The sequence below is a fragment of the Kitasatospora sp. NPDC018619 genome, from assembly GCF_044391605.1.
In the GTDB taxonomy this organism is placed as follows: domain Bacteria; phylum Actinomycetota; class Actinomycetes; order Streptomycetales; family Streptomycetaceae; genus Kitasatospora.
Genome location: NZ_JBISAI010000024.1, coordinates 1 through 56,607, shown reverse-complemented (window position 1 = coordinate 56,607; position 56,607 = coordinate 1). Strand labels below are relative to the sequence as shown.

Sequence of the window (56,607 nt, the reverse complement as noted above, 5' to 3'; positions counted from 1 at the left end):
GGTCAGCGTGGCGAAGGGCTTGAGCAGGTCCCAGCCGTACTTGGCGACGGACTTGCCGATCAGGCCGAGGGTGCCGAGCGGGGAGAGCCGGATGACCCACCACAGCGCGGTCTGGGTCAGCTCCAGCACGGACTCGCTGAGCTTGAGGACCGGCTCGGCCTTGGTGCCGAGCTTGATGATCGCCGCGCCGACCACGACCGCCAGGAAGACGATCTGGAGCACGTTCACCTTGGTGAACGAGTCGACGATGTTGGTCGGGAAGATCCCGGTCAGGAAGTCGACCCAGGTGCCCTTGGAGTCGAGCGCCTTGAGGCCCTCGGTCTTCAGGTTGGTGCCCTCGCCCGGGTTGGTCAGCAGGCCCAGGCCGATGCCGATGCCGACCGAGATCAGCGAGGTGATCATGAACCAGAGCAGCGTGCGGATCGCCAGGCGGGCCGCGTTGGTCACGTTGCGCAGGTTGGCGACGCTCACCACGATCGCGGTGAACACCAGCGGCGGGACGGCCAGCTTGAGCAGCTGGACGAAGATCTTGCCGATGGTCTCCAGCGTGGTGGCCAGCCAGGAGATGTCGGCGGCGCGGGCCAGGTAGCCGAGGCCGACGCCGAGCACGAGGCCGGCGACGATCTGCACCCAGAAGGGCGTCTTGCGGATGCGGGTGAGCAGGGACGGCGACGAGGTCGCCTCGGGCGCTGTGGACATGGGGGAGCGTCTCCGGGGGCGGTGCTGACGGTGGGGTGGGGCGGAGCGGGCGGCACGGCGCGGGCCGGACGTGAGGGGTCGGGCCCCGGTCAGGGGCGTGCCGCCGCGGTACAGCTCACGGCGGTACAGCACAGGGCGCGACAACGGCGCGGGCTGTCCACAGCACCGGTCAGAGCACACGGGCGGGCGGCGCCGGGCCGCGGGCCCGGGCCGTGCATCCGCAGTGCGTCTGAGGCTGTCATGGCCGATACGTTAGCAGCAAAGGTTTGAGATGTTCAAAGTACTTGTTTGAGGTCACGCAGAGTTCCTGCCCCGCCGGACCCCGCCGCGAACCCGGACTCCGGACACGAACGAAGCTGACGCGCCATCAGATGCCATCGGTGATCGGATTGACCGCCAAGTAGTTATACGTATAACTTTGACGGCACCCCCGCCCCTGCCTGCCCACCCGGAGAGGACCCGATGGGCTACCTCGCCCTGCTCCGCGCCCCGCACGTCACCCGCCTGCTGCTCGGCACCCTGCTCGGCCGCCTGCCCGCCGGCATGACCGCGCTCGTCATCGCCCTCGCCCTGCGCGACGCCGGGGTGGCGTACGGCAGGGTCGGACTGGCCACCTCCGCCTACGCGATCGCCGCCGCCGTCGGCGGGCCGGTCCTCGGCCGGATCGTCGACCGCACCGGGCAGCCCCGGGTCCTGATCGCCTCCGCCGTGGTGGCCGGCGGCGGGTACGCGCTGCTCGCCCTCGATCCGGGCTCCGCGCTCGGCGCCCCCGTCGGGGCCGCGATCGCCGGCCTCGCGATGCCCCCGCTGGAGCCCTGCCTGCGCTCGCTCTGGCCGGACGTGGTCGAGGAGGAGGCGCTGGACACCGCCTACGCCTTCGACTCCGCCTCCCAGCAGATCCTCTACGTGGCCGGCCCGCTGGCCGTCGCCGCCGTCTCCGGGCTGTTCAGCCCCGTCGCCGCGCTCTGGATGGCCGCCGGGCTCGGACTGGTCGGCGCGCTGGTCGTGGCCACCGCCGGGCCCGCCCGGGCCTGGCGCGCCCCGGCGCGGGAGCAGTCCGCCGGGCTGCTCGGCCCCCTACGCTCCCCCGGGCTGGTGCTGCTGCTGGTCGGACTGGCCGGGGCCGGCTGGGCGGTCGGCGCGCAGAACGTGCTGTTCATCGCGTACGCCGAACAGCACGCCGACGCACTGCCCGGCGGCGGAGGCACCCTGCTGACACTGGCCGCGCTCGCCGGCCTGCTCGGCGCGCTCGCCTACGGCGCCGTCCGGTGGCGGCAGACCACGGCCACCCGCACCTGGATGATGGCCCTCGCGATGGCCGCCACCTACCTGCCGCTGGTCGCCCTGCCCGGGCCGTACCCGATGGCCGCGCTGGCCTTCCTCTCCGGGATCATGCTCGCCCCGCTGCTCGCGGCGGCGTTCGTGCTGGTCGCCGAACTGGCGCCGACCGGCACCGTCACCGAGGCCTTCGCCTGGCTGGTGACGCTCTTCGCCACCGGCAACTCACTCGGCTACGCCGTGTCCGGCAAGCTCGCCGAGGGCTCGCTGCGCCCGGTGGCCCTCTGCGCGGCGGGCGGCATCGCGCTCGGCGCCCTCCTGCTGTTCGGCGCCCGGCGCTGGTTCCACCCGGCGCCGGCCGCCCCGGCCGCGCAGCCCGTACCGGTGGGCTGACCCGCCCCGCGAACGACCGCGCCCACCGATGGTCCGGCCCGGGGGCACGCCCCCGTCCACCACCCACAGCCGCCCCGAAGCCGCCGAACGACCACCCGCCGACACGGCGCCCCAACCCCGGGCGACGCCACCCGGCAGCAGGACGGCCGGCAGCAGACCGCCCCGCCCACCGGAGAACCGGACAGCCGAACCCGCCCGCCCCACGAACGACCGCGCCCACCGATGGTCCGGCCCGGGGGCACGCTCCCGTCCACCACCCACAGCCGCCCCGAAGCCACCGAACGACCACCACCGACACCGCACCCCAACCCCGGCCGACGCCACCCGGCAGCAGGACGGCCGGCAGCAGACCGCCCCGCCCACCGGAGAACCGGACAGCCGGACCCGCCCGCCCCACGAACGACCGCGCCCACCGATGGTCCAGCCCGGGGGGCACGCCCCCGTCCACCACCCACAGCCGCCCCGAAGCCACCGAACGACCACCACCGACACCGCACCCCAACCCCGGCCGACGCCACCCGGCAGCAGTACGGGTCAGCAGCAGACCGCCCCGCGAACGACCGCGCCCACCGGTGGTCCGGCCGGGGGCACGCCCCCGTCCACCACCCACAGCCCACCAACCGCAGCCGCCCCGGAGCCGCCGAACGGCCACCGCCGACAGCGCGCCCCAACCCCGGGCGACGGCCCTGGCCGCCGCTCCCGGCCGACCGCCCTACCCCGGCGCCGTCGAGGCGCGCAGCACCAGCGAGGTGGCCAGCGGCGCCACCGGCGCCACCGGCTCCCCGCGCAGCAGCGCCGCCAGTGCGGCCGCGCCCGCCCGGCCCAGCTCCTCGCCGGGCAGGTCGACGGTGGTCAGCGGCGGGGCGAGCAGCGCGGCCACCGCGACGTTGTCCATCCCGACCACCGACAGGTCCTCCGGGACCCTCAGCCCCAGCTCGGCGGCGGCCTGGTAGACCCCGGAGGCGACCACGTCGTCGTCGCAGAGCACCGCGCGCGGCCGGTCCGCCCGCTCCAGCATCCGGTCCGCGACGGCCCGCGCGGCCCGGTGGCCGTCGTTCAGGCTCACGCCCGACTCCACCACGTCCAGGCCGAGTTCGCGCACGGCCTGCTCGAAGGCGGCCTGCCGGACCCGGAAGGTGTACGCGGAGTGGCTGGAGCGCAGCCGGCCGATCCTGCGGTGGCCGAGCGCGGCCAGGTGCTCGACCGCGGCCCGCATCCCGCCGGCCACGTCGAGTTCGACGGTCGGCCGCGCCGGGTCGGTGCCGGGGTCGGCGTCCAGGAAGACGGCGGGGGTGTCGGCGGGCAGCTCGCCGAGCTGGCTGTCGTCCGGGGAGCAGATCAGCAGACCGTCGAAGCGGCCGGCGGTGGCGGCCTCGGCGAGGGTGGCCCGGCCCCAGCCGGAACTGACCACGACGGCCAGGCCGTTGCGGCCGGCCTCCTCGTGGACGCCCTCCAGCACCCGGCCGAAGAACGGCCCCTGGAGGTTCGGCACGGCCAGCAGGATCATCCCGCTGCGGCCCAGCCGCAGCTGCCGCCCGGCCGCCTGCGGGCGGTAGCCGAGGCTGCGGGCGGCCTCCCGGACCCGCTCCCGGGTGGCCTCGGAGACCCTCCGGCCGGCCTCGGCGCCGGAGAAGACCAGGGAGACGGTGGCCTGCGAGACCCCGGCGAGCCTGGCCACGTCCCGGCCGGTGGGCCGGCGCACGGGCGCCGGCCAGGTGCCGAGCACCGCCTCGCCGGACGGCCGCCCCGAGGACGCCCCGGCCGACGAGGACGCCCCGGACGACGAGGACGACAGCGCCGCCCCGGACGGACCGTCGGACGGCTCGGGCGGCACGGAGCCTCGGATGGCGGGCACGGCGGCTGCGCTCGCGGGCTGGGCCGGGGTCAGCTCTGGCCGGCGGCCGCCGCGCGGGCGGCGTCGTCGGCGGCGTCCTCCTCGGCGTTCTGGGTGGCGATCCGCTCGGCGGTACGGCTGCGCATCCCGGAGACCTTGCCGCTGATCTGCGCGGACATCTCGTCGCGCTGCTTGCTGAGCAGCGCGTAGCTGAGCGGCGCGGAGGCGACCGCGGCCAGCAGGAAGAGGAAGATCATTCCGGCTTCACCGCTGACCGGGATGACCTGGAAGTGCCCGAGCAACAGGGCCACCAGCAGGCAGCCCAGGAAGATGCTGACCCGCAGGGAGGTGTAGCGGAGCGTGGCGTGCGACTTCTCCGGGCCGGTGCTGGTCACTCGACACATCCTTCTTCTGTGCGTTGGAGCGGGTCCTCCAGTCAAGCATGCCTGACGGCCGGAGCGGGGCACGGGGCACCGGTCCGGCAACCCGGGGCCGCCCGGGCGGCCTCAGCGCAGGTCGAGCCAGAGCGTGATGTCGTCCCGGTCGTCCCCGGGGGCGACCCGGATCGCGGCGGGCACCCGGCCGACCTCCCGGTAGCCGCTGCGGGCGTAGAAGCGCTCCAGCCCCAGGCCGCCGCGCGCGGTGAGCCGCAGCGACTCCAGGCCCCACTCCCGGGCGACCCGCTCGGCTTCGGCCAGCAGCCGGGCGCCGTGGCCCTGCCCCTGGAAGTCGGGGTGCACCATGACCCGCTTGAGCATCCGCCAGTGCTCCATGGGGCCGAAGCGCATCGACTCGAAGAACAGCACCCCGACCAGTCGGCCCGTGCCGCTCTCGTGGGCGACGAGCAGCCGGTCCGGGCCGTCCGGGGCGACCCCGGCGAACTGGCGGTCGGCGGTGTCCCAGACCTCGTCCTCGGTCACCGGCGCCACGAAGCCGACCGCCCCACCGGCGTTGGTGACGTCGGTCCACAGCCGGACCACCGCCGTCCGCAGGTCGGGGTCGAGCTTCGGGTCCAGGGTGAAGGAGAGAGTCATGGGCCGGAGCCTAGACCTCCGGTCCGACAATCCTCCCGGGCAGACCCACCACCCAGACCCCGTGACCGCCCCGGCCCCGTGACCACCCCGGCCCCACCACCACCCAGACCCCGCCGTCCCCCGACCCCGCCGTCCCCCGACCCCCACCGCCCTCACGCGGCGGCCGCCACCGCCCGCTCACCCCGCCCGCCGCGCAGCGCCAGGCAGAGCCCGACCGCGACCGCGCACAGCGCGCCGGCCCCGTACCAGGTGAGGTCGTAGTCGCCGAGCGCGTCCCGGGCCAGCCCGGCCAGGCCGGCCACCACCGCGGCGCCGATCTGGTGGGCGGCGAGCACCCAGCCGAACACGATCGGCGCGTCCTCGCCGAAGTGCCGGCGGCACAGCGTGACGGTCGGCGGCACGGTCGCCACCCAGTCCAGGCCGTAGAAGACGACGAAGGCGAGGATCGGCGGCTGGAGCGAGCCGGCCAGCAGCTGCGGCAGCAGGAGCAGGGACAGCCCGCGCAGCCCGTAGTAGACGGTCAGCAGCAGCCGGGAGTCGACCCGGTCGGTGAGCCAGCCGCTGAACACCGTGCCGAGCACGTCGAACACGCCGATCAGGGCGAGCAGGCTCGCGGCGGTGGTGACCGGCATCCCGTGGTCGTGCGCGGCCGGGATGAAGTGGGTGCCGACCAGCCCCGCGGTGGTGGCGCCGCAGATCGCGAAGGAGCCGGCCAGCAGCCAGAAGGCCCGGGTGCGGGCGGCGTCCCGCAGCACGGTGAGCGAGCGGGTCAGGGCCCGGCCGTCGGCGGCCGGCGCGGGCGGGGCCTCGGTCGCGCCGTACGGGAGCAGTCCGAGGTCGGCGGGCCGCTCCCGCATCAGCAGCAGGACCGGGACGGCGACGGCGCTGGCGGCGAGCGAGACCACGACCACGGCCGAGCGCCAGCCGTGCTGCTCGACCAGCCAGGCGCCGACCGGCAGGAAGACCAGGTTCCCGGCGGCGCCGGCGGCCGTCAGCACCCCGGTGACCAGGCCCTGGCGGGCCCGGAACCAGCGGCCGGTGATGGTGGTGGCGAACGCCCCGGCCATCGAGCCGCTGCCGAGTCCGACCAGCACGCCCCAGCAGAGCACCAGTTGCCAGGGCTCGCGCATCAGCATGGTCAGCCCGGAGCCGACCGAGATGGTCAGCAGTGCGCAGACCACCACCAGGCGCACGCCGAAACGGTCCATCAGGGCGGCGGCGAAGGGGGCGGTGAGGCCGTAGAGCGTCAGGTTGACGGAGGTCGCGCTGGAGATCGTCCCGAGCGACCAGCCGAACTCGTTGTGCAGGGCGTCCATCATCAGGCTCGGCGCGGAGCGGAAGCCGGCCGAGCCGAGCAGGACCAGCAGGGAGACACCGGCCACCACCCAGGCGTAGTGCACCCGGGGGCGCGCGGCCGGGGCGGGCGGTTCGGTGCGGGAGGCGGGGGCGAGGGCGCTGCGTTCGGTCACGCGGACGAGTGTTCCGGGCGGCCCGGGGCCGGACGAGTGGCCTGAATGACAGCTTTCGCAAGAATCGGGCCACCGCTCGCAGTAGGCTGGCCCGGACCCACCGACGCCCGAGGGGACGGCATGGCACACCTGGTCGCGGTACTCGCCCTGGAGGGCGTGATCGCCTTCGAACTCGGCATCCCCGCCCGCATCTTCGGCGGCGCCAAGGCCGCGGACGGCCGGCCGCTGTACGAGGTGGCCACCTGCACCCTGGACGGGCGGCCGACCACCACCAGCGCCGACTTCCGGATCGTGGTGGACCACGGGCCCGAACTGCTGGAGCGCGCCGACACCGTGCTGATCCCGGCCTCCGCCGACTCCAGCCCGGCCGTCGCCGACGCCTGCTTCACCCCGGAGCTGGCCGCCGCGCTGGCCCGGATCCGGCCCGGCACCCGGCTGGTGTCGATCTGCACCGGCTCCTTCGTCCTGGCCGCCGCCGGCCTGCTGGACGGCCGCCCGGCCACCACCCACTGGCGCTACACCGAGCGCTTCGCCCGGCTGTTCCCCCGGGTGCGGCTGGACCCGGACGTGCTCTACACCGACGACGGCGACGTGCTCACCTCCGGCGGGGTGGCCGCCGGGGTGGACCTGTGCCTGCACGTGGTGCGCCGGGACCACGGCAGCGCGGTGGCCAACGCGGTGGCCCGCAACTGCCTGGTGCCGCCGTGGCGCGAGGGCGGGCAGAAGCAGTACGTGGAGGCCCCGAGCCCGGTGGAGTCCGGCGGCAGCGGCACCGCCGCGGTGCGCGCCTGGGCACTGGAGCACCTGGACCGGCCGCTGGCGCTGCGGCAGCTCGCCGACCGGGCGGGGATGAGCGTACGGACCTTCACCCGGCGCTTCCGCGAGGAGACCGGCGCCAGCCCCGGCCAGTGGATCACCACCCAGCGCACCGAGCGCGCCCGCCAGCTGCTGGAGCGCACCGACCTGACGATCGATCAGGTCGCCCGGGAGTCCGGCTTCGGCACCGCCGCCTCGCTGCGGTCGCAGCTGCGCGGCCGGCTGGACGTCGCTCCGAGCGCCTACCGGCGCACCTTCCGCGCGTCCTGACCAGGGCTCGGGAGGTGGCCGTCGCCCGGTGGCCGGATCCCGTCGTTCCGGGCCGACGCATTGGATGGCGGCAGGCCGCACGCACTCCGAGCACGGCACGACAGGCCGCCATCCAACCGCGGCGCGCGAGCCCTGAACCCGCGCCACGCTCTCCGCACTCGCCGAGGAGCGGCCCGTGACCGACCGTCCGCGATCCCCCCTGCTGGCACGAATCCCCTGGACAGCAGCACCGCGGCGGTGGACGGACGTCCCCTCGGCGTCCCCTCGCGACGGAGCACCGCACCCAAGCGTGATCAATCGGATACGTCACGTCAATGGGTAGTCCGAAATTCGGAATGGTTGCGTCACCTTTCGGCCGGTGATCAGCCCCGGTGATCGGCACGTCCGAACGCCCGCCGCGAAAGCCGCTATTGCGCCAAAGCCGCCCAGTCCACGTCGGCCAGCGGATCGACCGGGCGGGCGTCGCTGCCGATCTCGCACCAGACCCGCTTGCCCGGGCCGTCCGGGTACCAGCCCCAGCGCTCGCAGAGCAGCTCGACCAGCTCCAGGCCGCGCCCGTTGGTCGCGTCCTCGTCCGCGCCCGCGTGCCGCGGGGTCGGCGCGGCCCGGCTCGCGTCGGCCACCTCCACCCGCAGCGGCCCGGGCCGGCCGCCCTCCTGCGGGCCGTCGGCCACCGGCAGGCAGAGCCGCAGCACGGCCGGACAGCCGGTGTGCACCACGGCGTTGGTCACCAGCTCGGAGACCACCAGCACCACGGTCTCGGCCATCGGCGCGTCCGGGTCCACCCCGTGGTTCAGCAGCCGCGAGCGCACCCACCGGCGGGCCCGGCCGACTTCGGCCGGGTCGGCCTGCACCGCCAGCTGTACCTGAAGAACCTGCACCGCTCTCCACCACCCGCACTCGCAGTTCGGCCTTGGTCCCGATCGGGTCGGATCGGCCGGCGGGCCCGGGCCCGTCGCCCGGCGCCACCCGAGCCGCGCCCCGGCGCCCGCGCGTTCCGTCCGCCCGCACCACTCGTCCGCGCCGTCTCGTCGGTCGGGCACCGGCCGCGACACGAATACGCCTCAGGATGGGCGGGGGGACGGAGCGCAGCAAGCGCTTCGGGCATATTCCGGCGATCGGGCGACAGGGCAGTGCATACTGTCCCGTTCACGCTCGCGAGCCTCGCACCGGTGATCGTCCGGCCCGGGCCGACCCACCGGCTCCGCAGTCGGGAACCTACCTCCGGGTGCCCCGCGCACCCCGGCCGCCACTCGCGAACCACCCGTGCGACATGTGTCCGACGCCCGCTCGAACACCGGGGGCGGCGGCGGTCTGGCCCGACGCGGCGCCGGGGAACGCGCCGCCGACGGGCAGGACGGTGATCCGCGAGGAACGGTTCCGTTCTTGCCGGATTCACCCCCGGCGCCACCCGGCCGCGGGATACCGTTGGGTACGCCAGCGAACCCGGTCAGGAGGGTGGTTCCCGATGGCCACCCCGGAGCGGCCCCCGCGCTGGGACGAGCAGTTGCAGCACCGCCTCGCCCGCGGCGAGGAGACGGCGCTCGGCGAACTCTACGACCAGCTCGCACCGATGGTGCACGGCCTGGCCGGGCGGATACTGGCCGACCAGGCCGCCGCCGCCCAGCTCACCCGGGAGGTCTTCGCCCACGTCTGGGAGCACCCCGAGGACTTCGACCCCGCCCGGGGCACCCTGCGCTCCTGGCTCGGCACGCTGACCCACCACCGGGCGGTCGAACGGCTGCGGGCGCGGCGGGCCGCCGAGCGGGCCCCGGGCGCGGAGGCCGAGATCCGCGCCGTCGCCACCGCCGCGCGGATGCAGTACGTGGTCGACTCCCTGCCCCACCCCCTGCGTGAGACCATCGCGGTGACCTACTACGACGGCCGCACCTACCGCGAGACGGCCCGGCTGCTGGGCATCAGCGAGCAGGCCGCCAAGCAGCGGATGCGGCTCGGTCTGGAGCTGCTGGCCACCGAACTGGCCGACGAGCGCGCCCGTCAGGACGGAGTCGGGGACGGGAACGGGGAGACGTGAGCAGCACTGAGGAGCAGCACGACGCCCTGCGCTCGCTGCTCGGCGCATGGGCCCTCGGCGCCTGCCCGGCCCGCGAGGCAGCCGAGTTGGAGCAGCACCTGCGCGACTGCCGGGAGTGCGCCGAGGAGGCGGCCCGGCTGCGCGAGGCGGCCGGCTGGCTCTCCCTGGACGAGCCGCTGGACCAGCCCGGCTCGCTGCGCCAGCAGGTGCTCGACTGGTGCCTGGCCCGCCGCCCCGCCGAACTGCCCGTCCCCGCCTGGGGCATGCCGTACACGGCGGAGACCGCCAAGCTGGACGCGCTGCTGCGCGACCTCGGCCCGGAGGAGTGGCAGGAGGTGGCCGAACTGCCCTGGCACGGCGGCACCGAGCGGCTGCGCCCGGCCGAGGTGCTCGGCCACCTGACCGCGGTGGACGGCTTCCTGGCGGTGGCGCTCGGCCTGCCCGACCCGGTGCCGGCCGCCCCAGGCCCGACCGCCGCGCCGACCGGGCGGCGGGTGCCGCCGCAGGAGCCGGGCGCCGGTCCGGCGGTGCCGAGGGTCCCGCCGCAGGGCGGCCCGTACCACGCGATCACCGCGCGCACCGGCCGGCTGGTCGCCGAACAGGCCGGCCTGGCCCCGCAGTCGGTGCGCTCCCGGTGGCGCCGGCAGGCCCACGACCTGGTGCGCAGCGCCGCGCTCGTGCCGCAGGGCAACACCCCGGTCGACTACGGCTTCGCGGTGCTGCCGCTGCGCGACGCCTTCGTGGACCGCGCCTTCGAGTGCTTCGTCCACGGCGAGGACGTGGCCCGGGCGGTCGCCTACCCGTACGACCCGCCGGCGCCGCAGCACCTGCGGCAGATGGTGGAGCTGGTGGTCCGGCTGCTCCCCCGGGCCCTGGCCCGGCTGCGCGCGACGCACCCCGAGCAGGTCCGGGTGGTGCCGGGCGGGCCGGCCGGCGGGGTCCGCACGGCCCGCCGGGTGCGGCTGATGGTCGACGGCCCGGCGGGCGGCGAGTGGCTGATCGCCCTGGACGGCCAGGGCGCCGAGGGGGCCGGCCGCGCCGACCCCACCGACGGACCCGACGGACCCGACAGAGCCGACAGAGCCGACAGAGCCGACGGACCCGACGGCGCCGAGCCGGTGGCCTCGATGGTGCTGGACGGCCTGGAGCTGTGCCAGCTGGCCGCCGCGCACCGCGATCCGGACCGGCTGCCGGTCGGCGCGCACGGCGACCGGGCCGCGGTCCGCGAGGTGCTGCGCGCCCTCCCGCTGCTGTCCAGGCCCTGAGGGCCCGGGCCTCAGGCGAAGACGACCGTACGGGTCCCGTCCAGCAGGACCCGGTGCTCGCTGTGCCACTTCACCGCACGGGCGAGCGCCTGGCACTCGACGTCCCGGCCGATCGCCACCAGCTGGTCCGGGCTGACGTCGTGGGTGACCCGGGCGACCTCCTGCTCGATGATCGGCCCCTCGTCCAGGTCGGCGGTGACGTAGTGGGCGGTGGCTCCGATCAGCTTGACGCCGCGCGCGTGCGCCTGGTGGTACGGCTTGGCGCCCTTGAAGCTCGGCAGGAAGGAGTGGTGGATGTTGATCACCCGGCCGGACAGCTCGGTGCACAGCTGGTCCGAGAGCACCTGCATGTAGCGGGCCAGCACGACCAGCTCGACGTTCTCCTCGGCGACCAGGTCGAGCAGCTGCCGCTCGGCCTCGGCCTTGGTGTCCCTGGTGACCGGGATGTGGCGGAAGGGGATGCCGTAGCTTTCGGTCAGGTCCCGCAGATCGGTGTGGTTGGAGACCACGGCGGCGATCTCCACCGGCAGGGCGCCGATCCGGGTGCGGTAGAGCAGGTCGTTCAGGCAGTGCCCGAACTTGCTGACCATGAGCACGATCCGCATCCGCTGCTCGGTCGGGTGGATCTGCCAGTCCATCCCGAAGGAGGCGCCGATCGCGGCGAAGCTGGCCCTCAGCTTGTCGGCGGTCACCGGCTCGGGAGCGGAGAAGTGCACCCGCATGAAGAAGAGCCCGCTGTCGCCGTCCCCGAACTGCTGGCTGTCGATGATGTTGCAGCCGGTCATGAAGAGGTAGCTGGAGACCGCGTGGACGATGCCCTGCTTGTCGGGGCAGGACAGCGTGAGGACGTACTGGGCGGCGGCCGGCTGCTGTTCCACTGGGGTGTATCCCGTTCTGAGGTCGTGACGTGCGTGGATGGTCCAGCGTGTCACATTCCGGACGGCCGCCGTCCCGCTGCCCGTACTGCGGGACGGCGGCCGTCCGGTCAGACCTGGGTGAGGATCCGCAGCACGTCCAGCGACCTGGGCGCCGCGTCCGGGTCGTCCCCGTCGCCCGCGGCCATCGCGACGTGCGCCTCGCGGGCGGCCCGGACGGTCTCCGGCCAGCCGGGGTGGCCGAGGTAGGCGGAGGCCGGGGCGTCCGCGCCGACCTCGTGCAGCATCTGCACGGCCCGCAGCACCGCGACGTCCACCAGCGCGGCCTCGGCGGCGTCCCGGAAGATCGTGCCGAGGTACTTCTCGGCCGACCAGTGGTCCAGCCAGGTGTCCTCGACCAGTCGGTAGACGGCGTCCGTGACGTCGCCGTACCCCTCCCGGCCGGCCAGCCAGGTCTCCTGCTGGAAAGCGGGGTCGGACAGCATGTGCAGCGCCGAACGCAGTCGGGCTCGCCAGCGCCACCAGGGCAGGTCGTTGAGCGGCATGCCGCCCATCGTGCTGGAGCGGTGGCCCGGACGAGAAGGGTTTCGCGCGGACCGGTACGGAGATTCTGTGCTGGCGGACATGGTGAACGATCGTACGTTCCCCCTCTGTTCGTGCTCCACTCGCGATCTACACGCGTACCCCTCCGGATTTCGGCGTCCGTTCGCCATCCGTTCGCACTTCCGCCCTCTCGGCTTGCGGCGCCGGGGCTTGGCTTGCTCCGGTGCGCCGAAGGGCGCCCAGAGAGGGAAGACCGATGACCAGCCGAAGGGACTCGTTCCAGGCCCGTCCCCCGATCGTGCGACGCCGTCGACGCCGCCCGATCGCAGCCGCCGCCACCGCCGCGGTGCTGCTCCCCACCCTCTTCTCGGCCTCCGCGTGCGGCGGATCGGCCGATGCTTCGACCAGCGCCAGCGAGTTGACCGTGATGACCTGGGCCCCGGCCGGCACGAACGCCGCCGACCGGCCGGGCATGACGGCGCTCGCCTCCGCGATCGGCAAGGACGTCAACGCCAAGGGCGGACTGAGCGGCCACCGGCTGCGCGTGCTGACCTGCAACGAGCACAACACCGCGGACGGCGCCCGCGCCTGCGCCCAGCAGGCGGTGGACGCCAAGGTGGTCGCCGTGATCGGCTCCTACAGCCAGTGGGGGGAGGCCTTCATGCCGGTGCTGGAACGCGCCGGCATCCCGCTGATCGGCGGCTACGGGCTCTCCCAGCCGGAGTTCTCCAGCCCGCTGTCCTACCCGGTGGACGGCGGCATGCCGGCGCTGATCGCGGGCAACGGCCGCCAGCTGGTGGACGCCGGCTGCCGGACCGTCTCCCTGGTCCGCCCGGACACCCCGGCCGGCGACAACCTGCTCGGCTACCTGGGCACCGCGCTGCGGCCGGCCGGGGTCCGGCTGACCGACGTCAAGGCGCCCGAGCAGTCCGCCGACTACACGCCGGTGGTCCGCAAGGCGGTCGGCAAGGACGAGCCCGGCACCTGCGTCGCCTTCGCCCTGGCCGCCGAGCCGACCGGCAACCTGCTGGACTCCTACCGCCGGCTGAACCCGAAGAACACCCGGATCGCCTCGGTGATCGGCAGCGTCCAGCAGTCGGTGGTGGACTCCACCGGCGGCGACTCGGGCCCGCTCGGCGGCGCCTACGTCACCAGCTGGTACCCGCCGGAGTCGGCGAAGATCTGGGACGGGCTGCGCGCCGTGGCGAGCAGCGACACCAGCGGCGGGCACCCCATCGACGTCTCCGACCCGGGGGTGCAGACCACCTGGGTCGCGTACGAGGTGTTCCGGACGGTGGTGCAGAAGCTGGCCGAGGCCGGCAAGCCGGTCGGCGCCAAGGCCGTCTCCTCGCTGCTGGACAGCGGCGAGGGCATCGACGTCGGGATCACCCCGCCGCTGAACTGGGGCACCACCAACATGCTGCCCAGCAGCGGGTCCCCGCGGCTGGTCAACACCTGGGTCACCTACCAGGTGGTCAGGAACGGCCGGATGACGCTGCAGCAGCCGGGCTTCGTGGACATCCGCTGGGCGCTCACCGGAGGCCGCCCGCCGGCCTGACGGGCCGTGCCCGGAGCGGGAGGGGGGCGGAGCGCGGTCCGCCCCCCTCCCGCTCACAGGTCGCCGTCGCTCCTGTTGGGCAGCCCGGTCTGGCCGGCGATCGCGTTCCAGAGCGTGGCGGCCTGCTTCTTCGCGGTGGTCGCCGTGCCACTGGCCTGGACGGCGTTCTTGTAGTGCTGGTTGTCCTGCTTCTTCGCGTCGCAGGTGCCCTGGGCGTCCTGCGCCCAGAGCGCGTACTCGTCGTCGGCCTGGGCCGAGGCCGTCCAGGCCGCGTTGAGCTGGTCGACCAGCTGCTGGCCGCCGGGCAGCTTGTCGGTCTTCAGCTGGCCGAGCTTGCCCTGGAGCTCCCGGCGCTTGCCGGCCGCGGCGGTCAGCGCCTGCTGGGACTCCGGCAGCTTGTCACACTTCTGCACCGAGGCGACCGCGGAGACCACCGAGCTGCGGCTGTCGCTCGCGGTGCCCAGCAGGTCCGACAGCGGCTGCGCCTGGGCCTTGACGTCCGGGTCGACGGCCGCGCCGGAGCCGCTCGCGCTCGGCGTGCCGGGGGTGGCGGAGCCGCTGCCGGTGGCGGCCACCGGGGTGGTCTTCCGCTCGTCCTTGGCGTCGCCGCCGCTCATCAGGACGGCGACCAGGATGCCGGCCGCCGCGCAGCCCGCCACCACGCCGCCGATGATCAGCTTGCCGGAGGGGCGGCCGCCGCGCCGCGAGCCGCCCGCCCGGGCCCCGTCGTACCCCTGGCCGTAGTCCTGGCCCTGGTCCGGGGCGTAGCCCTGGTGCTGGTCCTGCGCGGGGTAGGCCGGCTGCGGGTGCGCGGCCGGCGGGTACCCGTAGCCCGGTGCGGGCTGCTGCTGGGGGTAGCCGTACCCGGGCGCGGCCTGCGGCTGCGGCTGCGGCTGCGGGTAACCGGCGGCCTGCGGGTAGCCGGCGGCCTGCGGGTCGCCGACGGGGTACGGCGGCAGGTGCTGGGTCTCCGGGGCCGGGTCGTGCTGCGGGGCGCCGTACCCGGCGGGCTGCGGCGCACCCCACGGGGCGTTCGGCCCGGGCGCCGGCTGCGCGGGCACGGCCCCGGTCGGCAGCGCGTGCGCGCCGCCCTCGCCGAGGTACTCCGGCTGCCCCGACGGCTGGCCCACCGGCGGCACGGCCGAGTGGCCCTGCGGCGGGCCGGGCTGCCCCTGCGGCTGGCCCGGCTCGGGGCGGAACAGGTCGTCCAGGTTGAAGTCACCGGAGTTCGGGTACGAGCGGCGCTGACTCAACGCGATTCCTCACCTGTGCAGGACCGCGCACTGGCGGCGGACCACATCTCGTCGGTACTTGGGGGCATCACAGTTCCTTGGACGTCGCGCCCACGCTACCGGTTCGCCTCACCGGGTGACCACGTGGGCGGGACATCCGTCACGCTCCCTGCACGGACGATCCCCTTCCGCCTAGGCGGCCTCGGCATCCGCCCGGGCGTGGAACTCCCGGACCACCCGCTGCTCCCGGTACGGCTCCAGCCTGCGCCGGAACTCGTCCAGGTACTCCACGCCCCGGTTGGAGCGCAGCCCGCTCAGCAGCCGGACCGCCTGGGTGCCCGTCTCGCAGGCGCGTTCCAGGTCCCGCTGCTGGAGCTGGGCGGTGGCCAGCAGGACGAGGTCCACCGCGCGGCGCCGCACCCTGGTCGGCGGGTGCAGGTCGAGCGCCCGCCGGGCGTAGTGCTCGGCCGGGCCGGCCTGCTCCAGGTCCCGGTGGCAGTGGGCCAGCTCGTCCGCGAGGTAGGCGTCGTCGAAGTGGGCGATCCAGTCCGGGTCGTCCTCCGGGCGGCGCTTCTCCATCATCTCCAGGGCCCTGGCCGACACCGCCTCGCAGGAGCGGGCGTCGCCGAGCAGGGCGTGGCCGCGGGCCTCGGCGGCGTAGAACATCGCCATCGCCGTCGGGGTGGCCACCGAGCGGGCGCCCTCCTGGGCGGCGCGGGCGAGTTGGGCGATCTCCCGGGGGTTGCCGAGGGTCGCGGCCAGGTGGCTCATCGAGGCGGCCAGCACGTAGCCGCCGTAGCCGCGGTCGTCGGCGGCCTGGGCCAGCCGCAGCGCCTGGATGTAGTAGCGCTGGGCGAGCCCGGGCTGGCCGGTGTCCACCGCCATGTAGCCGGCCAGTTCGGTCAACCGGGCCACCGCGGCGAAGAGTTGGCGGCCGGTCTCCTCCCGGTAGGCGCCGCCGAGCAGGCCGGAGACCACCGAGTTGAGGTAGTGCACCACCACCGGACGCACATGGCCGCTGCCGAAGCGGTGGTCCAGGTCGACCAGCATCGCGGTGGTCGCCTTGATCGCGGCCACGTCCGTCGGGCCGACCCGGGGGCCGCCCGCCCGTGCCACCACCGGGTCCGGCGGGGTGATCAGCCAGTCCCGGCTGGGCTCCACCAGCGCGGAGGCGGCCACCGTCGCACCGGTCAGGAAGTCCCGCCGGCCGACGTCGCTGCGCCACAGCTCGCAGACCTGCTCCAGGGCCGCGCCGATGGTCGGCGCGAACTGGAGCCCGATGCCGGAGCTCAGGTTCTTGCCGTCCGCCATGCCGATCTCCTCGACCGACACGCTGCGGCCGAGCTTGCGGCCCAGGGCCTCGGCGATCACGGCCGGCGCCTGCCCGCGCGGCTGCTGACCGCGCAGCCAGCGGGCGACGGAGGTCTTGTCGTACCGAAGGTCGAGCCCGTGCTCGGCGCCGCAGAGGTTGACCCTCCGCGCCAGGCCGGCGTTGGAACAGCTGGCCTCCTGGATCAGTTGCTGCAGACGCTCGTTGGGCTGTCGTGCGACGAGTGGTCTCGCGGCCATTGGGCTTCGCCTCCCCACACCCTCCGGTCCCGGCCGGCGGGCGACGATTCTGCTGATCTGTTGCCGACTGTCCGACCGTCCAAGGAATCTGACACCAGGTTAGCGATCAGCAACGCCAGCGGGATACCCACGGTGACGAACCGCACCCCCCTTGCGCCCTGGTAAATGCTCCCGTGCGCCCCCGCTGCGCCCGCCTTCGGGCCCTTCAACTCGGAGGACTAACCGGAACGGGTGACATTGCCGGGATGCACCCGACCGGGCGCCCCCGGGCCGTAACCGGGCTCACCCACGGTAGTTGAGCACCCCGTGGAAGACATCCCCGACGCCTCGGGCCGGAACGAGAAGGCCGCCCTGCCCCCCTTACTCGTCGAAGCCGTCGGCTACGCCGAGACCCGCCACTGGGAGGTCGCCCCGGGCACCTGGCTGGTCGACGACGGCGACGGCGGCGTCCGCTGCTCCTGCGACGACCGGCGCTGCACACTGCCCGGCGCCCACCCGCTGGACCCGGACTGGGCACGGCAGGCCAGCGCCGGCCCCGGCGCGGTGCGCGGCTGGTGGACGGAGCGGCCCCAGGCCTCCGTCCTGCTGCCCACCGGACGCTCCTTCGACGTCCTGGACGTCCCCGAGACGGCGGGCTGCCTGGCCCTCGCCCGGATGGAGCGGATGGACCTCCAGCTCGGCCCGGTGGTGGTCCAGCCCGCCGCGCCCGGGCGGATCGGACGCCGGCTGCACTTCCTGGTGCTGCCCGGCGTCGCCGCCAGGCTCCCCGCACTGCTCCGCCGCTTCGGCCTGCCGCCCGGCCGGCTGGACCTGGTCGCCCGCGGCGAGGGCGACTGGACGGTCGCCCCGCCCTCCCGGATCGGCTCCCTCGGGTACGCCCAGTGGGCCCGCTCCCCCTCCGCGCTGAACCGCTGGCTGCCGGACGCCGCCGAGCTCATCGGCCCGCTCGCGTACGCCTGCGGCCGTGACGCCTCCGCGCCGCGCGCCGCCGCCGGCTCCCCCCTGGACAGCCGCCCTCTGCCGATCGGGTGAGGGCGCGCTCCGCGCGACACCCCGCGCGCGAAGTGACGGGCCTTGTCCCCCACCGGGGACGGGGCCCGTCATACGCATGTCCGGATAAGGCTTCCGTGTACCCGCTGGTCAACCGGAGAAGCCCCCCGTACGAGTGACGGCGCTCAAGGATTGCCGTGATCGGCCGAGGGGAGGAATGGCGGTGTGTGGGGACGCCGGCAGGGGCGCTCGGACGGGGAAGCCGGGCGGCGGCGACGGAGGGGAGCGGGAGGGAGCAGGGAGGGACGGAGGGGGACGGGGAGGCGAGCGGGCCCGCTGCACTCGGGGCCCCGGCCGGAGGCCGGGGAGGAGCAGCGGGCCCGCTCGGCCCGTTCGGGCGCCGGGCTTCCGGCCGACGGCTGCGGGGCGTCAGGCCTGGGCGACGAAGACGTGCTGGGCGATGTCCTTGCCCAGCTCCGCCGCGTTGTCCCCGGTGCCGACCAGCACCCCGCCGACGCCGGTGCTCACCTTGACCGTGGAGCCCGGCCGGACGCCGGCCCGGCGCAGGGTGCTCATCAGCGCGCTGTCGGTCTGGATCGGCTCGCCGATCCGGCGGACCACCACGTCGGCCCCGGCCTCACCCGGCTTGACGGTGTCCAGCGGGACGAGCCCGGCGTCGAAGCCCTCGCCCTCGGCCTTGGTGTCGCCCAGCTCGTCCAGGCCCGGGATCGGGTTGCCGTACGGGGACTGGGTGGGGTGGCCGAGCATGGCGAGCACCTTGCGCTCGACCGTCTCGCTCATCACGTGCTCCCAGCGGCAGGCCTCCTCGTGCACCTGCTCCCACTCCAGCCCGATCACGTCGACGAGCAGGCACTCGGCGATGCGGTGCTTGCGCATGACGCGCACCGCGAGCCGGCGGCCCTCCTCGGTCAGTTCGAGGTGGCGGTCCCCGGCGACCTGGAGCAGCCCGTCGCGCTCCATCCGGCCGACCGTCTGGCTGACCGTGGGGCCGCTCTGCTCCAGGCGCTCCGCGATCCGGGCACGCATCGGGACGATGCCCTCCTCCTCCAGCTCCAGGATGGTGCGAAGGTACATCTCAGTGGTGTCGATCAGCCCAGACATCGCCGCTGGCTCCGTTCTTCGGTGTCCTCACCGCCAATTCTGACCTACCGGGCCGACAACCGGGTCCGCCCCGGGGCTGCGGGGGCCGGTTTTGTTCCTGTTGACAACGATGCCGCCGGGGCGCGACCGTGCTCGCCGAAGCTTTCTCACCCGGCGGTCTGGACCACCCGGACCACCCCACCCGGCCGGCTCCCCCACCGGCAGAGAGCGAAGGCAGCAGATGAACGACCTGGTCGGCCGGTACTTCGACGCCGCGGTCTCCCACCTCCAGCGGGTCCGCGAGGAGGAGGCCGACACCATCGAGGCCGCCGCCGCGCTGCTGGCGGAGGCGGTCGCCGAGGGCCGCCGGGTCTTCACCTTCGGTGCCGGGCACTCCGCGCTGCCGGCCCAGGACGTGGTCTACCGGGCCGGCGGGCTGGTCCCGCTGAACCTGCTGAACGTACCCGGGACGGCCGGGGTGACGGTGATGCCCGCCCCGCTGTCCAGCGCGCTGGAGCGGGTCCCCGGGCTGGCCACCGCCACGCTGGACCTGACCCCGGCCACCACCGGGGACCTGCTGTTCGTGATCTCGCTCTCCGGCCGCCAGGTGATGCCGGTCGAGCTGGCCCGGTACGCCCGGGACCGCGGAATCAGGGTCGTCGGCGTGACCTCCCTGGCGTACCCCGCGGAGGTGCCCTCGGCGCACCCGACCGGCACCTACCTGAAGGACCACTGCGACGTGGTGCTGGACAGCAAGATCGCGGTCGGTGACGGCGAGCTGACCCACCCCGGCGCCGAGACCACCTTCGGCCCGGTCTCCACCATCGTGACCAGCGCGCTGATGCAGGCCGTGGTCGCCTCCGCGGTCGGCCGGCTGGCCGACCGGGCGGCCTCCGGGGAGTGCCCCGCACCTCCGCTGTTCCGCTCCGGCAACGTCCCCGGCGGCACCGAGTGGAACGCCCGGCAGATGGCCGAGAACGCCGAGCGGGTCTTCTACACCTACTGAGCCGCCCCCGCGGCGGGGGCCGCCCGCGCACGGCCGCCGACGGCCGCACGCCCCCGCCACCTCCCCGCACGCTGGGTGCCGGATCGAACACGGGGAGTACCGGACAACGACCGGGCCTTCCCGGCCACATCCGGCCGCCCCGGCCGTCGCCAGGCGTACCGGCGAGCCCCCCGGGGCAGGACAGCGGTGCGACCGGAGCGACTGGTGGGGGCCGAACATGGCGTCTGTTGCGGGACGGACCGGGTGGATGCGCGAGCGGGACCTCCTGCCCGAGTTCTTCTGGGCCGCCGACGCGGCCTCGCTGCGCGGGCAGCGCCGCTCGGTCCGGCTGTCCGCCTGGGAGCTGGTCCTGCTGGTCGCCGCCGCGGCGACCGGCTCGGCCGACGGCGGGCCCTGGGCCTGGTCGGCGGCGGTCGCCTACCTCGGCGCGATCGCGCTGGCGGTGGTGATCAGCCGGCAGAACCCGCAGGGCCTCTGGTACGAGGGCCGGGCCGCCGCCGAGTCGGTGAAGACGCTGGCCTGGAAGTACGCCGTCCGGGCCGACGCCTACCAGCCGCCGCCGCGCGCCCTGCCGGACGCCGAGGGCCTGTACCGCTTCCAGCTCGCCCGGGTGCTCGGCGCGTTCCGGGACAGCCCGGTGGCCGTCCCGGACGCCGGGGTGGAGATCACCCCGGCGATGCGCGACCTGCGCGGCCAGCCGTTGGCGGTGCGCCGCGAGGTGTACCTGGCCGAGCGGATCCGGGTGCAGCACGACTGGTACCGCGCCAAGGCCCGCCACTGCGCCCGCGCCGGGCACTGGGCCGGGGTGCTCGGCGTGCTGCTGCCCGCGCTCGGCCTGGTGCTCGCCGTGCTGCGGGCGCTCGGCGCGTTCGGCTACGACGCGCTGGGCACGGTCTCGGCGGTGGCCGCCTCGGTCGCCGCCTGGGCGCAGCTGCGCCAGTACCGCCCGCTGGCCGCCGCGTACGCCCTGGCCGCCGAGGAGCTGGCGCAGGTCCAGCGCCAGCTCGCCCGGCTGGACCTGGAGTCGGTGGAGGCCGAGGAGGTCTGGGCCCGGCTGGCCCGGGACGCCGAGGACGCGATCTCCCGCGAGCACACCACCTGGCAGGCCCGCCGGGAGGTGCGCACCACCACCGACCGGGAGCACGCAACCGACCCGGAGCACTGAGGAGGCCGCAGGTGTCGTTACGGATGGTCAAGACGGCGGACCACCGCGCCCTGGCCGTGGAGACCATCGGCGACCCGCGCGGCCGTCCGGTCTTCCTGCTGCACGGCATGCCCGGCAGCCGGGTCGGCCCACACCCGCGCAGCACCGTGCTGTACCGGCTGGGCGTGCGGCTGATCTCGTACGACCGGCCCGGCTACGGCGACTCGACCCGGCTGTTCGGCCGCCGGGTGAGCGCGGCGGCCGCGGACGTGCGGACCATCGCCGACGAGTTCGGGCTGGAGAACTTCGCGGTGCTCGGCCGCTCCGGCGGCGGCCCGCACGCACTGGCCTGCGCGGCGCTGCTGCCGGAGCGGGTCAGCCGGGTGGCGGTGCTGGTCGGCCTCGCGCCGCGCAACGCGGCCGGCCTGGACTGGTACGCCGGGATGACCCCGTCCAACGTCCGCGCCTACCAGGAGGCCGAGCGCGGGCACGGCCGGATCGCCGACGCGATGGAGTTCCGCTCCCGGCAGATCAAGGACGACCCGGTCCGGCTGCTGAACGGGCTGCGCACCGAACTCTCCGCCGCCGACCGGGAGGTGGTGGCCGACAGCGGGCTGCGGCGGATGCTCCAGAGCAACTACCGGGAGGCGTTCCGGCACGGCGCGGACGGCTGGATCGACGACGTGCTGGCCTTCACCGCCGACTGGGGGTTCGAGGTCGAGTCCGTCCGGGTGCCGACCTGGCTCTGGCACGGCGCGGACGACCAGTTCTCACCGGTCGACCACTCCCGCTGGCTGGCCGACCACATCCCGGACGCCGAGCTGTTCCTGGAGCCCGGCGCCGCGCACTTCGGGGCGTTCCGGGTGATGACCACGGCGCTGGCCTGGGCGGCCGGCTGGGGCGGCCCGGGCTCGGCCCCGTACCGGCGCCACGCGCGGTGACCGGCTGTCAGGGGCGCTGAACCGGCGTCAGCGGCGCCGCGCCGCCGAGCACCGCCAGCACGTTGTCCACCGCCAGGCCGCCCATCGCCTGCCGGGTGCGCACGGTGGCGCTGCCCAGGTGCGGGGCGAGCACCGCGCGCTCCTGGGCGAGCAGCGCGGACGGCACCGACGGCTCGTGCTCGAAGTTGTCCACGGCGGCGGCGAACAGCGCGCCGGACTCCAGGGCGGCCGCCAGCGCCTCCTCGTCCACCACCCCCGCGGTCATGCTGACCACCACCGCGCCGCGCGGCAGCAGGGCGAGCCGGCGGGCGTCCAGCAGGTGGCGGGTCTCCGCGGTGAACGGGCAGGTGACGACCAGCACGGTGGAGGAGGCGAGCAGGTCCTCCAGCGGCTTCCAGTCGGCATCCTCGGCCTGCTCGGGCGGCAGCGCGGTGCGGTTGTGGTAGCTGACCGGCATGTCGAAGGCGCGGGCCCGGCGGGCCACCGCCCGGCCGATCCGGCCCATCCCGAGCACGCCCAGCGGGGTGCCGGCCAGCTCCATGCCGAGCAGGAAGTTCGGCGCCCAGGTCCAGGGCGCGCCGGAGCGCAGCAGCCGCTCGCCCTCGCCCAGCCGGCGGGTCGCGGCCAGCAGCAGCGCCCACGCCATGTCGGCGGTGGCGGTGGTGAGCACGCCGGGGGTGTTGGTGACCGTCACCCCGCGGTCGGCGCAGGCGGCCACGTCCACGTTGTGGTAGCCGACGGCGTGGTTGGCGACGACGGCCAGCCGCGGGCCGGCCGCGTCGAGGAAGGCGGCGTCCACCCGGTCGTCCAGGGTGGTGATCACGGCCCGCCGGCCGCGGACGGCCGCCAGCAGGGCGGCCCGGTCCATCGCCCGGTCGGAGTCGTGGCAGGTGACGGCGTGGTGCGCGGTGAGCCGTTCGACGACGCCGGGGGCGAGGCGCCGGGTGACCAGGACCGGGGGCGGGGTGTCACTCATGGTCCTGGAGCGTACCCGCCCCGCCACGGCCCCGCCCCGGTCCTCCGGCGTCCTCCCCGGTCGCCGGTCAGACCGGCTGCGGCTCCAGGTCCCGGTTGATCCGCTTCCAGCCGCGCGCCGAGACGGTGTTGGGGTGCTCCTCGCCGAACTGCCGGATCAGCTCGGCGATCGCCCGCGCCCGCAGCTCGGCGGCCTGGGTGTGCCGCCCGGCCGCCCGCAGGGTCATCGCCAGGTTGGCCTCGCAGGCCACCGCGTCCGGGTGCTGGGCGCTGTAGCGGTCGCAGAGCCCCTGGTACGCGGCCCGGCCGAGCCGCTCGGCGCGGTCCAGCTGCCCGTCGTCGGCGTAGGCGTTGGCCAGGTTGATCATCGCGTTGAGGGTGTACGGGTGGTCCGGGCCGACCGAGCGGGTCAGCCCCTCGACGGTGAGCCGGCCGCGCTCGATGGCGCCCTGGACGTCGCCGCTGCCCCGCAGGTAGATGCCGAGGTTGTTGGCGCAGGCCAGGGTGAACGGGTGCTCGTCGCCGAACAGCCGCCGGTGGCCCTCGAAGACGGTGGCGCAGAGGTCGCGGGCGGCCTCCTTGTCGCCGGAGGCGCTGTGGTCGGCGGCCAGGTTGAGGGCGCAGGCCAGCGCGTCGGGGGCGTCGGCGCCGTACCGCTCCAGGTAGCGCTCGTAGGTCTCCTTGGTGATCCGCCGGGCCTCGGCGAGCTGGCCGATCCGGCGCAGCGAGACGGCGAGCGACTTGGCGTTGCGCAGGTTCTCCGGGAGGTCCGGGTCGAGGACGTCGCCGAGGTCGGAGGTGACTTCCTGGAGGAGGTCCACCGAGCCGCGGTAGTCGCCGAGTTCGCGCAGGTCGCGGGCCAGGTTCGACTTGGTGGACAGGGTGTAGGGGTGCTTGGGGCCGAGTACGGCGGTGCGCCGGTCGAGGGTCTCCTGGTCGAGCTCGCGGGCGGCCTCGCTGTCGCCGACCAGCCGGTAGTCGATCGCCAGGTTGTTCGCCATGGAGAGCGTGCGCGGGTTGTCGTCTCCGAACAACTCGCGGAACTGGTCCAGGATTTCGCGGTCGAGGTCGAGGGCGGCCTGGAACCGGCCGAGCGCCCGGCGGTCGGCGCCGAGCGAGCCGGCCGTCATCAGGGTGTAGGGGTGGTGCTCGCCGAGCAGGCCCCGCTGGCGCTCCAGGGTGTCCTCGTCCAGGGCCAGCGCCTCGCCGTAGTTGCCCTGGGAGCGCAGCACGTTGGCGAGTTGGAAGCGCAGCAGCAGGGTCTGCCGGTCGTCCTCGCCGAGCTTGCCGGTCCACTCCACGTCCAGGGCGTGGCCCAGGTCGCGGGCGCGGTCGAGCTCGCCGCGCTTCCACAGGTAGCGGACGCGGTCGATGAGCAGCTGGCGGGTGTCGGCCTCGTCGCAGTTGTGCGCCTTGGAGGGGGACAGGTGCGGCCAGATCTCGTCGAAGGCGGGCCAGTTGGCCGGGTCGTCGGTGTCGCCGAGGACGGGCCGGGCGCCGGTGAGGATGCGGTGCACCTCGTGGACGGCGATCTCCTGCTCCTCGGCGGTCATCCCGGCCCGGATCACCGCCTGGACGAGCCGGTGCACCTGGAAGCTGTTGCTGCCGGCGTCGACCTTGGCGAGCGCGTACCGGCCGATCGCCTGGATCACCTTGCCCAGCATGAACTTGTCGCTGAGGTCGGCGTCGTACCGCACCAGCGCCCGGATCATCTGGTCGCTGTAGAAGAGGTTCATCGAGATCGGCTCGGGCGCGAAGAACGCGCAGAGCTGGAGCAGCCGGACGGCCGCCGGGGACTGCTCGCGCAGCCGTCCGATCGACACGTTCCAGGTCGCGGCGACGGGCGTCGGGTAGTCGGCCGGGCGGCCGACGGCCAGGGCGCGGGCGGCCTCGGCGTGCAGCTGGGCGACGTACGTCTCCACCGGGGTGCCGGTGGTGTCCAGCCAGGCGGCGGCCACCTCGACGGCCAGCGGGAGGTCGCCGACCGCCTCGGCGACCCGGTCGGCGTCCGGGCGGGAGAGGCTGCGGGCGCGCCGGCACAGGTGCTCGACGCTCTCGCCGCGGGTGAAGACGTCGACCTCCAGGGCCTCGGCGTGCCCGGTCCAGGCCTGGTTGCGGGAGGTGACCAGGATGTGGCCGGAGCCGCCGGGGAAGAACCGGCGGATCTCGGCGGGCTCGTCGGCGTTGTCGAAGATCAGCAGCCAGCGGGAGGTGGGCACGCCGCGCCGCAGCGCCTCGCGGGCCGCCTCGGCCGCCTCGGTGACGGAGTCGCCGACCCGCAGCCCCAGCCGCCGGGCGAGTTCGGCCAGCGCCGGGGCGACGAGTTCGGTCTGCTCGGCGTCGATCCACCACACCAGGTCGTAGTCGGACATGAAGCGGTGGGCGTACTCCAGCGCCACCTGGGTCTTGCCGACGCCGCCGAGCCCGTACAGCGTCTGCGGGGTGGGCAGCACGGCCGCCATGCCGCCGCGCAGCTGGTTGCGCAGCTGCTCCAGGACGGCGGCGCGGCCGGTGAAGGAGGGGTTGCGCGGCGGGACGTCCCAGACCGAGGGCTTGCTGCCGGGGAAGCGCGGGCCGCCGCTGGGCGCGTCGCCGAGCGGGGTGTCGCCGCGGCCGAGCGCGCGCAGCAGGCTCTGGATCGACTGGGTCTCGTCGCGGCCGACCAGGTCGACCGGGTTGCGGTTGCTGAACGGCGCGGTGAGCCGGACGTCGCCGACCCGGACCGGCAGCAGCTGGCGCCGGGTGCCGGAGGGGTCGGAGCTGACCACCGACTCCCACAGCGCCCGCGCCTGCGGGGAGCGCTGGTAGGCGGGCGAGAGCACGGCGACCGTCCGGTACGCGGAGTCGATGCCGCGCTCGGTCTCCTCGCGCGGGTCGGTGCCGGCGCTGAGGTCGCGCGGCAGCACCCGGAAGCCGGCCCTGGTCAGGACGGACTCGATCCAGTCCGCCCACATCCGGTCCTCGGGGACGTAGGAGAGGTAGAGGTCGGCGGGCACGGACGGGCGGCGGCGGGTGAACGCGTCCACGTAGCGCAGCCGCACCTCCTCGTCCATCGGCGGCAGGCCGTTCACCCGGCCCTCGGTGATCATGGCGGTGAGCCGCTCGCAGGCGGCCAGCATCGAGGTGGGGGTGCCGGTCTGGTCGCCGAAGGTCGCGAGGATCTCCTCGTAGGCGTAGAACGGCCGGTACGGGATCTCCACCGAGCCCCAGTACTGGGCGAGTTCCTCGCCGTCGAAGCCGGACGGCAGCCCGTCGAAGCGCACCCGGGCGAGCGCCCGGCCGGCGTCCGCCTTCTCCTTCTCGCCCTCGTCGATGCGCATCGGCACCGGCAGGATGCGGATGCCGCGCTCGCGGTAGCGGTCGTGGATGTGCTGGGCGATCCGCGAGGCGCCGTCGATGGACTGGTCGCTGAGGGTGAAGCAGACCACCAGGTCGTCGGGCATCTGGACGGTGCAGATCTCGGCGATGTCGGACAGGCCGGTGCGGGAGTCGATCAGCACGTAGTCGTAGCGCTTGGCCATGTCGGCCTTGAGGGCGTCGAAGAACTGCCCGCCGTCGAAGCGGTCGTAGAAGATGTCCCAGTCGAGGTGGGTGACGGCCTCGGAGTAGTCGCGGTTGAACTGGCCCGCGGAGAGGAAGTCCAGGCTGCCGCCGGCCGGGAAGTGCGGCCAGGTGAGCGACAGCGCGTGCGGGTGCACCCGGGCGAAGTCCAGGTGCCAGCCCTCGGCGTGCTCGACCGGGCGCAGCGCCTCCTCGCGGTACTCGGCGATCAGGTCCATCATGCCGGTGGTGCCCGCCAGCGAGGCCGGGTCCAGGAACGGGTGGAAGAACCTGGCGAGGCCGGGCGCCTCCAGGTCCCAGTCCACGGTGAGCACCCGGAACCCGTTGGCGGCCAGGATCCAGGCGGTGTTGGCGAGCGCCATGGTGCGGCCGGTGCCGCCCTTGTACGAGTAGAAGGTGATGATCCGGCCGTTGCGGTCCTGCTCCGCCGCCCGCCGCGCGGCCTCCCGCTGGGCGGCCAGGTCGGCGGCGGTGAGCCCGCCGAGGCGGAGGTTCCTGGTGCGGTTGTCGTCACTCATCGCATTCCTCCCAGGGGCGCCGTCCCGTCATCGGGTTCATCGCCGTCGTCGCGGTACGGGTCGTGCGCGCGGTGCGGGTCGCTGCCGTCGTGCCGACGCCGGCGGGTGGTGCTGGTGGTACGGGCGTCGCCGTCGTCCCGGTCGCCGCCACCGGGGTCCTCGAAGGGGTCCGCCGGGGCCCCGTCCGGTCCGTACCCGCCTCCCGGGCGGCGGAACGCCTCCCGCAGGCTCGGCCGCGGCGGCGGCGGTTCCTCCGGTTCGGCCCGGGTGCGGCCCTCGAACGCGTACTTGGCCCTCATCGCCGCCCGGGGCAGCGCCTCGTCGAAGTCCTCCAGGCTGCTCAGTCCGGTCGGGCCGGTGGCGCCGAGGAAGCTCGGCCGGCTCGCCCTCCGGGTCATGCGCAGCGTCTCGTCGCTCAGGTCCCCCAGTTCGTCCGCTCGCCCGGCGCACTCCGGGTCGTCGCCGTTGAACGGCTCCAGGATGCTCACCCAGGTCGCGTCCGAGCGGTCGAAGCGCCGGACCAGTTCGCGCCGGTCCGGGTCGCGCAGCGCCCAGCGGTCGAGCAGCAGCAGGCCGGGCGCCTCGGCGTTGCCGGCGGTGATCGACTCGACCTCGTCGTCGAACTCGTGCACCGTCGGCTGGAACCCCAACTGCCGGGCCAGGCGCACCGCGTGCTGGGCGATCGGCGTGCCGACCGGCCGGTACGGGTGCCAGTCGGTGCGCCGTTCGCCGTAGTAGTCGGGGCTGCGGTCGGCGGGCAGTTCGTTCTGGTGGTAGGCCAGGACGGAGATGCGCAGCTGCTTGGTCGGGGCGGTGACGTTGAACGCGCTGGGGAGGGTGTTGAACTCCAGCCGCCGCCCGACCGGGATCACCGTCTCCTCGGCGACCTGCACGATCCGGGCCGCCAGCCGGTGCACGGCCAGCTCGTAGGCGGGGCGGAAGTAGCTGAGCTTCATCAGCGCGTAGAGGCCCTCGGTGGCGTACTCGGGCCCGAAGCTCGCGTGGTTGAACTGGAGTTCACTGGCCACGTTCGGCAGCCGGTAGCGGCTCATCGGCGCCCACAGCACCGGGACGATGCCGCTGGTGCGCTCGGAGTCGAGGTTCGCCGGGTAGACCGGCCGGCGGGTGAAGGCGTGCCACTCCTGGCCGCACGGAACGCTGTTGAAGTAGCGCGGGGAGTAGAGGGGGACGAAGACCCGGCAGGTCGCCAACTCCTCGGACAGCCGTTCGGCCCACAACTCGCCCTGGTGCATGGACTCGTCCATGAAGCCCACCGCCGCGCCGTCCGGGACGGTGGTGAGCTGGAGCACCGCCTCGCAGAGGTCCCGGTACAGCTGTCTGACCCAGTGGTTCGGATCGCCGGCGCCCCGCGCGCCGGCCTTGGGGGTGTGCGCGTAGGAGAGGAAGAAGTACGGCCGGGCGTCGTCCTCTTCCCAGCCCCGGTCAGTCACACGCGCCTCCCCCGGGCCCGTCGGCAACCTGCCTCCCGCAGCCCCCGTGCGGCGGGGCTTCAGTGTAGGAACGACTGACACCCCAATGGAATAGCACAACGTCTCGCACGAATTGACATGACCGAAACGAGGCCGCGCCCGTGCACAGGGAGCAGTACCCCCGTTCCGGCCCGCGCGCACCACCGCCGGGAGGGAACCCGCGGACCGCCCCGACCGGAAACGGTCGGCACCGGCCGCGAGCGGACGCGCGGTCCGGGGGCAACCCGGTCCGCGCCGCCGGGGCCGGGGCGCCCGGGGCCGGCTCGCGTTCGCCCGCTTCGTCGCCCGGCGCCGCCCTCCGCGGGGCCGGGAGCGGGAAAGCCGGACAATTCAGCCGCCTTTCCGATTCCGCCCGAAGGCTTTCGACCGGCTGCCGGGCACGCGGCCCGGGCACCGGAATGGGATCGGCCCGACCGCCGCGGCGGCTATTCGCGGAGCGGCGCACGTGAAGAAACATTTCCACAATGTTTCGCCCGATTGCACGAAACCGCCACGACGCCCCGGCCCCACCCGCCCGGGCCGGGGCGCACGCCGTCACCCGACGGCGGCGAGCTCCGGAGGCCCGTACGCCCGACGCGCCCGCTCGATGGACTCGCCGTGCAGTTCCGCCCAGGCGACGATGCCCTCGACGAGCCTCAGCAGCCCCTGCCCCAGGGCCGTGAGCTCGTAGATCACGGCCGGCGGCCGGCTCCCCACGACCCTGCGCTCGATGAAACCGTCCCGCTCCAGGCGGACCAGCGTCTCGGAGAGCACCTTGCCCGAAACGCCCTCCATGCCGGATTTAAGATCGCAGAATCGTCGGGCACCGGCGGAAATCTGCTGACACGCGAGCATCGTCCACCGCTCGCCGATGCGATCCATTACCAGACGCGCAAGGCAGTCGCCATTCATTTCGGTCTCCCCCCGTGGACCGGCTGTTACTTGGGGGTAACCATAACTCCCCGGGGTGCGGTCGTCACGGTGAAGTGGATCACGGTCCTGCTCTATAACTGGGGCCTCCTCGATCACCACTTCCCGACCGATCACCACGTTCCAGGGGATATCCATGACCATTTCGCCCGAAAAGACCGTCACGGCCCTCGCCGCGGCCGCCCAGGCCGCCCCCGAGTGGGCCGCCGCCGGCGCCACCGTCCGCTTCGTCCTCAGCGACCCCGACACCGAGGTGACCCTCGACCCGCAGGGCCGGGCCACCGACGCCGCTCCGACCCACGTGCTGCGGATCAGCTGGTCCGACCTGCTGGACATCACCACCGGCCGCCGCACCTTCCTGCGCTCCGTCACCGGCCGCCGGCTGTCCTCGCACGGCCCGGTGATGCAGACCTTCGCCTTCGGCCAGGCCCTGGCGGCCTTCGACCTCGGCCGCTGAGCACCCGCGCCGCCCCGGGCACCGAGCGCTCCGGCCCGGCACCCCGGCCGCCGAGCACCCCGCCGCCGAGCACCGGGGCCGAGCGCCCTTCGAACGACCACCCCAGACAAGGAGCACCCATGCCCGCCCTGCACTCCCCCGCCGACCACCCGCTGCTCGCCGCCCACGAGGCGGACGCCCTGCGCACCGTCGTCGCCTTCGCCAAGGACCAGGTCGCACCCGGCGCCGCCGAGCGCGACGCCATCGAGAAGGGCCAGGTGGACTGGGAGACCGTCCGCGCCGGACACGGGATCGGCCTGCTGCGGATGGCGATCCCGCGCGAGCTGGGCGGCCTCGGGCTGAGCCAGATCGCCGTCTCGCTCGTCCTGGAGGAGCTGGCCGCCGCCGACCCCGGCATGGCCGTGCTCTTCGGCGCGACCGGCCTGTTCCAGACCCCGATCCTGATCTCCGGCGACACCCGCCTCCAGGAGCGCTACCTGCCGGCGTTCCTCGGCCCCGAGCCGGTGCTGGCCTGCAACGCGGTCGCCGAGGAGCGCAACGGCACCGACCTGGTGCTCCCGCAGAACGCGCCGTACGCCCAGGACATGACCACGGCGCGGCGCTCCGGCAGCGAGTTCCTCCTGAACGGCACCAAGCGCTACATCACCAACGCCCCGGTGGCGACGTACGCGACGGTCATGGCCAACCTGGAGGGCGAGCCCGGCTCCACCGGCCTGACCTGCTTCGTCACCGAGCTGGAGCAGGACGGCGTCACCCGCGGCGAGATCCACGACAAGGTCGGCTACCGCACCGCCCCGGCCGGCGAACTGGTCTTCACCGACGCCCGCGTCCCCGAGGAGAACGTCCTCAACGGCCTGGCCGGCGGGTGGGAGCTCAACGTGGCGATCGGCAACGTGACCCGGGTGACCTGCGCGTCGCTGGCCACCGGCATCGCGCGGCACGCCCTGGAGCGGGCCGTCGCCTGGAGCGGCACCCGCCGGCAGGGCGGACGGCTGCTCTACGAGCACCAGATGTCCGCCCGCAAGCTCGCCGACATGGCCGCGCGCGTCTCCGCCTCCCGGGCGCTCTACCTGGACGCCGCGGTGAAGGCCGACAACGTCATCCCGACCCCCGCGTACGAGCCGGCCGTCGCCAAGCTGGTCGCCGACCGCGCCGCGATCGACAACGCCGACGCCGCCATGGCCCTGATCGGCGCCCAGGCCTTCCAGCGCGGCGACGGCATGGACCGGGTGCTGCGGGACGCCTACGGGCCGCGGATCTACGAGGGCTCCCCCGAGGCGCTCGCGCTCGTGGTCACCGGTGAGCTGTTCGACGTCCCGGAGGTCCGATGACCACCGCGCTCGCCGGCACCCACCGCGACCGGCTCCCGGACGACGGCGCCGGCACCGCCCTGCCGGGCCTGGAGGAGTCGCTCACCGGGGACCCGCTCTTCCACGCGGTGAGCCCCGAGGGGCTGCTGGTCCTGACCGTCGCCGGCGCCCGACTGCCGGCCCCCGCGCTGGAGCAGGTCTACCGGTTCCGCCTGGCGCAGTACCTCCAGCGCGGCTGGGTCGACGCCGCGACGGTGGCCGCGCGCGGGCTGCGGGCCGAGCCCTACGACGAGTTCGCCCTGCGGGACTTCCACACCCTCGTGCTGGAACGCTCCACCGGGCTGCTGCGCGGCTACGGGACCCTGGCCGCCGCCCGCGACCACGTCGCCACCCCGCTCGGCGACCCGGCCCACCGGCCGTTCGTCGTCGAGCGGGACTACGCCCTCCCGCTGGCCGAGCACCTCGGCCCGCAGACCTCCTCGGCCCTGGTGTGGGAGGGCAAGCGGCTGGTCCGCGACCACGCGATGCCCCGCTCGCAGGCCGCGGTCAGCGTCCCCTGGTGGGTCTACCTCGCCTGGGCGGCCGGCTGCCTGGAGGTGCTGGACAGCGACCCGGCCGCCGCGATCGTCGGCGACGGCAAGCTCGAAGGCGCCGTCAACCAGCTGCGCCTGCTGGGCTTCGCGGTCCGCACGCTGGACGTCGCCCCCGTCCCGCCGGACCCCACCGATCTGTTCGCCCCCATGTGGGACCAGCAGGAGCGCTCGTACCCCTTCATCCTCACGGACGACGGGGCGCTGCGGCCCACGCTGGACCACCTGCGGACCGTGCTCGGCTCCGGCCAGGAGGGCTCGGTGCGCTCCCGACTCGTCGACTTCCTGGAGGCCAGGTCATGACCGCGATCGACGTGGAGACCCCCGCGCAGGCGCGCGAGCTGGACGAGGCGCAGTTCTACGCCTGCCTGACCCAGCGCAACCAGGGCCTGATCCCGGACGAGCTCCAGGAGCGGATCGGCCGCACCCGGGTGCTGATCGCCGGCTGCGGCTCCATCGGCGGCGCCACCGTGCAGCCGCTCGGACGGATGGGCTACCGGCACTTCGTCCTGGCCGACGTGGGCACGTACGAGCTCAACAACCTGAACCGGCAGAACGCCACCGTGGACGACCTGGGCCGCAACAAGGCCTCCGTCGGCGTCGGGCTGCTGCGCGGGATCAACCCGCACGTCGACGCCCGGGTCGTCCCGCAGGGCGTCACCGAGGCCAACGTCCGGGAGCTGGTGGAGCAGGCGGACGTCATCGTCGACGGCGTCGACGTCACCACGCCCTCCGGCCTGGCGGCCAAGATCTGCCTGCACCGGGAGGCCTGCCGCCAGGGCAAGCCGCTGGTGACGGCCTGGGACATGGCGGGGATGCTCGCCGCCCAGTGCTTCGACTACCGGGTGGTCCGGGAGATCTTCGACGGCCAGCTCGTCCCGGGCGACGAGGAGCGCCTCGACACCTGGGAGGTGATCTTCCGGATCGCGCCGCGGGGCCGCATCCCCGGCGAGATGTACCGGGAGCTGCGCCGCGGGCTGGCCCGGCCGGACTACAGCGTTCCCCAACTCACCGAGGCCGCGACCCAGTTCGGCGCCCTGGCGGTGCACATGGTCAACGTCCTGGTCTCCGGGCGGACGCTGCCCCGCACCGTCGCCGTCGACGTCCACCACGTCGCGATGAGCAGGGGCCACCGCCTCGTCGACCACGTCCACCGCCACCTGGAGCGGGCCCGCTTCCTCGCCTGGCTGCCGCCCGAGCAGGCCTGGAACGGCTTCGCCCCCGCACCGGTCTACCGCGCCCGCCGCCGCCGGGCCCTGCGCGCGGCCGCCCCTTCGAGAGAGAGGACAGCACCATGAGCAGTGACTTCGCCTACGCCGACATCCGCACCGCCGGAATCCGACTGACTCCCGAGGAGTCGGAGCAGATCTCCCGGGCCGCACTGGACCTCGCCCTCGACTTCCGCGGGCACTCGCTGCACGACGCCGGCCTGCTGCACGCGGTCGAGCTCGCGGCCGCCGCGCTGCCCGCCCCGGTCCGCCGGGCCCTGATCGCCTTCCGCGACCGCAGCAACGCCGCCGGCTGCCTGCTGCTCACCGGGCTGCCGGTCGGCACGCTTCCCCCCACCCCGGACCGGCCCGAGGCCGAGCCGACCTGGTCGGAGGTCCCGGTGGCGACGATCAGCCAGCTCATGGTGATGTCGATGCTCGGCCGCTCCATCTCGTACAGCGACGAGAAGGAGGGCCGGCTGGTCCAGGACGTCTGCCCCAAGCGCGGCGCCGAGCAGCGCCAGGAGAACAGCGGCTCGGTCCTGCTGGAGCTCCACACCGAGGACGGCTTCCACCCCAACCCGCCGCACTTCCTCAGCCTGATCTGCCTGCGCGCGGACCACGACCGGGTGGCCGCGACCGTCAGCGGCGGGATCGGCGACGCCCTGCCGCTGCTGGACGCCGGGACGGTGGAGGCGCTGCGGCGCCCGGAGTTCCGGACCAGGTTCAGCTCCTCCTTCGTACCGGACGCCTCGGTGGGCGTGCTGACCGAGCCGATGCCGGTCCTGTCCGGCGAGGCCGACTGCCCGGACCTCATGGTGGACTTCCACGCCACCGAGGCGACCACGCCGCGGGCGCGGGCCGCGCTGGAGCGGCTGGAGGCGGCCATGCGCCGCACGCTCAAGGGGCTGGTGCTCCGGCCGGGCGACCTGATCGTCCTGGACAACCGCCGCGCGGTGCACGGCCGCACCGACTTCACCCCGCGCTACGACGGCAACGACCGCTGGCTGCGGCGGTCCTTCGTGGTCACCGACCTGCGGCCGCTCAACGGCCACCTCGGCCAGGGCGGCCAGGGCCGCAGCCACCGGCCGGTGACCTTGGAGGCCGGCGCCGAGCGCGTGCTGGTGGGCACGGCCGGCGCCTGACGCCGCGGGCTCAGCCCAGCCACTGCCGGGCGCCGGCGCTCTCGCCGACGATCCGCGCCAGCTCTCCGTCGACGGTCGCGGCCGCCCTCCGGAAGACCTCCCGCCCCGTGGCGGTGAGCCGGATCTGGTAGCCGCGGCCGTCACCCGGGGAGGGCCGGCGGTCCACGTACTCCGCATCGACCATCTGCGCCACCATCCGGGACACCTGGGGCTGGCTGCGCGAGGTGCGGGTACTGACCTCCCCCGGGCGGACCCAGTCCCCCTCCGCCCAGAGCACCTCCATGATCTCGTACGCCGTCACGCAGAGATCGAACTCGTCGGACAGGGTGTGCTCGATCCTCTGGTTCATCTGCGCGCAGACGCGCACCAGGGACAGCCACCGATCGGCAAGAGGAGTGTTCGCCACGCTCCGAAGTCTAGATCCGACCCCCCTGGCATGTCGATTCATGCGCATGTATCTTGTTGCCCCGGAAAGGAGAACCGATGACTGAGGCAATCTCACTCGTGGACGCCAAGCAGGAGAACGACCGAGGGACGACCCAGGGGCAGGCCCCCGAACCCCCCAAAACCTCCTGGATGCCGATGGCCGCCGTCGGCGTGGCCCAGCTGATGGTCATGCTGGACTCGACGGTCGTGAACGTGGCGCTGCCCTCGATCGGCTCCCAGCTCCCCGCCGACCAGACCGCCCTCCAGTGGACGATCAGCGCCTACATCCTCATGTACGGCAGCCTGCTGCTCTTCGGCGGCCGGGTCGCCGACGTCATCGGACGGCGCCGCTCCTTCCTGACCGGCCTGGCCACCTTCGCGGTCGCCTCCGTGCTGTGCGGCCTCGCCGGCAACCAGGAGCTGCTGATCGCCGGCCGCGTGCTCCAGGGCCTGGGCGCCGCGGTGCTCTCCGCCGCCGCCCTCTCGATCGTGGTGACGGTCTACCAGAACGAGGACCAGCGCAAGGCCGCCCTCGCCACCTGGAGCGGCCTCGGCGTGATCGGCGCCATCCTCGGCGCCGTCCTCGGCGGCCTGATCGTCTCGGCCGTCAGCTGGCGCTGGGCCTTCCTGATCAACATCCCGATCAGCCTCGCCTCCGCCGTCATCGGACTGCGCAGCCTGCCCGCCATGCGCTCCGCGGAGCGCCGCCCGCTGCGCCTGCCCACCGCCTTCTTCGCCACCGCCGGCCTGGCCAGCCTGTCCTTCGGCCTGATCCGGCTGCACGACGGCATGACCTCCGCCACCGCCTGGGCAGGCATCGGCCTGTCCGTGCTCCTGCTCGCCGGCGTCGCCCGCTCCGAGCTGGGCAAGTCCGACCCGCTGCTCCCGCTGCACCTGCTGCGCATCCCGACCTACTGGCTCAGCAGCCTCGGCCTGCTGCTCGCCGCGATCGTCATGATGGGCAGCTCCTACCTGGCCAGCAACTACTTCCAGGGCGCGCACGACATGAGCGCCTTCGCCACCGGCCTCTCGATGCTGCCGATGGGCCTGGCCGCGCTGGTCTTCGCCTCCGTCGTGCCCAACCTGATCGGCGCCGTCGGCCCGGGCCTGACCTACCTGATCGGCGCGCTCACCCAGATCGCCGGTGCCGCCGTGCTGGTCACCGGACCGTCCAGCACCGTCGTCGCCATCATCGCGCTGACCGTCATCGGAGCCGGCCTGCCCACCTGCTTCGTCCCCCTCTACGGGGTCGGCACCGCACACGTCCGCCCCGAGGAGTCGGGCGTCGGCTCCGGCCTGCTGAACACCTTCAACGAGAGCGGCGCCGCCCTCGGCATCGCGGTGATCGGCACCATCCTGGCCACCTCCACGGACGGCGAGCTGTCCTCCGGCGCGACCGCGGCGGACGCCATGACCACCGGCGTCGGCCACGGCTTCCTCGCCGTCGCGATCTGCGCGGCCGTCGCCGCCTGCATCGCCCTGGGCCTGCACCGGCTGACCCGCGCCGCCGCCGGACCGGCCGGTACCACGGAGTCCTGACCACGGACTCCCGAGACCACCCTCCCCGGGCCGGACCGGCCCCCGGAACCGCCCGACCGTCCCCCCTTCGGTCGGGCGGTTCCCGTCGCCCCGGCACCGCTCCTGCGGGGCGCGGCCGGTCACGCGGTCGCGCCGGCCAGCCAGCCCTCCAGCGGGACGCGGCAGGAGTTGAGGATGCCGGCGATCGTCCCGTACGTCCCGACCAGCGCCAGGAGTTCCAGCACCTGCGCCTCGGAGTACCGCTCGACCAGCGCCTGCCAGGTGTCCGGGGCGAGCGCGTGCCCGTCGTGCAGTTCGTCGACGGCCCGCAGCCGGGTGCGGTCCGCCTCCGACCAGTCCGGGTGCTCCGGCCCCTCCTGGACGCGGGCGGTCTCGGGCCCGGTCAGCCCGGCCGCGGCGCCGAGGCGGACGTGGTGCTCCCCCACTCGTACGTCGAACCGGTGCGGTGCGCGGTGCGGAGCACGGCCAACTCCCGTTCACGGAACGGCAGCAGGCTTTGGTTGAGCTGGGCCGGCAGGGGCGCGAGGCGACCAGCAGGTCGGGGTGGTGGCCGACGGTGGCCAGGACGTCGAGCACCGGGCGGCCCTCCAGCGGCCCGGCGCCCCCGGCGAACAGGGGCGGCCGCGGGGCCCGCACGCGCCCGGCGAGCGCCGCGATCTTCCGGGGTGACCTCGACGACCCGACACGACCAGCGCCGCACCGCGACCCGGGAGCGGCTGCTGACCGCGGCACTGGAGCTGTTCGCCACCCAGGGGTACGCGGCCACCACGTACGACCGCATCGCCCGCCGCGCGGACGTGGGACGCCAGAGGGCCTTCAACCACTTCCTCCGCAAGGAGGACTTCGTCACCGCCTGGGTCCAGCAGTGGCACGAGGTGCTGGACCGGCACGAGGAGACGCGGACCGGCGCCGTCGAAGCGCTCGCGAGCGCACTGCGCACCCTCGCGGAGCTCAACGAGCGGGAGTGCGCGCTGGCGAAGGAGCTGCACGACAGCGGAGTGCTGCACGCCGCCTTCGGCCTCGGCACCACGGCGCCGCGGGCGTTCGTCGCCGCCGCGCTCCGGGGGCACGAACAGGGCGAGATCCGACTGGGCCTGAACCCGTGCGCCCTCGCCGACCTGGTGTTCGACCTCTGCGTCACGACCCTGAGCCGCTGGCTGGCCGCCGACGCCTCCTACCCGCTGGCCGACGCCCTGCTCGCCAGGCTCCGCCTCCTCGCGGACGGCTTCAGGGCCTGACGGGCCCCCCGGGCACCCCCGGGCCCCTGGCCGGGGCGGGGCCAGGGGCGGGGCGGCGCCGGGAACGGGCGGCTGTCAGGCGCGGTCGCCGCGCAGGACGGCCTCCGCGAGGTCGACCGCCTCGCGCAGCGGCACGAGCCGGCAGTCGGCCGTACCGATGCGGGCGCTGGTGATGCCGCGGGCGGCGCGCAGCACCTCGCCGCCGAGCGGGCCGAAGTGCAGGTCGTCCAGGTCGGGCGCCAGGAAGGCCGTCCAGCCGTCCTCCCCGACGCAGCGGTACTCGCGCACGGCCACGTCGGGCAGCCGGAGGTCGGCCAGGTGGAAGCCGGTGAACCGGTCCATCGGGACGCCGAGCATCAGCACCCGGGCGTCCAGGTCGTAGAGCCGCCCGAGCGGCGACTCCGGGCCGAGGTGGGAGGTCAGCGGGTGGTGGGCGGTGATCTCCCGGGCGTGCCGGCCGACGGCCGCCCAGGAGGTCTGGGGGTGGCGGCTGCGCAGCGCGCCCGGCCACGAGCGGACGGCCTCCGACAGCGCCCCCATGGAGGGCGAGGCCGGGGTGGTGGCCGGGTCGAAGCGGGGCATCCGGGCGAGGTGGTCGGCCACCTCCGCCGGGGAGAGACCGGCGATGGCGGACTGGTGGAGGCGGGAGCTGGCGGAGTTCTCGGGCGTGGCGGTGTAGGCGACCAGCGTGCCGTCGGGGCCCAGGAGTTCGAGCAGGGCCCGGACCACGCCGGCCGCTCCGCCCGGCACCGGTCCGAGGGCGCGCAACGATGCCTGGACGTGCAGCACCGTGCCCGGTCGGACCCCGAGGCCGGCGAGGTCGGGGACGAGGGGGTGGCGGGGGGAGGCGACGGCGAGGCCGCCGGCGCGGGGTTCGGTGAGGATGGCGTTTCCCCGGGGTTGAGGGCCCCGGGCGGGCTGGACCCGGGGCGGCGCGAGTGGGGGACGTCAGACCCCGGCGCGTTCCCGCCGGACCCGGTCGGCCGCCCGTTCGGCGGCGGCGGGCAGCGGCAGGGCGAGCCAGGGTGCCAGGGTGGCACGCATGCCGTCGGCGAAGCGCGAGCCGGCGCCGGTCAGGGCCCCGGACGACGCCAGCCGCTCCACGGCCTCGGCGGTGTACCGCCGCCAGAGGGCGAACTGTTCGCGCGCCCGGTCGGCGGCCGTGCCCGGCAGTCCGTCGTACGCGAGGGTGCGGGTGCCCCAGTACTCGGTGACGGCCAGGTGGGCGTAGGTGCCCTGGAACAGCCCTTCGAGCGGCCGGGGGTCGGGCCGCCAGGGGGCGAGGTACAGCGCGGTGTCGGCCCGGTCGTACAGGTCCGTCAGGTCGAGCACGGCGCCGAGCTTGACGTGCTGGAACTCGTGGGCGAGCAGCAGGGCGAGGGTCGGCGCGGTGGCCGGCCGGGCGATGGCGACGGCGCCGTACGCCTGCCGGGCCGCCGAGCTGACGTCCCGGCCGGCCGGGCCGGGCCGCAGCGGGGTGACCGTCGTCAGGCCGGCCCGGATGCCCTCCGCGTACCCGGGCAGGTCCCGCCCGAGCAGCTCCCAGGCCTCGCGCAACGCGCCCGTCCAGGCCAGCAGTTCGCCGTCGGACAGCCGGTCCGCGACGGGGTGGTCGTGGCTGTCGCGCAGCGGGTCGGCGTCCTCCAGCGCGACCGTCCAGCCGTCGGCCGGCCGCACCCGCCGCAGCGGTTCGTCCAGCACGGTGCGCACCGAGCCGTCGGCCGCCCGGACCTCGAAGCCGTCCGCCCGGCCGGTGACGACCGCCTCGCCGTCGGGTACGGCGAGGCGGCCGAGCGTCGGCAGGTGCAGCCACCCGCCCCGGACGGGCACCGCCACCGCGTCGCCCCGGCCCGCCCGTACCGCGGCGGCGGCGGCGAGCGCGGCGAGCCCGCCGAGGCCGACCGGGAGGTCCCCGGCGAGCCGGCGGGCCGCCCAGGCACGCGCGTACGGGTGGGCCAGCACGGCGTCCACCGCGGCCGGGGCCGCCGTGTCGAGCTCCGCGAGCAGGGCCCACGCCCCGGCCCGCCCCTGCCCGGAGGCGTCCCAGGCGGCGGCCAGCATGGCGCGGGTGAGGGCGAGTTGGGAGCGGCCGAGCGCGGCGACGGTCTGACCGCTCCCGTATCCGCGTGCGAGCTCGTCGAGTTGCGCCGGGCTGAGCCCGCCGGGCAGCAGCGGCCCGCCGCCGGGCCGGGGGGCCTCGGCCGCCTGCGCCGGAACGCCGACCGGACTCCCGCTCCCCGCAATGCCGTTGATGAACGTCATGAGATCACCGCAGTAGACGGAGGGATGGTCGAAGCTGCCTGCTCCATCGTCGCTCCGATAGCGGTGGGCGTACAGCCCGCCGCCGCAGGAGCGGACCACGGAGCAGGCCCGGCAGGCCTCGCTCAGTCCGGCCAGGCCGGACTGGCGGGCGGCGATGCCGGGGTGGCGGGCGAGGTCGTCGAGGCTGTGCGCGAAGACGTCCATCCCGGTGGCGGGTGCGCCGTCGTACGCGGTCTTCAGGCTGTCGGCCTGCTCGAAGGTCCCGTCGGTCTCCAGGACCGCCAGGTCGGAGGGCTCCAGGCCGAGCGACTCGGTGAGGCTGGAGAGCCCCCGCAGGGTGCGGTGCACGGATTCGAAGGTCCGCACGGCGAACGGCCGACCGTCCGCCTCCCACAGCCGGTGGACGGTCAGCAGCCAGTCGGCGTACGGGGTGGTGCCCGAGCCGGCGGGGCGCTTGGGCGGGTCGTCCCAGGTGGCGTGCGGGAGCAGGAAGTCCACCGCGGGCGGGCGGAGTTCGGCCAGCGCCCGGTAGACGGCGCCGGGGTCGTTCTCGACGTCCACCGTGCACAGCAGCCCGAGGAACAGGTGCCGGAAGGCGGGCTCGTCCAGCAGCGCGACGGCCCGGAGCACCTGCGGGTGGCTGCTGCGACCGTCGGCGAACCGCCGGTGGCGGTCGTTGGCGGCCCGGTCGCCGTCCAGCGAGACGCCGACCCTGATCCCCTGCTCCGCGAAGAGCGCGCAGAATTCCCGGTTCAGCAGCACGCCGTTGGTGTGGATCCGCAGGTCGAGCGCGCAGCCGGACGGGAGCGCCGCCCGGAGCGCCTCGGCGGCGCGGCGCAGCCGGTCCGGGCCGGCGAGCAGGGGTTCTCCCCCGTGCAGGACGACCCGGACGGCGGGCAGCCGGTGGGCAGCCGCGTGCTCGCCGATGCGTTCGGCGGCCTTGGCCAGGATCCCGTCCGCGATGACCTTCGGCCGGGAGCGCCAACTGCTGTCCGCGTGCTCGTAGACGTAGCAGTGGTCGCAGGCCAGATCGCACCTGCTGTGCATCTTGACCACGAACTGCGTCAGCGGCAGCGGGATCGACGTCGTCATGGGTCCGGGACTGTTCGGTTCGGCCCGGTCCGGTCTGCGCCCGGGTGCGCGGGCCGGGCCGGATCGAGGAGTTGACGGCTCAGATCGAGGAGTTGAACGCGGCGACCGGCACGAGGCCGGAGTCCGCGCCCGGGAGCGCGCGCTGGAGGCGGGCGGCGAGTTCCTCCGCGCCGAGCGCGGCGAGGTCGGCGAGGGAGGGGCGTTCCGGCGTCTCCTGAGGATCAGTGAGGGTGCCGGCCGGCCTGGTGCTGGTTACCGGAGTCATGTTCGTTTCCTTAGGCGCGGTTAGGACCTGCCGAGGGTGGGTAGGCCCACCCGGTTGCGACCAATGTAGTGCCCGCGGGGACTCCGCGCGGCACCTTGTGGAGTCGCGTGGGGCTCCCCGGGCTGCCGACGTCGCACGACGGCGCATCGGCCCCCTGGAATTCACCCGTTCAGCGGTCGCGCGCTCCGCCGTGGCGCACGCCGAAGCGCGTCGCCGGGGGAGGGTGCGGACCGCTGGCCGGGGCCCACCCCGGGAGTGCCCCGCGGAGCCCCCGGACAACCGCCCCATCCGGCCAAGCCTCCGGCGCTCCGGATTCATTCCCCCGGCGCGCCGGGCTCCCCCGGCTCCTTGGACCCCCCTCGCTCCCCCTGCTCCCCCCGCCCGCCGCCCGCTCCGAGCGCCCGGACGGCCCGCACCAGCTCGGTGGTGAACTCCCGCCCGGTGTCGGTCAGTTCGCCGCACTCCAGGAGCGTCCGCCCGGCCCCCAGGGTGTGCGCCCGCCACCGGACGAACTCCCCCCGCGCACGGCCGCGGCCGCCCGCTCCCGCGCCCACCGGAGCGCCCGCTTCCGCCCGCCAGAAGTCCGCCACCCCCAGGTGCGCGTACGCCCCCTGGAGCAGCGCCCCGGCCGGCCGCGGGTCGGGCCGCCAGGGAGCGTGGTAGACCGCCGGGCCGTTGGGGCGGTGCAGCGGCACCAGGTCCAGCAGGGCGCCGAGTTGGACGTGCAGGAACTCGTGCACCAGGGCCAGCGCCAGCAGCACCGGATCGCCCGGCAGCGAGGCCGCCACCGCGCCGTACGCCCGCCGGGCGGCCGCGCTGACCGTCTCCCCGCCGGGGGCGGGCCGCAGCGGTACGACGGTGGTCACGCAGGCCGCGACGGCCGCCGCGTGGTGGCGGTGGCGCCGCACCAGGATCTCCCAGGCCTCGGCCAGGCACCGCTCCCAGCGCAGGAGTTCGGCCTCGGAGAGCGGGCCGGCCGGCGGGTGCCCGTAGTCCACCCGGCGCGGTCCGGCGTGGTCGACGGACGGCTCCCAGCGCAGCCCGTCGCACTCCAGCGCGAGCCTCGGGCCCGGAGCCGGGCGGAGGAACCCGGCCAGCCCGTCGAGCGGGACGGGCCCGCCCTCCGCCGCACCGCGCAGGCAGTCCGCCGCCCAGGCGTCCAGTTCGGGCCGCAGCAGCACCTCCTCCCACCGCGCCCGGTCGCCCTGCCGCAGCGCCCGCACCCGGGCGTACGCCTCCCGGTAGCCGTCGTGCTCCGGCACCGCCCGGCGCAGCGCCAGCAGCAGCAGCGCCCGCTTGCTCACCTGCCCGGCGCGCAGCAGCCGGACGGCCTCCGGCCCGCCGCGCGCGCCCGCGATCGCCCGGAACGTCGCCCGGTCCACCCCGTGCCGGGGCAGCCCGTCCGCCCCGTCCGCCCCCTCCGCCCCCCGCGCCCCCGGCACCCCGGCCGCCACCGCCGCCTCGCCCGTACCCGCCACCGCTCCTCCTCCGTGCGCCCGCCGGCCCGGTCGGCCGGCCCAACCCCCAACCCGCCGGGCCCGCCCCCGGTCTCCCCGCGCCCGGGCGGATCAGCCGGACGGCGGCCGGGCCTCACCCGGACGGGTGAGCCGGACGCGCACCCCGGCCGTGCGCCCGGGCATCCGCTCCCCCGCCGGCGGGCCCCCTCGGTTCCGCGCCGGCTCAGTCCCGCGCCGGCCGCGCCAGCTCCGCGACCCCCGCCCGCAGGCGCCGCGCGATGTGCCGGATCAGCCGGTCCAGGTCCGCGCAGTACACCGACGGGTGCCCGAAGCCGTCCCCCGCGTACCGGTGCGCGTACAGGCCCCCGCCGCAGACCCGGGCCAGCGGGCAGCCGGCGCAGACCGGCCCGAGGCCCGCCAGGCCGCGCTGGCGGGCGCGGAAGGCCGGGTGCGCGCCCGCCGGCCCGAAGCCGTGCCGCCAGACGTCCAGGCCGGTCCCCGGGGCGCCGTCGTAGGCCGCCTTGAGGCTGTCCGCCTGCTCGACGGCCCCGTCCGCCTCGACCACCACCAGGTCGACGGGCGCCAGCCCGACCGCCTCGCTGGCCGCCCGCCCGCCGAGCAGCAGCACCGCCAGCTCCTCGAACAGCCGCACCCCGGTCTCCCGGCGCGGCGCGTCGAACCAGCGGTCGAAGGCGGCGACCAGCCACTCCCCGTACGGCGCCGGCCGGCCGCCCGAGGGCGGCGCCTGCGGCACCGGCCGCGGCGGGAGGCCCGGCGGCGGCTCCCGCCAGGTCCCGTGCGGCAGCAGCAGGTCGAGCCGGGGCGGCGCGAACTCCAGCAGCGCCTCGTAGGTCTCCACCGGGTCGGCGAGCAGGTCGACGACGCACAGCAGCCCGGCGAACAGCCCCCGGTGCGGCTCGGAGCCCAGCAGCCGGACCGCCTCGGCGGTGCGCGCCCAGCTGCCCGCGCCGGAGGGCAGCCGGCGGTGCCGGTCGTGGCCGGCCCGGGTGCCGTCCAGCGAGACCCCGACCGCGACCCGGTACCGGTGCAGCACGTCGAGCAGCGCCGGTTCCTCCAGCAGCCGCAGCCCGTTGGTCTGCACGGTGAACCGCACCCGGGGCCGGATGCCCGCCAACTCGCCCAGCAGCGCGTCCAGGTGGGCCGCGCCGACGAGCAGCGGCTCCCCGCCGTGCAGCACCACGGACACCTCGTCCAGCCCGTGCTCGGCGGCGTGCTCGTCGATCCGCCGGGCGGTGCGGCGGGCGGTGGCGAGCTCCATCCGCCGCGGCCGTCCGCGCCAGCTCTGGTCCGCGCCCTCGTACACGTAGCAGTAGTCGCAGGCCAGGTTGCACCGACTGTGGATCTTGAGCAGGAACTGCCGGAACGGCACCATGACGGTGAGCCTAGAACACGGTTCCCGAGGTGCCGTCACACGTGCGGCGGCTCCACGTCCGAGTCCAGCCGCGTCCCGGCCCGCACCGCGACCGTCGTCGGGTGCTCCTCCCCGAGGGTGATCCGGGCCCGCCGGATGCACTCCGCCCGCAGCTCCGCGGCCCGCTCGGCGTACCCGAGGGCGGCCAGCGACAGCGCCAGGTTGGAGTTGATGCCGATCGAGTCGTAGTGGTCCTGGCCGAGCGCGGCGGTCATCAACGGCTCGGCCTCCAGCTCCAGTTCGAGCGCGGCCCGGAGCTCCCCGGCCAGCGCCAGGTCGTTGGCGTGGTTCATCATGGCGATCGGGATGTAGAGGTGGTGCGCGCCGAGGACGGTGCGGAACTGCGCCAGCGTGCGGCCGGACAGCTCGCGCGCCTCCACCGTGCGCCCCGCCAGCCGCAGGTACACCGAGAGGTTGTTGGCGCCGGCCAGCGTCACCGGGTGGTCCTCGCCCAGGTAGTCGCGGTACCGCGCCAGCGCCCGTTCGGCCAGCGGGATCGCCCGGCCGGTGTCGCCGAGCGCGTTGAGGTCGCTGGCCAGGTTGGTGGCGGCGGCCAGGGTGTCGGGGTGCTCGGGGCCGTTGATGTCCAGGTAGCGCTGGTAGATGTCCTCGTCGATCTCCAGGGCCTCGTGGTAGCGGCCGGCCCGGCGCAGTGCCACGGCCAGGTTCTTGCGGGCGCGCAGGGTGTCGGTGTGGCCGTCGCCGATGGTCTGCTGGTAGATCCGGACGGTCTCCTCCAGCAGGTCCAGCGCCTCCCGCAGGCGCCCGGTCTCGCGCAGGTCGCGGGCGTAGTTGGAGGCCGAGGAGAGCGCGTACAGGCTGTGCGCGCCGAGCGCGTCGCGCTGCTGGAGGTAGTTGCTGCGGTGCCGTTCCAGGGCGGCCCGGCGGTCCCCGGCCAGGTAGTCGGAGACGGCGAGGTTGTTGGTGATCATCAGCGTCCGCGGGTGGTCCGGCCCGAGGGTGCGCCGGGCGGCGTCCAGGGTGCGGCGGTCGAGCGCCCGGGCCTCGTCGTAGCGGCCGAGGAAGCGCAGGTCGGCGCCGAGGCTGTTGGCGACGGCGAGGGTGTGGGAGTGCTCCGGGCCCAGCGTCGCGGTGAAGCGCTCCAGGATGTCCCGGTCCATCTCGTACGCCTCCTGGAGGGCGCCCTGGGAGCGGCGGATGTTGCTGAGCTGGGTGCGCAGCATGAGCGTCTGGGCGTCGTTGTCGGCGTCGAAGCCGGGCCCGCCGTAGCCCTCCTGGCGCCAGTGCCACAGCGTCCGCTCGGCCAGTTCCCGGCCGGACTCGTGCAGGCTGCGCTTCCACTGGTAGCGGACCGAGTCGATGATCCACTGCCGGACGTCCTCGTCGGCGCTGTCCAGCGCGCCGGAGGGCTGGAGGTGGGGCAGGAGTTCGGCGTACTCGGCCCAGTTCACCGGCACGTCCGGGTCGCCGGGGTTGGCGGTGGCGAGCGCGGCGTGCACCACGCCGCGCAGTTCGGCCCGCCGCTCCTCCTCGACCTGGTCGCGCAGCACCGCCTGGACGAGCCGGTGCACGGTGATGGTCTCGCTGCCCTGGTCGGTGCGGGCGAGCCCGAACCGGTTGATGGCGCGCAGGAACTCCCCGATCGCGAGCTTGTCGCGGGGTGCCCGCGGGGGCAGCCGCAGGGCGCGGGTGACGGCCCGGCTGTAGAGCAGCCGCATCGGGATGGCGTCCGGGCCGAAGAAGGCGCAGATCTCCAGGATCTGGGCGGCCGGGGCGTTCATCCGGCGCAGCTCCTCGACCGAGATGCGCCAGGTCGCCGCGGCCGAGTGGGGGTAGTCGGCGGCGCGCAACCGGGTGCGTTCGAGCATCTCGGTGAGCTCTTCGTCGAGCAGTTCGAGGTAGGTCGCGATCGGCATCGAGGTCTCCTGGAGCCAGACGGCGGCCTGGCCGACGGCGAGCGGGAGGTCGCCGAGGCGGTGCGCGACCTGGTCGGCGTCCTCCGAGGAGAGGCCGCTGTTGAAGCGGCGCAGCAGCCGGACGCTCTCCTCGCGCAGGAAGACGTCGACCTCGACCAGGCCGGCGTGCCGGGCCCAGCCCTGGTTGCGGGAGGTGATCAGCACGTGCCCGCCGGAGGAGCCGGCCGGCTGCCACGGGGCGAGCTCCTCGGGGGTGCCGGCGTTGTCGAAGACGAGCAGCCAGCGGCGGTACGGCTGGCCGCGGCGCAGCGCGTCGAGCACGGCGGCGGCGGTGTGGGCGACGTCGTCGCTGGTGGGCACGCCGAGCCGGGGGGCGAGTTCGGCGAGCTTCTGCGGGATGTTGGCGGGCTCCTCGGCGGGCACCCACCAGACCACGTCGTAGGCGGCCTTGAAGCGGTGCGCGTACTCGGCGGCGATCTGCGACTTGCCCGCCCCGCCGAAGCCGTAGAGCACCTGGCTGAGCACGGCCGCGGGCCCGCCGGTGAAGCGGTTGCGGAGCAGTTCCAGCAGCTTGCCGCGGCCGATGAAGGCGGCGTTGCGCGAGGGCGCGTCCTGGACCTGCGGGGCGGTGCCGGGGAACCGCGCCGGGGCGAGGAACTCCCCGCTGTCGCTCTCGGGTTGGCGGTTGCTGCCGGGCGGCGGCCCGAACTCGGCGTAGAGCTGCGCCTCGGCGCCGACCGCGGAGGAGCGGACCAGGTCGGGCACCGGCCGCGCGGTGAACGGGCGGGGCACCGGCTCGTCCGGGTCCTGGAGCCGGAAGGGGACCAGCGCCGGGGAGCCGGAGGCCAGTTCGCGCCCCTGGAGGAGCTGCCAGACCTCGGCGGCCCGGGGCAGCGCGGTGTACTCCGGCGAGAGCAGCGCGAGCAGCCGGCCCTGGCCGTCGACCGGCCCGGCGACCTCGGGCGGCCGGGGGCCCGTGTACGGTTCGGCGGCGCTGTGCAGGGAGGTCTGGTAGCCGAAGCGGGTGAGCGTCCCGGCGGCCCACTCGGCCCACATCCGGTCCTCGGGGGCGTAGCTGACGAACACCTGGCGCGGCACCGCGCGGGCGGAGCGCAGGTAGGCGCCGTAGAGCCGGCGGCGGGTCTCGGCGGTGAGCGGGCGCAGGGTGCGGACCCGGCCGTCGGTGATCCAGCCGGCCAGCCGTTCGAAGGCGTTGAGCAGGCTGCGGGCCTCCTGCGGCCGGTCGGCGACGGTGGCGGGCACCTCCTCGTAGGCGTAGAAGGGCTTGTACGGCACCTCGACGTCGGCCCAGTAGGCGGCGCGGCGGTCGCCGGACAGCCAGCGGCCGAGGTACGGGGCGAAGGCCTCGCGGGCGTAGTCCCGCCCGGCCTCCAGCCGCTCCTGCTCGGCGTCCTCGACCCGCATCGGCACCGGCAGGACCCGGATCGCCCGTTCCTCCGCCTCGGCGATGGCGCGGGCGGCGTCCACGCCGCCGCGGATGTTCTGGGCGCTGAAGGTGAAGCAGTCGACCACGGTGTCGGGCATCAGGACGGTGCAGATGCCGGAGGTGTCGCTGACGCCGGTGCGGCTGTCGATGAGCACGTAGTCGTAGCTCCGGGCCCAGCGTTCGCGCAGCTCCCGCAGGAACTCGCCGCCGCGGATGTCCCGGCCGTGGTAGAAGCTGCGCCAGTTGAAGCTGGTGACGGCGGGGGCGTAGGCGGCGTTCTGCCGGCCGGCGGGCAGGAAGTCGAGCCGGCCGCCGGGTGGCAGGTCGAGGGCGAGGCCGCAGACGTAGCCGTCCAGGCGGCCGGGCTCGTCCAGCCAGACGGCCGGGGGCTGCCCGACCGGCCCGGCGGCGGAGGGCAGCGCCTGCCGGACGTAGGAGCGCAGCAGGTCGATCAGGCCGTCGGTGGAGTGGAGCTCCGGGTCGACCAGCAGCGGGTGGTAGTAGCGGTGGAGGCCGGGGGCCTCCAGGTCCCAGTCGACGACCAGGACGCGCAGGCCGCGGCTGGCGAGGATCCAGCCGACGTTGGCGAGCGCCATGGTGCGGCCGGTGCCGCCCTTGAAGGAGTAGAACGTGACGACCGATCCCGGTCCGCCGCGCTCCGGCTCCGTGCCGGGTTCAGTGGTCATCGTTCGTCTCCCCCCTCAGCGGGGCGGCGGTGTCCTCGCCCCGGCTCTGGTGCGGCAGGTCCGTGGAGCCCGGCAGGCCCCGGTCCACGCGTGCGGGCGGCCCCTCGCGGGGCCCCGGCGGGCCGGCCGGGATGGCCAGCCCGGGCATCACCGGGCCGGTGTCCGGGCCGCCGCCCGGGCCGAAGCCGAAGGCGTCGCCGCCATCGTCCCCCCAATCCAGGTTGTCGTCCATGAGCTTGTTCTGAGCGACCGTCACCATGATGGTGAGGTCGTTGTCGAAGCTCTCCCGGCTCACTTTGACCCGGAACAAGTGCTCCAGGTCGCTCCGGCGCAGCCAGTTGCGCCGGAACACGTCACGCACGCCCGCCCAGAGCGCGTCGCGCCCCGGCCCGTCGGCCGGGTCGTCGCTGCCGGTGGGCACCATCACGCCGGTGACGGGGTGGTTCTGCTCGTCGTACGCGCGCAGCGCGGAGCGGTAGCGGTCGGCGCCGGCCACCCACGGGTCCACCAGCAGGATGCTGACCTGGCTGTCCTCGCGGGCCTGGTCGAGCTTGTCGGCGAGGGCGGCGTCGACCTCCTCCAGCGTGGTGGTGTGCCCGGCGCCGGTGATCACCTGCTGGGCGCGGGCGGCCAGCGAGGGCTGGGTGGGCGGGTGGTAGGGCGCCCAGTGCCAGGGCTTGGCGCCGTACCAGCCGCCCGCCCGGGAGCCGCCCCCGGCGCCGGCGTCCGAGGCGCGCCCGGCCGCGATGAACAGCCGCACCATCCCGGGGGCGGAGGCCACCGGCGGCGCGGCCGGCGGGGGGAAGTAGCCGCGCACGGCGCCGAGGTCGAACTCGGGCAGCTCGCCGAGCCGGCGCGCGGCCGCGTCCCGGACCCGCTCCGCGACCACCCGGACGACCTGCTCGTACGCCCCGGCCTGCGCGGTGCGCAGCAGGGCCCGCAGGCCGTGCCGGGCGTAGGCCTCGCCCATGTCCGGCTGGGCCCACTGGATCTTGTTCACCTCGTCGGCGAGGGTGCCCGGCTCGACGGGCTCCCAGAGCACCGGGACGAGCGCCGGGATGAGCTCCCCGGTGTCCTCGTGGTGGCGCCGGACCCGGCCGCGGAAGGCCGTCCACTCCTTGCCGCAGTAGAGGCTGTTGAAGTAGGCCGGGGAGTAGAGCGCGATCATGGTCCGGCTGCGGCCGAGCATCGTCGCCAGCTTCTCGGCCCAGTCGTCGCCCAGGCGCAGCTGTTCGGTGTCCCGGTAGGCCAGCTCCTCGACCCGCACGCCGGTGCCGACCAGCCGGCCGAGTTCGTCCCGCAGGTCGTTGAAGAACTGGTTGACGAAGGCGTCCTCGGCCTCGTAGTCCCGGCGCGCGTAGCTGAAGAAGAAGTACGGCCGGTGCTGTTCCTGCTCGATCACCCTTTTCCCCCCGTGCCCGACGTCCGCGACGGCGCTGGTTTCATACCCCAGCATGTCGCGAACTCCACTGCTGACGCAGGGGAGTTGGGGGATTCCGCGGGCCGGGGCGGTTTAGCCGGAGGTCAGGCGCACTCGCCGGGCCGGGAGCGCTCCGGCGCCCGGGGGGGCGCGCCGGCGGGGGCGCGGGCGCCGGGGCGGGGCGCTACCGGTCGAGCGCGGACTGGAAGGCGGCGAGCGGCTCCGCGCCGGGCGTCAGGGCGTCCGCGACCACCCGGCGCAGCAGGTCACCGAGGACGGTGTCGGGCAGGGCGTCGAGCCCGTCGAGCGGCAGGGCGGTGACGTCGACCAGGTCAGAGCCGAGTCCAGCGGCGGTTTCCGCACCGGTGACGCCCATCAGTCCCTCACTCGATCGTGTCGGCACAGCGGGCTGCCGGCCGGAAGTGCATCGACCCAGGTCCGCGACGGGCATCGTACACCCGCGGGGTGACGTACCGTCAGCTCCGCGCGGGCGCCGCGCGGAGCCGGTGGGCCGGACGGATCACGGGCAGAGCCGCTCCACCCGCCACCCCGCCGGGCCGGACGGGTCGACGACGTAGCGCAGCCGGTCGTGCAGCCGGTTCTCCCGGCCCTGCCAGAACTCGATGCTCTGCGGGACCACCCGGTACCCGCCCCAGAACGGCGGGACGGGCACGCCCTCGCCCTCCGGGTAGCGGCGCTCCAGCTCGGCGTAGCGCCGTTCGAGGACCTCGCGGCTCTCGACCGGGCTGGACTGCTCGCTGGCCCAGGCGCCCAGCTGGGAGCCGTGCGGGCGGGTGCGGAAGTAGGCGGCGGTCTCGTCCCGGCCGACCTTCTCCACCCGGCCCTGGACGATCACCTGGCGGGCCAGCGCGATCCACGGGAACAGCAGCCCCGCGTGGGGGTTGGCGGCCAGTTCGGAGCCCTTGCGGGAGCCGTAGTTGGTGAAGAACACGAAGCCGCGCAGGTCGTAGCCCTTGAGCAGGACGGTGCGCGAGCTGGGCCGCCCCTCGGCGTCGGCGGTGGAGAGCACCATCGCGTTGGGCTCCGCCACCCCGGCGTCGTCCGCCTCGTGGAACCAGCGGGTGAACTGGCCGATCGGCTCGGACGCGAGCTGCTCCTCGACCAGGCCCTCGTGGCTGTAGTGCTTGCGCATCACGGTGAGGTCCGGGCCGGGGCGGGCCTCGTCGGCCAGGGTCCGGTTGGCGGGGCTCGGGGGCGTCGACTGGGCGCGATCCGGGGTCTGCACGCCAACATCATCCCGTACGACAAGCAACGGGCGCCGCCACCTCCGGACAAACCCCGGTGGGAGTTCAGGTGACCCGCCGCCGATCGGCCGCCCGCCGTGCGGGGGATTGTCCAGGGCCGGGCGTTTGGTCCCCCGGGTCGCCGTCGCGCCGGGGCGCGAGCGGCCCCTGCGGGAGGAGGGCCGCGCCGCCCGAAGGGAAACATCACCACGGTGGTGTATGGCGCAATGCACCCCGTGCCTGTCACTCTGGCACCGAGTGCCAAACACCATTCGGTCACGGGCGCGCCGCCCCACCACGGCGGAGCGCCGATCACAGAACTGAGGGAGCCGTCGCATGTCCGACTTCGTACCCGGGCTTGAGGGAGTCGTCGCGTTCGAGAGCGAGATCGCCGAACCGGACCGTGAAGGCGGCGCCCTGCGGTACCGCGGTGTCGACATCGACGACCTGGTGGGCAACGTCTCCTTCGGCCACGTCTGGGGCCTGCTGGTGGACGGCAAGTTCAACCCCGGCCTGCCGGCCGCCGAGCCCTTCCCGATCCCGGTGCACTCCGGCGACATCCGGGTCGACGTGCAGTCCGCGCTCGCCATGCTCGCCCCGGTCTGGGGCCTCAAGCCGCTGCTGGACATCGACGCCGAGCAGGCCCGCGACGACCTCGCCCGGGCCGCCGTGATGGCGCTGTCCTACGTCGCCCAGTCGGCCCGCGGCCAGGGGCTGCCGATGGTCCCGCAGAGCGAGATCGACAAGGCCGAGACGGTCGTCGAGCGGTTCATGATCCGCTGGCGCGGCGAGCCGGACCCGAAGCACGTCAAGGCCGTCGACGCCTACTGGACCTCGGCCGCCGAGCACGGCATGAACGCCTCCACCTTCACCGCCCGGGTCATCGCCTCCACCGGCGCCGACGTCGCGGCCGCGCTCTCCGGCGCGGTCGGCGCGATGTCCGGCCCGCTGCACGGCGGCGCGCCGTCCCGCGTGCTCGGCATGATCGAGGAGATCGAGCGCACCGGCGACGCCACCGCCTGGGTCAAGAACGCCCTGGACAAGGGCGAGCGCCTGATGGGCTTCGGACACCGCGTCTACCGCGCCGAGGACCCGCGCGCCCGGGTGCTGCGCCGCACCGCCAAGGAGCTCGGCGCGCCGCGCTTCGAGGTCGCCGAGGCGCTGGAGAAGGCCGCGCTGGAGGAGCTGCACAACCGCCGCCCGGACCGCGTGCTGGCCACCAACGTCGAGTTCTGGGCCGCCATCATGCTGGACTTCGCCGAGGTCCCGGCGCACATGTTCACCTCGATGTTCACCTGCGCGCGCACCGCGGGCTGGTCGGCGCACATCCTGGAGCAGAAGCGCACGGGCCGGCTCGTGCGCCCCTCCGCGCGCTACATCGGCCCCGGCCCGCGCCGTCCCGAGGAGATCGAGGGCTGGGACGCCATCACCGGCTGACCTCCCCGCCCGGGAACCGGACGAGCGTCCGGACAGTGCCTCTGAACAGCGGGTCCGGCTCCGGCCGGGCCCGCTGTCGCGCGGCCGCGCCCGGCCCGCCCGGAGCCGTGACCACGGTCTCAGCGGGCGGACGGCCGTACCCCGCGGAACCTCCGGCCGGTAGGCTGCGCGCGTGGCTCAGATCCAGATCCCCGCTGACATCAAGCCCGCAGACGGCCGTTTCGGCTGCGGACCGTCCAAGGTGCGCCCCGAGGCCCTGAGTGCCCTCGCCGCCACCCAGACCTCCCTGCTCGGCACCTCACACCGCCAGGCCCCGGTCAAGAACGTGGTCAAGCGCGTCCGCGAGGGCGTGAGCAGCCTGTTCTCGCTGCCGGACGGCTACCAGGTCGTCCTCGGCAACGGCGGCTCCACCGCCTTCTGGGACATCGCCGCCTTCGGCCTGGTACGGGAGAAGTCCCAGCACCTGGACTTCGGCGAGTTCTCCTCGAAGTTCGCCTCCTCGGTCAAGGCCGCGCCGTGGCTCGGTGAGCCGACCGTGATCAAGAGCGCCCCGGGCACCCACCCGCTGCCGGCCGCCGAGGCCGGCGTGGACGTCTACGCGCTCACCCACAACGAGACCTCGACCGGCGTCGCGATGCCGATCGCCCGCCCGGCCGGCGCCGACGAGGGCTCGCTGGTCCTGGTGGACGCCACCTCGGGCGCGGGCGGCCTGCCGGTGGACATCGCCGAGACGGACGTCTACTACTTCGCCCCGCAGAAGTCCTTCGCCTCCGAGGGCGGCCTGTGGCTGGCCACCTTCTCCCCGGCCGCCCTGGAGCGCGCCGCCGGGATCGCCGCCTCCGGCCGCTACATCCCGCCGTTCTTCTCGCTGCCGACGGCCATCGACAACTCGTCGAAGGACCAGACGTACAACACGCCGTCGCTCTCCACCCTCTTCCTGCTGGCCGACCAGCTGGACTGGATGAACGGCAACGGCGGGCTGGACTGGGCCGTCGCCCGTACCGCCGACTCCTCGTCCCGGCTGTACTCCTGGGCCGAGAAGTCCGCCTACGCCACGCCCTTCGTGGCGAACCCGGCCGAGCGCTCCCAGGTGGTCGGCACCATCGACTTCGACGAGTCGGTGGACGCCGCCGCGGTGGCCAAGGCGCTGCGCGCCAACGGCATCGTGGACACCGAGCCGTACCGCAAGCTGGGCCGCAACCAGCTGCGCATCGCGATGTTCCCGGCGATCGACCCGGCGGACGTCGAGGCGCTCACCCACTGCATCGACTACGTGGTCGAGCAGCTCTGACCCGGCGCCCCAGGACACGGCCGAGGGCCACCGCCGACGGGCGGTGGCCCTCTCGCCGTTCCGGGAGCCGGTGGCCGCCGAGCCGGTGGCCGCGGAGCGGGTGGCCGCGCGGCTGCGTGGCCGCAGGGCCTCGCCGGTGGGCCGCGGGGCCGCTAGCGGCCGACCAGCGAACTGATCAGCACGACGACCAGCATCAGCACCAGGGTGCCGGAGACGATGCGCATACGAGTCTTGGGATCCACGGTCAACGAGCGTACCTCCGGCTCACCCCGGACTCGTCCCGGGGCCTGGGCCCCAGTCCGCCAGCGCCCAGGAGCGCAGCGACTCGTAGTGCACCGGTCCGCCGCCCTGGTCGCTGCGGACCAGGTGCAGCCGGGCGGCCTCCCACTCGGGCCCCCGGTAGTCGGCCAGCGCCGCCACCAGGCCGTCCAGCTCGGCCGCCGCGAGCCTGCGCACGGCCCGCCGGTGGCCGCGCGAGGAGCCCGCCCGGGCCAGCGTGAGGTGCGGGTGGAAGGGGAAGCCGTCGCTCGCCCCGGTGACCTCGGCGGCGGCCCCGGCGACGGCCTCGGCCAGCCGCCGCAGCGCCCACGCCTGCCCCTCGACACCGGCCCAGAGCACCCGGTCGCCGAACCGCCCCGCGCCCGCGATCCGCAGCCGGTGCACCGGGTGGACGGCGGCGACGGCGGCCAGCCCCGCCTCCAGCTCCGGCAGCCGCTCGGCCGGCACCTCGCCCAGGAAGGCCAGGGTCAGGTGCCAGCCGTCGACGCCGGTCCAGCGCAGCCGTTCCGCCCCGGGCAGCTCCCGCACCGGCGCGAGCGCGTCGGCGAGCCCCTGCAGCGCCCCGGCCGGCGGCAGCACCGCCACGAACAACCTCATGGACCCATCTTCCCGCGCACGCCGGTCCGGGATAGAACGGATCCATGATCGATTCCAGCCTGGAGATCCGCACCGGCGGCCCCGAGGACGTCCCCGACATCCTCGCCCTGCTCGACGGCGCCGTGGCCTGGCTGGCCGCCCGCGGCCGCACCGGCCAGTGGGGCGACCAGCCCTTCAGCACCGACCCGGCCCGGTCGGAGCACGTCGCGAAGTACGCCGCCGAGCCGTTCCTGATCCGCCTCGCCGTGGACGGGCAGGGCCGGACGGTCGGCTCCTGCGTGCTGTCCGAGGAGCGCGGCGCGCACGTCCCCGCCGTGGCCGAGCGCGAGCTGTTCGTCCGCAACCTGGTCACCGACCGCGGCCGCAAGGGCTCCGGCATCGGCGCCGCGCTGATCGCCGACGCGGTGGCGCAGGCCCGTCGGCGCGGCATCGGCCTGCTCCGGGTGGACTGCTACGCCGGCGCCGACCGCCGGCTGGTCGCCCAGTACCGGGCGCTCGGCTTCACCGAGACCGAGGGCTTCGAGGTCCAGCGGCCGGACGGCGACGTCTGGCCGGGCCAGGTCCTCGCCATCCGGCTCTGACCCCGCCACGGCCCCGGGGCGCCTCCCGGGGCCCGGCGCGCCGCCGGCGGCGTCAGCAGGCGGTGGCCAGCTCCGGCTTGGCCGCCGCGCCGGTGCGCGGCACGAAGGCCACCACCCGGCCGCCGCGGCCCGGGTGCAGGTCGAACCGCACCCGCAGGTCCGCACTGCGGGCCAGCACCAGGCCGACCGCGACGGCCGCCGCCGCGGACACCAGCCCGCAGGCCAGCAGGCCGAGCCGGGGCCCGTAGGAGGCCGTCACCCAGCCGACGATCGGGGCGCCGATCGGCGTGCCGCCGGTGAAGACCAGCACCAGCAGGCCCATCACCCGGCCGCGCATCTCCGGGTCGGTGGCCAGTTGCAGCGAGGAGTTGACCGAGGTGTTGAAGCTCAGTCCGAAGACCCCGACCAGCACCAGCAGCAGCGCGAAGGTCCAGTAGTCGGGCGCGAACGCGGCGACCACCTCCAGCAGGCCGAAGGCCAGCGCCGCACCGACCAGTCGGCGCAGCCGCGGGGCGCCCCGGCGGGCGGCGAGCAGCGCGCCGGCCAGCGAGCCGACCGCCATCGCGGTGTTGAGCAGGCCGTACTGGCCGGCGCCCACCTTGAAGGTGTCGTACGCGAAGCCGGAGAGCAGCGTCGGGAAGTTGAAGCCGAAGGTGCCGATGAACCCGGCCAGCACCATCGGCCAGAGCAGCTCGGGCCGCTCCCGCACGTACCGCAGGCCCTCGCGCAGCTGCCCCTTCTCACGGGCGATCGGCTCGGTCGGGCGCAGCTCGCTCTCCCGCATCGCGAGCAGCCCGCCGATCACGGCGGCGAAGGAGAGCGCGTTGACGGCGAACGCCCAGCCGCTGCCGACCGCGGCGATCAGCAGGCCCGCGACGGCGGGGCCGACCAGCCGGGCGGTCTGGAAGTTGGCGGCGTTCAGACTGACGGCGTTGGCGAGGTCCTTGGGGCCGACCATCTCGGAGACGAACGCCTGCCGGGTCGGGTTGTCCACCACGGTGACCAGGCCGAGCAGCAGGGCGAAGGCGTACACGTAGTACGGCGTCACCACGCCGCCGACGGTCAGCACCGCGAGGCCGGCGGCCAGCAGGCCCATCGCGCCCTGGGTGTAGATCAGCAGCCGGCGCTTGGGCATCCGGTCCGCGAGCACGCCGCCGAACAGGCCGAGCAGCAGCATCGGCAGGAACTGCATGGCGGTGGTGATGCCGACCGCGAGCGGGCTGCCGGTGAGGCTCAGCACGAGCCAGTCCTGGGCGATCCGCTGCATCCAGGTGCCGGTGTTGGACACCACCTGGCCGGCGAAGTAGTAGCGGTAGTTGCGAACGCGCAGGGAGGAGAACATCCCTCCGGGCCGGGTGAAGCGGGCGCCGGTCGGGGACGCTGCCGCGTGGGTGCGGCGCTGGGCGGCGGGGTCCGCCGCGGTGCGTTCGTCGGGGTCGTCGTCGCCGCTGCCGGGCAGTCCCGTGGGGGCGGGGGCCTGGGCGTCGGCGGCCGCGGCACTGGCCGCGGCGGGGTCGGTGGTCGGTTCGTCGGTGCGGATGGCGGCGGCGCTGGCTGCGGCCGGCGGTGTCACGGTGGTCTCCCCTCGTGGCGGGGGGGGGGGGGGGGGGGGGGGCGCGCGGCGGGGGGGGGGGGGGGGGGGGGGGGGGGGGGGGGGGGGGGGGGGGGGCGGGGGGGGGGGGGGGGGGGGGGGGGGGGGGGGGGGGGGGGGGGGGGGGGGGGGGGGGGGGGGGGGGGGGGGGGGGGGGGGGGGGGGGCCCGGGGGGGGGGGGGGGCCCCGGCGGAGGCCGGAGGCCCGTCGGGGCGGCCGCGCCGGGGCGGT

General features: G+C 74.9%; 47 protein-coding genes (1 of these 47 only partly in view). 19 read left to right on the top strand and 28 right to left on the bottom strand.

Annotated features, from left to right (window positions below; genetic code table 11):
* A protein-coding gene (locus ACH5AR_RS29500) for a dicarboxylate/amino acid:cation symporter (protein WP_396304579.1) crosses the window boundary here: on the bottom strand, positions 1-699 show its 5' portion. It extends 645 nt beyond the left edge of the window; 699 of the gene's 1,344 nt are visible here — the first part of the coding sequence; it begins with the start codon at positions 697-699; its stop codon lies off the left edge, out of view.
* Between the two features lie 462 nt (positions 700-1,161).
* Between ACH5AR_RS29500 and ACH5AR_RS29495 the strand changes: the two genes are divergently transcribed.
* Positions 1,162-2,370, top strand: coding sequence for an MFS transporter (locus tag ACH5AR_RS29495; RefSeq protein WP_396304578.1), 1,209 nt, complete (start codon positions 1,162-1,164; stop codon positions 2,368-2,370).
* Positions 2,371-3,082: 712 nt separating this feature from the next.
* On the opposite strand, the gene ACH5AR_RS29490 is transcribed toward ACH5AR_RS29495, so the two are convergent.
* The 4 genes from ACH5AR_RS29490 to ACH5AR_RS29475 all read right to left on the bottom strand — a co-directional run bounded on the left by ACH5AR_RS29490 (position 3,083) and on the right by ACH5AR_RS29475 (position 6,707).
* Entirely contained in the window at positions 3,083-4,225 is a 1,143-nt protein-coding gene (locus ACH5AR_RS29490) for a LacI family DNA-binding transcriptional regulator (RefSeq protein ID WP_396304577.1), read from the bottom strand.
* 29 nt (positions 4,226-4,254) lie between these two features.
* Positions 4,255-4,599, bottom strand: a complete 345-nt coding sequence (locus ACH5AR_RS29485; protein WP_396304576.1) for a DUF4229 domain-containing protein — start codon at positions 4,597-4,599, stop codon at positions 4,255-4,257.
* Between the two features lie 111 nt (positions 4,600-4,710).
* Positions 4,711-5,238 carry a GNAT family N-acetyltransferase gene (locus ACH5AR_RS29480; protein WP_396304575.1) on the bottom strand — a complete coding sequence of 176 codons (528 nt, stop codon included), beginning with the start codon at positions 5,236-5,238 and terminating at the stop codon, positions 4,711-4,713.
* 152 nt (positions 5,239-5,390) lie between these two features.
* Entirely contained in the window at positions 5,391-6,707 is a 1,317-nt protein-coding gene (locus tag ACH5AR_RS29475; RefSeq protein WP_396304574.1) for an MFS transporter, read from the bottom strand.
* Between the two features lie 120 nt (positions 6,708-6,827).
* On the opposite strand from ACH5AR_RS29475, the gene ACH5AR_RS29470 reads away from it, so the two are divergent.
* Entirely contained in the window at positions 6,828-7,793 is a 966-nt protein-coding gene (locus ACH5AR_RS29470) for a GlxA family transcriptional regulator (RefSeq protein ID WP_396304573.1), read from the top strand.
* Positions 7,794-8,200: 407 nt separating this feature from the next.
* Here ACH5AR_RS29470 and ACH5AR_RS29465 read toward each other — a convergent pair whose 3' ends face one another.
* The gene (locus ACH5AR_RS29465; protein ID WP_396304572.1) at positions 8,201-8,674 is read right to left on the bottom strand and encodes an ATP-binding protein; all 474 of its coding nucleotides are present in this window, start codon (positions 8,672-8,674) and stop codon (positions 8,201-8,203) included.
* A 587-nt stretch (positions 8,675-9,261) separates the two neighbouring features.
* On the opposite strand from ACH5AR_RS29465, the gene ACH5AR_RS29460 reads away from it, so the two are divergent.
* Both ACH5AR_RS29460 and ACH5AR_RS29455 read left to right on the top strand, forming a co-directional pair.
* The gene (locus ACH5AR_RS29460; RefSeq protein WP_396304571.1) at positions 9,262-9,828 is read left to right on the top strand and encodes a sigma-70 family RNA polymerase sigma factor; all 567 of its coding nucleotides are present in this window, start codon (positions 9,262-9,264) and stop codon (positions 9,826-9,828) included.
* Positions 9,825-11,093: a zf-HC2 domain-containing protein gene (locus ACH5AR_RS29455; RefSeq protein WP_396304570.1), complete on the top strand. Its 1,269-nt coding sequence runs from the start codon at positions 9,825-9,827 to the stop codon at positions 11,091-11,093. The genes ACH5AR_RS29460 and ACH5AR_RS29455 overlap by 4 nt, the downstream gene beginning before the upstream one ends.
* Positions 11,094-11,104: 11 nt before the next feature.
* Here ACH5AR_RS29455 and purU read toward each other — a convergent pair whose 3' ends face one another.
* Together purU and ACH5AR_RS29445 are read right to left on the bottom strand one after the other, a co-directional pair.
* Positions 11,105-11,971 carry a formyltetrahydrofolate deformylase gene (gene purU / locus ACH5AR_RS29450; protein WP_396304569.1) on the bottom strand — a complete coding sequence of 289 codons (867 nt, stop codon included), beginning with the start codon at positions 11,969-11,971 and terminating at the stop codon, positions 11,105-11,107.
* A gap of 107 nt (positions 11,972-12,078) precedes the next feature.
* A complete protein-coding gene (locus tag ACH5AR_RS29445; protein ID WP_396304568.1) occupies positions 12,079-12,594 on the bottom strand; it encodes a hypothetical protein in 516 nt (171 codons plus the stop codon).
* 173 nt (positions 12,595-12,767) lie between these two features.
* Between ACH5AR_RS29445 and ACH5AR_RS29440 the strand changes: the two genes are divergently transcribed.
* On the top strand, positions 12,768-14,069 hold the full coding sequence (locus tag ACH5AR_RS29440) for an ABC transporter substrate-binding protein (RefSeq protein ID WP_396304567.1): 1,302 nt from the start codon (positions 12,768-12,770) through the stop codon (positions 14,067-14,069).
* 53 nt (positions 14,070-14,122) lie between these two features.
* Here the strand turns inward: ACH5AR_RS29440 and ACH5AR_RS29435 are convergent, their stop codons facing one another.
* On the bottom strand, positions 14,123-15,322 hold the full coding sequence (locus tag ACH5AR_RS29435) for a hypothetical protein (RefSeq protein WP_396304566.1): 1,200 nt from the start codon (positions 15,320-15,322) through the stop codon (positions 14,123-14,125).
* Positions 15,323-15,493: 171 nt separating this feature from the next.
* Positions 15,494-16,870 carry a transcriptional regulator gene (locus tag ACH5AR_RS29430; RefSeq protein WP_396304565.1) on the bottom strand — a complete coding sequence of 459 codons (1,377 nt, stop codon included), beginning with the start codon at positions 16,868-16,870 and terminating at the stop codon, positions 15,494-15,496.
* Positions 16,871-17,176: 306 nt separating this feature from the next.
* Between ACH5AR_RS29430 and ACH5AR_RS29425 the strand changes: the two genes are divergently transcribed.
* Positions 17,177-17,902, top strand: coding sequence for a bifunctional DNA primase/polymerase (locus ACH5AR_RS29425; RefSeq protein WP_396304564.1), 726 nt, complete (start codon positions 17,177-17,179; stop codon positions 17,900-17,902).
* A gap of 387 nt (positions 17,903-18,289) precedes the next feature.
* Here ACH5AR_RS29425 and ACH5AR_RS29420 read toward each other — a convergent pair whose 3' ends face one another.
* Positions 18,290-18,982, bottom strand: coding sequence for a metal-dependent transcriptional regulator (locus tag ACH5AR_RS29420; RefSeq protein ID WP_396304563.1), 693 nt, complete (start codon positions 18,980-18,982; stop codon positions 18,290-18,292).
* A 220-nt stretch (positions 18,983-19,202) separates the two neighbouring features.
* Here ACH5AR_RS29420 and ACH5AR_RS29415 point away from each other — a divergent pair, with 220 nt between their 5' ends.
* From ACH5AR_RS29415 to ACH5AR_RS29405, 3 genes are all read left to right on the top strand, one after another.
* A complete protein-coding gene (locus ACH5AR_RS29415; protein ID WP_396304562.1) occupies positions 19,203-19,967 on the top strand; it encodes a sugar isomerase domain-containing protein in 765 nt (254 codons plus the stop codon).
* A gap of 247 nt (positions 19,968-20,214) precedes the next feature.
* Positions 20,215-21,132: a DUF4231 domain-containing protein gene (locus ACH5AR_RS29410; RefSeq protein ID WP_396304561.1), complete on the top strand. Its 918-nt coding sequence runs from the start codon at positions 20,215-20,217 to the stop codon at positions 21,130-21,132.
* 23 nt (positions 21,133-21,155) lie between these two features.
* Complete coding sequence (locus ACH5AR_RS29405; RefSeq protein WP_396304618.1) at positions 21,156-22,052, top strand: alpha/beta fold hydrolase; 897 nt, start codon at positions 21,156-21,158, stop codon at positions 22,050-22,052.
* Between the two features lie 7 nt (positions 22,053-22,059).
* On the opposite strand, the gene ACH5AR_RS29400 is transcribed toward ACH5AR_RS29405, so the two are convergent.
* From ACH5AR_RS29400 to ACH5AR_RS29385, 4 genes are all read right to left on the bottom strand, one after another.
* Complete coding sequence (locus ACH5AR_RS29400; RefSeq protein ID WP_396304560.1) at positions 22,060-23,028, bottom strand: 2-hydroxyacid dehydrogenase; 969 nt, start codon at positions 23,026-23,028, stop codon at positions 22,060-22,062.
* A gap of 67 nt (positions 23,029-23,095) precedes the next feature.
* Positions 23,096-27,106 carry an FxSxx-COOH system tetratricopeptide repeat protein gene (gene fxsT, locus ACH5AR_RS29395; RefSeq protein ID WP_396304559.1) on the bottom strand — a complete coding sequence of 1,337 codons (4,011 nt, stop codon included), beginning with the start codon at positions 27,104-27,106 and terminating at the stop codon, positions 23,096-23,098.
* Positions 27,103-28,557: a TIR-like protein FxsC gene (locus ACH5AR_RS29390; protein WP_396304558.1), complete on the bottom strand. Its 1,455-nt coding sequence runs from the start codon at positions 28,555-28,557 to the stop codon at positions 27,103-27,105. The genes fxsT (ACH5AR_RS29395) and ACH5AR_RS29390 overlap by 4 nt, the downstream gene beginning before the upstream one ends.
* A gap of 573 nt (positions 28,558-29,130) precedes the next feature.
* Entirely contained in the window at positions 29,131-29,457 is a 327-nt protein-coding gene (locus ACH5AR_RS29385; protein ID WP_396304617.1) for a winged helix-turn-helix transcriptional regulator, read from the bottom strand.
* A 184-nt stretch (positions 29,458-29,641) separates the two neighbouring features.
* On the opposite strand from ACH5AR_RS29385, the gene ACH5AR_RS29380 reads away from it, so the two are divergent.
* The 5 genes from ACH5AR_RS29380 (at position 29,642) to ACH5AR_RS29360 (ending at position 34,215) form a co-directional block, all read left to right on the top strand.
* Positions 29,642-29,962, top strand: coding sequence for a hypothetical protein (locus tag ACH5AR_RS29380; protein WP_396304557.1), 321 nt, complete (start codon positions 29,642-29,644; stop codon positions 29,960-29,962).
* 119 nt (positions 29,963-30,081) lie between these two features.
* Positions 30,082-31,293, top strand: coding sequence for an acyl-CoA dehydrogenase family protein (locus ACH5AR_RS29375; protein ID WP_396304556.1), 1,212 nt, complete (start codon positions 30,082-30,084; stop codon positions 31,291-31,293).
* A complete protein-coding gene (locus ACH5AR_RS29370; protein ID WP_396304555.1) occupies positions 31,290-32,165 on the top strand; it encodes a hypothetical protein in 876 nt (291 codons plus the stop codon). The genes ACH5AR_RS29375 and ACH5AR_RS29370 overlap by 4 nt, the downstream gene beginning before the upstream one ends.
* On the top strand, positions 32,162-33,160 hold the full coding sequence (locus ACH5AR_RS29365) for a ThiF family adenylyltransferase (RefSeq protein WP_396304554.1): 999 nt from the start codon (positions 32,162-32,164) through the stop codon (positions 33,158-33,160). The genes ACH5AR_RS29370 and ACH5AR_RS29365 overlap by 4 nt, the downstream gene beginning before the upstream one ends.
* On the top strand, positions 33,157-34,215 hold the full coding sequence (locus ACH5AR_RS29360) for a TauD/TfdA family dioxygenase (protein WP_396304553.1): 1,059 nt from the start codon (positions 33,157-33,159) through the stop codon (positions 34,213-34,215). The genes ACH5AR_RS29365 and ACH5AR_RS29360 overlap by 4 nt, the downstream gene beginning before the upstream one ends.
* Positions 34,216-34,225: 10 nt before the next feature.
* Here the strand turns inward: ACH5AR_RS29360 and ACH5AR_RS29355 are convergent, their stop codons facing one another.
* Positions 34,226-34,621, bottom strand: coding sequence for a MarR family winged helix-turn-helix transcriptional regulator (locus tag ACH5AR_RS29355; protein ID WP_396304552.1), 396 nt, complete (start codon positions 34,619-34,621; stop codon positions 34,226-34,228).
* A gap of 77 nt (positions 34,622-34,698) precedes the next feature.
* On the opposite strand from ACH5AR_RS29355, the gene ACH5AR_RS29350 reads away from it, so the two are divergent.
* Positions 34,699-36,180, top strand: coding sequence for an MFS transporter (locus tag ACH5AR_RS29350; protein WP_396304551.1), 1,482 nt, complete (start codon positions 34,699-34,701; stop codon positions 36,178-36,180).
* A gap of 119 nt (positions 36,181-36,299) precedes the next feature.
* Here the strand turns inward: ACH5AR_RS29350 and ACH5AR_RS29345 are convergent, their stop codons facing one another.
* Complete coding sequence (locus ACH5AR_RS29345; protein ID WP_396304550.1) at positions 36,300-36,605, bottom strand: carboxymuconolactone decarboxylase family protein; 306 nt, start codon at positions 36,603-36,605, stop codon at positions 36,300-36,302.
* Positions 36,606-36,845: 240 nt separating this feature from the next.
* Between ACH5AR_RS29345 and ACH5AR_RS29340 the strand changes: the two genes are divergently transcribed.
* A complete protein-coding gene (locus tag ACH5AR_RS29340) occupies positions 36,846-37,418 on the top strand; it encodes a TetR/AcrR family transcriptional regulator (RefSeq protein WP_396304549.1) in 573 nt (190 codons plus the stop codon).
* 75 nt (positions 37,419-37,493) lie between these two features.
* On the opposite strand, the gene ACH5AR_RS29335 is transcribed toward ACH5AR_RS29340, so the two are convergent.
* From ACH5AR_RS29335 to pdxH, 9 genes are all read right to left on the bottom strand, one after another.
* Complete coding sequence (locus ACH5AR_RS29335) at positions 37,494-38,207, bottom strand: aminoglycoside N(3)-acetyltransferase (protein WP_396304548.1); 714 nt, start codon at positions 38,205-38,207, stop codon at positions 37,494-37,496.
* A 159-nt stretch (positions 38,208-38,366) separates the two neighbouring features.
* Positions 38,367-40,772, bottom strand: coding sequence for an FxsB family cyclophane-forming radical SAM/SPASM peptide maturase (locus tag ACH5AR_RS29330; RefSeq protein WP_396304547.1), 2,406 nt, complete (start codon positions 40,770-40,772; stop codon positions 38,367-38,369).
* Between the two features lie 79 nt (positions 40,773-40,851).
* Positions 40,852-41,037, bottom strand: coding sequence for a hypothetical protein (locus ACH5AR_RS29325; protein ID WP_396304546.1), 186 nt, complete (start codon positions 41,035-41,037; stop codon positions 40,852-40,854).
* A 314-nt stretch (positions 41,038-41,351) separates the two neighbouring features.
* Positions 41,352-42,515: an aKG-HExxH-type peptide beta-hydroxylase gene (locus tag ACH5AR_RS29320; protein ID WP_396304545.1), complete on the bottom strand. Its 1,164-nt coding sequence runs from the start codon at positions 42,513-42,515 to the stop codon at positions 41,352-41,354.
* A gap of 202 nt (positions 42,516-42,717) precedes the next feature.
* On the bottom strand, positions 42,718-43,887 hold the full coding sequence (locus tag ACH5AR_RS29315; RefSeq protein WP_396304544.1) for an FxsB family cyclophane-forming radical SAM/SPASM peptide maturase: 1,170 nt from the start codon (positions 43,885-43,887) through the stop codon (positions 42,718-42,720).
* 35 nt (positions 43,888-43,922) lie between these two features.
* Positions 43,923-47,936, bottom strand: a complete 4,014-nt coding sequence (gene fxsT / locus ACH5AR_RS29310) for an FxSxx-COOH system tetratricopeptide repeat protein (protein WP_396304543.1) — start codon at positions 47,934-47,936, stop codon at positions 43,923-43,925.
* Complete coding sequence (locus tag ACH5AR_RS29305) at positions 47,926-49,338, bottom strand: TIR-like protein FxsC (RefSeq protein ID WP_396304542.1); 1,413 nt, start codon at positions 49,336-49,338, stop codon at positions 47,926-47,928. Before ACH5AR_RS29305 ends, fxsT (ACH5AR_RS29310) begins: the two co-directional genes overlap by 11 nt.
* Before the next feature lie 202 nt (positions 49,339-49,540).
* On the bottom strand, positions 49,541-49,732 hold the full coding sequence (gene fxsA / locus ACH5AR_RS29300; protein WP_396304541.1) for an FxSxx-COOH cyclophane-containing RiPP peptide: 192 nt from the start codon (positions 49,730-49,732) through the stop codon (positions 49,541-49,543).
* A gap of 144 nt (positions 49,733-49,876) precedes the next feature.
* On the bottom strand, positions 49,877-50,509 hold the full coding sequence (gene pdxH, locus ACH5AR_RS29295) for a pyridoxamine 5'-phosphate oxidase (RefSeq protein ID WP_396304616.1): 633 nt from the start codon (positions 50,507-50,509) through the stop codon (positions 49,877-49,879).
* A gap of 427 nt (positions 50,510-50,936) precedes the next feature.
* Here pdxH and ACH5AR_RS29290 point away from each other — a divergent pair, with 427 nt between their 5' ends.
* The gene (locus tag ACH5AR_RS29290; RefSeq protein WP_396304540.1) at positions 50,937-52,037 is read left to right on the top strand and encodes a citrate synthase 2; all 1,101 of its coding nucleotides are present in this window, start codon (positions 50,937-50,939) and stop codon (positions 52,035-52,037) included.
* Between the two features lie 172 nt (positions 52,038-52,209).
* Positions 52,210-53,328: a phosphoserine transaminase gene (gene serC, locus ACH5AR_RS29285; protein WP_396304539.1), complete on the top strand. Its 1,119-nt coding sequence runs from the start codon at positions 52,210-52,212 to the stop codon at positions 53,326-53,328.
* 264 nt (positions 53,329-53,592) lie between these two features.
* Here serC and thpR read toward each other — a convergent pair whose 3' ends face one another.
* On the bottom strand, positions 53,593-54,204 hold the full coding sequence (thpR, locus tag ACH5AR_RS29280; RefSeq protein WP_396304538.1) for an RNA 2',3'-cyclic phosphodiesterase: 612 nt from the start codon (positions 54,202-54,204) through the stop codon (positions 53,593-53,595).
* Between the two features lie 44 nt (positions 54,205-54,248).
* Between thpR and ACH5AR_RS29275 the strand changes: the two genes are divergently transcribed.
* Positions 54,249-54,785 carry a GNAT family N-acetyltransferase gene (locus ACH5AR_RS29275; RefSeq protein WP_396304537.1) on the top strand — a complete coding sequence of 179 codons (537 nt, stop codon included), beginning with the start codon at positions 54,249-54,251 and terminating at the stop codon, positions 54,783-54,785.
* 52 nt (positions 54,786-54,837) lie between these two features.
* Here ACH5AR_RS29275 and ACH5AR_RS29270 read toward each other — a convergent pair whose 3' ends face one another.
* Positions 54,838-56,127 (bottom strand): MFS transporter, encoded by a 1,290-nt coding sequence (locus ACH5AR_RS29270; protein WP_396304615.1) that lies wholly within the window; start codon positions 56,125-56,127, stop codon positions 54,838-54,840.
* Positions 56,128-56,607: the final 480 nt, after the last annotated feature.

What these genes read in the sequence shown, in the direction of transcription:
- ACH5AR_RS29495 (WP_396304578.1), top strand. Translation starts at nt 1,162, where the DNA reads ATGGGCTACCTCGCCCTGCTCCGCGCCCCGCACGTCACCCGCCTGCTG.
- ACH5AR_RS29480 (WP_396304575.1), bottom strand. Translation starts at nt 5,238, where the DNA reads ATGACTCTCTCCTTCACCCTGGACCCGAAGCTCGACCCCGACCTGCGG.
- ACH5AR_RS29470 (WP_396304573.1), top strand. Translation starts at nt 6,828, where the DNA reads ATGGCACACCTGGTCGCGGTACTCGCCCTGGAGGGCGTGATCGCCTTC.
- ACH5AR_RS29460 (WP_396304571.1), top strand. Translation starts at nt 9,262, where the DNA reads ATGGCCACCCCGGAGCGGCCCCCGCGCTGGGACGAGCAGTTGCAGCAC.
- ACH5AR_RS29445 (WP_396304568.1), bottom strand. Translation starts at nt 12,594, where the DNA reads ATGTCCGCCAGCACAGAATCTCCGTACCGGTCCGCGCGAAACCCTTCT.
- ACH5AR_RS29440 (WP_396304567.1), top strand. Translation starts at nt 12,768, where the DNA reads ATGACCAGCCGAAGGGACTCGTTCCAGGCCCGTCCCCCGATCGTGCGA.
- ACH5AR_RS29430 (WP_396304565.1), bottom strand. Translation starts at nt 16,870, where the DNA reads ATGGCCGCGAGACCACTCGTCGCACGACAGCCCAACGAGCGTCTGCAG.
- ACH5AR_RS29420 (WP_396304563.1), bottom strand. Translation starts at nt 18,982, where the DNA reads ATGTCTGGGCTGATCGACACCACTGAGATGTACCTTCGCACCATCCTG.
- ACH5AR_RS29415 (WP_396304562.1), top strand. Translation starts at nt 19,203, where the DNA reads ATGAACGACCTGGTCGGCCGGTACTTCGACGCCGCGGTCTCCCACCTC.
- ACH5AR_RS29410 (WP_396304561.1), top strand. Translation starts at nt 20,215, where the DNA reads ATGCGCGAGCGGGACCTCCTGCCCGAGTTCTTCTGGGCCGCCGACGCG.
- ACH5AR_RS29405 (WP_396304618.1), top strand. Translation starts at nt 21,156, where the DNA reads ATGGTCAAGACGGCGGACCACCGCGCCCTGGCCGTGGAGACCATCGGC.
- ACH5AR_RS29400 (WP_396304560.1), bottom strand. Translation starts at nt 23,028, where the DNA reads ATGAGTGACACCCCGCCCCCGGTCCTGGTCACCCGGCGCCTCGCCCCC.
- fxsT (WP_396304559.1), bottom strand. Translation starts at nt 27,106, where the DNA reads ATGAGTGACGACAACCGCACCAGGAACCTCCGCCTCGGCGGGCTCACC.
- ACH5AR_RS29385 (WP_396304617.1), bottom strand. Translation starts at nt 29,457, where the DNA reads ATGGATCGCATCGGCGAGCGGTGGACGATGCTCGCGTGTCAGCAGATT.
- ACH5AR_RS29380 (WP_396304557.1), top strand. Translation starts at nt 29,642, where the DNA reads ATGACCATTTCGCCCGAAAAGACCGTCACGGCCCTCGCCGCGGCCGCC.
- ACH5AR_RS29375 (WP_396304556.1), top strand. Translation starts at nt 30,082, where the DNA reads ATGCCCGCCCTGCACTCCCCCGCCGACCACCCGCTGCTCGCCGCCCAC.
- ACH5AR_RS29370 (WP_396304555.1), top strand. Translation starts at nt 31,290, where the DNA reads ATGACCACCGCGCTCGCCGGCACCCACCGCGACCGGCTCCCGGACGAC.
- ACH5AR_RS29365 (WP_396304554.1), top strand. Translation starts at nt 32,162, where the DNA reads ATGACCGCGATCGACGTGGAGACCCCCGCGCAGGCGCGCGAGCTGGAC.
- ACH5AR_RS29360 (WP_396304553.1), top strand. Translation starts at nt 33,157, where the DNA reads ATGAGCAGTGACTTCGCCTACGCCGACATCCGCACCGCCGGAATCCGA.
- ACH5AR_RS29350 (WP_396304551.1), top strand. Translation starts at nt 34,699, where the DNA reads ATGACTGAGGCAATCTCACTCGTGGACGCCAAGCAGGAGAACGACCGA.
- ACH5AR_RS29330 (WP_396304547.1), bottom strand. Translation starts at nt 40,772, where the DNA reads ATGACGACGTCGATCCCGCTGCCGCTGACGCAGTTCGTGGTCAAGATG.
- ACH5AR_RS29325 (WP_396304546.1), bottom strand. Translation starts at nt 41,037, where the DNA reads ATGACTCCGGTAACCAGCACCAGGCCGGCCGGCACCCTCACTGATCCT.
- ACH5AR_RS29315 (WP_396304544.1), bottom strand. Translation starts at nt 43,887, where the DNA reads ATGGTGCCGTTCCGGCAGTTCCTGCTCAAGATCCACAGTCGGTGCAAC.
- fxsT (WP_396304543.1), bottom strand. Translation starts at nt 47,936, where the DNA reads ATGACCACTGAACCCGGCACGGAGCCGGAGCGCGGCGGACCGGGATCG.
- fxsA (WP_396304541.1), bottom strand. Translation starts at nt 49,732, where the DNA reads ATGGGCGTCACCGGTGCGGAAACCGCCGCTGGACTCGGCTCTGACCTG.
- pdxH (WP_396304616.1), bottom strand. Translation starts at nt 50,509, where the DNA reads ATGCGCAAGCACTACAGCCACGAGGGCCTGGTCGAGGAGCAGCTCGCG.
- ACH5AR_RS29290 (WP_396304540.1), top strand. Translation starts at nt 50,937, where the DNA reads ATGTCCGACTTCGTACCCGGGCTTGAGGGAGTCGTCGCGTTCGAGAGC.
- thpR (WP_396304538.1), bottom strand. Translation starts at nt 54,204, where the DNA reads ATGAGGTTGTTCGTGGCGGTGCTGCCGCCGGCCGGGGCGCTGCAGGGG.
- ACH5AR_RS29275 (WP_396304537.1), top strand. Translation starts at nt 54,249, where the DNA reads ATGATCGATTCCAGCCTGGAGATCCGCACCGGCGGCCCCGAGGACGTC.
- ACH5AR_RS29270 (WP_396304615.1), bottom strand. Translation starts at nt 56,127, where the DNA reads ATGTTCTCCTCCCTGCGCGTTCGCAACTACCGCTACTACTTCGCCGGC.